This is a genomic window from Bradyrhizobium sp. CCBAU 51627 (assembly GCF_028128765.1).
Classification (GTDB): Bacteria; Pseudomonadota; Alphaproteobacteria; order Rhizobiales; family Xanthobacteraceae; genus Bradyrhizobium.
The window spans coordinates 223,957-280,333 of the sequence record NZ_LBJG01000093.1 but is presented as its reverse complement, the minus strand read 5'-3'; the positions used below and the strand labels follow the sequence as shown (position 1 = coordinate 280,333).

Sequence of the window (56,377 nt, the reverse complement as noted above, 5' to 3'; positions counted from 1 at the left end):
GAACGAACGCGCCTCCGCTGCGTTGGGGTGAATCCCCAACAAGGATAACCATCCATGCAGAAAATCGCAGAGCATATGGACGTCATCGGCGCCGACGGCGTTCATGTCGGCACCGTCGATCGCGTCGAGGGCAACCGCATCAAGCTGACCAGGAAGGACAGCGGCGAGGGCAGTCACAGGGGGCACCACCATTTCATCGACAAGGGCCTGGTCGCCGCTGTCGAGGGGAACAAGGTCCGGCTGTCGGCCAAGGCGGATGTGGCCGTGACGATGGAAGAGGAAAAGTAGGGCAGAGGTCCGTCGTTCCCGATCTGTACCGCTATTCGACCGCCTGCACGTTCCGGTAGTCTCTGCGCCCGTCGCGTATCGCAGGGTTGCTAGGAAATGGCGGAGCCGGGCCGGCCAATGCGCTCCCAGGGTCTAGCTGGGACTTGGCCGACGGGCCGGACGACATCGGCCGGCGGGTTCGTGCCTGCAGGCTTAGGCGTCTGGCCCGCGATCGTCGGGACGCTGCAGGAATGGGCCAAGGCTGAAGCAGGCGCCGGGCGGCTGTTCCCGTGGGTTCCTATCGCTTTCGGCTGCGGCATCGCGCTCTACTTTGCCGCCGATCAGGAGCCGGTGCTGTGGGTCGCCGCCACAACGGCAATGGCGCTGACGCTTGGTGCAATCCTGTTGCGGCGAAGCCGGCTGTTTGCACCCGCCATCATGATCGCAGCAGTCGCAGCCGGCTTTGCCATGGCGACCTGGAAGACGGCGCGCATCGGGCACACGGTCCTCGCAAAGCCGCTCTATTCGGTGTCGCTGTCGGGCTTCGTCGAGACCCGCGACATCCGCGAACGCACTGACCGTTTCGTGCTGCGCGTCACCACGATGGAGGCGCAGCGCAGCGACGTGAAGCTCGATCGCGTCCGCCTCTCCGTGCGCAAGGGGACGGCGCCCGATGTCGGCAGCTTCGTGCGGTTGAAGGCGCGGCTGATGCCGCCGCTCGCGCCGCTGCGGCCCGGCAGCTATGATTTCTCGCGCGACATGTTCTTCCAGGGCATCGGCGCGTCCGGTTTTGCGATGGGCGCGATCACCGTGTCCTCGCCTCCCGATGCCGGCGGCTGGCAGCTGCGTTATTCCGCTTTCATGCAGGGCCTGCGCGATGCGATCGACGCGCGTATCCGCGCCACGCTCGATGGTGACAATCGGGCGATCGCGACTGCGCTCTTGACCGGTCGCCGCGATGCGATCACCACGCCCGTCAACGATGCGATGTTCATCTCCGGGCTGGGCCACGTCCTCTCGATCTCCGGTTACCATATGGCCGTGGTCGCCGGCGTCGTCTTCTTCGCGGTTCGCGCGCTGCTTGCGCTGATCCCGGGCCTGGCGGTCAGCTTTCCGATCAAGAAATGGTCCGCCGCTGCGGCGCTTGTCGCGTCCGCATTCTATTTGCTGCTGTCTGGCGCGGAGGTGGCAACCCAGAGGTCGTTCTTCATGACCGCGGTGGTCTTGCTCGCGGTGATGGTCGATCGGCGTGCCATCACCTTCCGGACATTGGCGGTAGCGGCGCTGATCGTGCTCGCGATCGCGCCCGAAGCGCTGGTGCATCCGAGTTTTCAAATGTCGTTCGCGGCGACGCTCGGGCTGGTCGCGCTGGTGCAGATCGGCATGCCGAACCTGCTTGCCTCGCCCGATCATTCGACGACTGCACGGATCGCATTGTGGGGTGGCCGCGAGATCGCGATGCTGTTCATGGCCTCGATGATCGCGGGGCTCGCGACGACGCCTTATGCCGCCTTCCACTTCCACCGCGTCACGCCCTACGGCGTGCTCGCGAATCTCGGCGCGATGCCGGTGGTCTCGGCGTTGGTGATGCCGGCCGGGCTACTGGGATTGCTCGCCGCGCCGTTCGGGCTCGACGGTGTGTTCTGGTGGTTGATGGGCATTGGCATCGACTGGATGATTGTGGTCACGCGCTGGGTGGCGGCATTGCCAGGGGCGATCGGTCACGTCGGCGCCTTCGGCACCGCGCCGCTTGTCGCGGCGAGCATGGGGCTCGTCCTGATGGGCCTGCTACGCACGCCGCTGCGCTGGTCGGGCGCGATCGTGCTTGCGGCGGCAACGATCTGGGGTTTGTCGGTCCGCCAACCCGATATTCTCATTGCCGGTGACGGCAAGAACGTCGCGGTGCGGGGCAGGGGCGGCCAGCTGCATGTGATCAGGACGAACAAGGACGCTTTCCTGCTCAGGGAGTGGCTCGCCGCGGATGCCGACCCTCGCGATCCCGGCAGTGCCGCCCTCAGTGAGGGGGTGTCGTGCGACGAATCCGGTTGCGTGGCGCCGCTCGCCGATGGCCGCATGATTGCGCTGGCGCTGCACGTCGAGGCGCTGGCCGACGATTGCAATCGGGCCGTGCTGGTGGTGACATCAAGGCCTGCGCCGCCGGATTGCGCCGCGATGGTGGTCGATCGACCGCGTCTCGCACGTCAGGGCGCGCTGGCGCTGACGCGGCGTGGTGACGGTTTTGCGATTCAGTCGGTGAAGGCGAGGGGCGCAAGCCGCCCCTGGTCGCCGGCGGCAGCCGGCGAAGGAGATTTCGAACTGACCCTCATGCCACGGTCGGTGGTCCCACGCTCGCGGGATGCAACCCCGTCGGAGGCCGACCTTCAGGCCGAGGACTAAGGCATGATCCGTAAAGGTCTGTCGCGGTTTTCCGGCGCGACAAACGCGAAACGGGTTCGCCCTGAGATCACGCCAAATACAACGATCAGCCGATCGGCAGGCGCGGGGCCGTCGGACGACTGTCAGCGATGATCTGCGGCTTCTGCTCGCGCTCGCCGAGAGGCTGGGTCACGGGCAGTTGCAGCACGGTTGCGCGCTGGCCTTCGACGAGCTGGGTCACCAAGACATATTTGCCATCGGGAAATTCGATCGCGTCGTGATGACGATCGGGAACGTGCGGATCGATCTTGCCGAACTTGCCGACGCGAGAGTTGACGGTGCGCGTCCAGATCCACCTGTTGTCGTAGCGGACGTTATCGGCGAAGGCGAGCTCCGTTCCCGGCAGCAGGCAGACCGCAACGGACATGTCGGCTTCGGAGGCGAAGCCGCGCGTCGAGGTGCCGCGGAACGTTGTCGTGACGATCGTCTCGCCAACTTCTGCGGGACGCGTCGCGACGGCATGCAGGCTATAGTCACACATCGGGTGCTCCTCTATCAGGATAGCAACCCGCGCCTCTGTCCTGGAGGCACGGGCCTCTATCAGAGTGAAGCCTTCGAGCGTCTGCTTGGTTGTAGGCAAATCTGCGGCTTGGGTCCGCAGGCCAAAATCACAATATCTTTCCCGGATTCACTAGGAACAAAGCCTGCTCCGGCGCATTTGGTAGACCTTCTGCGTCAGCGTCCGGCCGGCGCCGACCAGCCTGAATATTGCCAGACCGGCTGCTGGACGGCGTTAAGGGCGTTGCGGGATCGATCGCTCGTCGCCTGCTGCGCCGTGCGGGCATGGTGATGCGGCCGGGCAGCAAGAACCTGCGACGTTGACGCGGCGATCAGCGTGATCGTGACGGCGCTCAAGATGATCTTGCGCATGGTTCTCTCCTCGGTCTCTCAAGGGCCTTTGAAGCGACGCGTGCTTCGTTGTAGCCCGCCGGTGATCTAGCGTCGGAGAGGTGGCCGGATAATCCATGCAAAACCAGAAAGACTATCCAGCCGAAGCGGACAATCGTCCGCTCCATCAGTTGATCGTGCGTGAACGTCTGGAGCGCTTCGCGCTCTGGTCTTCTATTGAAGCATGATCTCCCCGCAAACGCGTTCCGCGTTTATCACGAGGGAAAACCGCTGTGCGCTCTTCCGGGATGCTCAGTACTTCCGGTACAGCCCGATCAGCTTGCCCTGGATCTTCACCCGGTTGGGCGGGAGGATGCGAACCTCATAGGCGGCATTCGCCGGCTCCAGGGCGATCGAGGCGCCGCGGCGGCGGAAGCGCTTCAAGGTGGCTTCCTCGTCGTCGATCAGGGCGACCACGATATCGCCGGTGTCGCAGCTCTCGTTGCGTTGGATCAGCGCCATGTCGCCGTCGAGAATGCCGGCGTCGACCATCGAGTCGCCGCGTACTTCCAGCGCGTAGTGCTCGCCAGCGCCGAGCATGTCCGGCGGCACGCTGATGGTGTGGCTGCGGGTCTGCAACGCCTCGATCGGCGTACCAGCCGCGATTCGGCCCATCACCGGCACCGCGACGGGGCGCTCGCCCTCGTCGGCGGGCGAGCTCAAGCTCGTGCGCACCTTGCCGAGATTGCCCTCGATCACGCTCGGGGTGAAGCCGCGGCGGTTGCCGGCGGCGGCCTGGAGCTCGGGCAGCTTGATCACTTCGATCGCGCGGGCGCGATTGGGCAGGCGGCGAATGAAGCCGCGCTCCTCGAGCGCAGTGATTAGGCGATGGATGCCCGACTTCGAGCGCAGATCGAGCGCGTCCTTCATCTCGTCGAAGGAGGGCGGCACGCCGCTTTCCTTCAGCCGTTCGCTGATGAACCGCAGGAGCTCGTATTGTTTGCGCGTTAACATCTCGACCAAAATCCCCCTGACGATGCCGTTCGATTCCGAGACGCTGAACTCAGCGATAAGCCGCTACATGCTCGAAACAAATCATGAACGGACACTATATGTTCGATACATGTTCCGCAACTGCTTAATTTACCGTGAACGTGACAAAGTTCGCGGAACGCATGCGAACGAAGCGATCAGACGGGCAGCCGCAGCACCTCGCAAGGCGCCCCCGCTTCGGCCTTCGGCGCGAACGGTGGGCGCACGAGAAGTGCCTGTGCCGCAGCGAGATTCGCAAGCAGCGAGGAGTCCTGATGATTGACGGGCAGGGCGATGAGCGTGCCATCCTCACGCATATCGAGGCGCGCGCGGAGGTAATCCTCGCGCTGGTCGTTGGCGCCGACAGCGCGCCCGAGCACCGCGCGTTCGCGACGGTGATGAACCGCCGAACGGCCCGAGAGCGCGCGAATCAGCGGCACCATGAACAGGAAGCCGCACACGTAGGATGACACGGGATTGCCAGGCAGGCCGATCACGCGCATGGGCCCGAGCTGACCGTTCATCATCGGCTTGCCCGGCCGCATCGCGATCTTCCAGAACGCCATCGAGGTGCCTTCCTCCCGGAGCGCCTGCTGCACCAGATCGTGGTCGCCGACCGAGGCGCCTCCGGTCGTGATCAGGATGTCGGCGCCGGATTCGCGCGCCCGGCGGATGCCTGCGGTGGTGGCATCGAGCGTGTCGGCGGCGACGCCGAGATCGACGGTGTCGGCCCCCTCGCTGCGGGCGAGCGCGTGCAGGGCATAGCCGTTGGAGTAGACGATCTGGCCATGTCCGGGCGTGGAGCCCGGCATCACCAGTTCGTCGCCGGTTGCGAGAATCGCGACCTTCGGACGGCGGCGAACCGGTAGACGCGGGTGGTTCATGCCGGCTGCGAGCGCGAGGCCCCGATCGGTCAGTCTGGTCCCTTGAGGGAGCAGCACGTCGCCTTCGCGAAAATCGATGCCTGCGGGACGGATGTGCCGGCCGCGAATCGCAGCCTCTTTGATCCTGACGCACTTGCCGTCTGTGACCGTGTCTTCCTGGATCACCACGGCGTCCGCGCCATCGGGAACGACGCCACCGGTGAAGATTCGTACCGTTTCGCCCGCGCCGACGGTACCTGCAAAGGGCCGGCCGGCCGCGACCTCTCCGATGACCGTGAGCTGCGCGTCGACCCTTGCTGCGTCTGCCGCGCGGACGGCATAGCCATCCATTGCCGACATGGCCTGCGGCGGTTGCGTCCGCCGCGCCGCGACATCGCGCGCAAGCACGCGATGGAAGGCCTCATCAAGGGCGATCATCTCCTCCGGCAGAGGCTCCGCACCGGCAAGCACCGCGGCAAGCGCATCGGAAACCGGCATGAGGGCCACGGGTGAAAACTCCTGCTACGCCCGCTTGGGCAAATCGGCGGCGAGAGTTCTAGCCGAGTGCAAGAGCAGAGGCAAAACGGGGGCGCTCAGTATGATTTATCCTGCGTCATCCGTGCGGCGACGAAGGCGATCCATCACGTCCGCCGCGGCATGATCCGGAAGGCCACACAGACCGGCGCGAGAATGGTCATCGCAGGCACGAGAAGGATGAGCGCCCTGGCCAGCATCTGTCAGGTTCCAGGCAGCCCGTCCGGACTGACGTCGGGCGGTTGAGGGCCCTGATCCTTGTCGGGCATCGGATCGGCCTGCGCCTTCAAATCGGCAGCCTTGCTGATCAGCTTTGCGGAAAGCTCAGAATCCGAGGTGGTTCTGGCGAATTTCATCAGCAGGGAGGCCTGCTTGGTGAGGTAGGTTTTGCCCAACACGTCCATAAGTCCGATGTAGAATGCCCAACCGAGTGATGAGTCCGGACGCGGGCGTTCGTTCCCCGGAACTCTGTACAAAAATGCACAAAGTGAGTTGGTTCCATATCTTCAGCCAAATAGCTCGCCGAAGGCTGCCGGCTGGAGGAGCAATCGTGGGATCAAATCCCCAGCGCGATGAACGCGTTGGCGACATCCTGCGACGAGGTCACGTGGACCACGGTCAGGCCGCGGGAGCGGGCGCCTTCGATGTTCTCGGCGAGGTCATCGAAGAACACGATCCGCTTTGCCGGCACGCCGATTGCGGCGACGACATGGTCGAAGGCCTCTGCATCGGGCTTTCGCAGGCCGATGCTGGAGGACAGATACAGCTCGCGGAAATGGCCGAGCAGATCGGCATATTCCTTCGAGAAATAGTCCACATGCGGGCGGTTGGTGTTGGAGAACGCATAGAGCGGCATCCGTTTCGCGGCGCGCGGCAGCAGCTCCGCGATGTCGGGCATCTCGCCGGCGAAGATCGCATTCCACCCCTCGAGGAATTGCGCATCCGAAATGCTGATGCCGAGGGATGCGCGCAGCGAGGCGAAATAGTCCTCGTCGCTGAGCTTGCCGACCTCATGCAGCCGGTAGGCCTCGCTGTCGCGTGCATAACGCGCGACAATGGCTTCGGGCTCGCACCCGGCATGTCCCGCCCAGCAGGCGATTGCCTTGGAAAAATCGATGTCGAGCACCACGCGCCCGAGATCGAACAGAAGCGCATCCGCGCTACCGGGAGAAAGCGAGGTCATTGCGTCCTTCTCTCGTCAGTACCGATAGGGTTCGTGGTCGAACAGCGGGAACGCGCTGAACACGCTCGGTGCGTTGGTTGCAGCGGCCGGGTGCAGGCAGGATTTGTTGACCTCGGCGAAGGTGGTGGCGCCCAACAGGCCGAGGCAGCGCAGCACCTCGTCCTCCAGCAGTTCCAGCATCCGCGTTACGCCGGTTTCGCCGGCGGCGGCCAGCGCCCAGCACTGCAGCCGGCCAATGCCGACAAGGTCGGCGCCCGCCGCAATCGCCTTGACGATGTCGGTGCCGCGGCAGATGCCGCCATCGACCATGATCTTGGCGCGGCCCTTCACGGCGTCCACGATCTCGGGCAGCACATGCATGGCGCCGCGGCCGTGATCAAGCTGGCGTCCGCCGTGGTTGGAAACATAGATCCACTCGACGCCGTGGTCGATCGCGAGCTGCGCGTCCTCGGCAGTGGCGATCCCCTTGAGGATCAGCGGGATCTTGAACCTGTCCTTGATCATCTTCACGGTCCGCCATTCCAGACCTTTCTGATAATCGCCACCGGTAGCGCGCAGGCGACTCTCGCGAACGTAGCGCTTGGCAATGTCGCGCTCACGACGGCTGTAATGGGCGGTGTCGACGGTCAGGCAGAAGGCAGCATAGTTGGCCTTCTCGGCGCGGCTGACGACGTCGGCAACGAATGCATCATCGCCGCGGACATAGAGCTGATACATGCGCAGCGCATCGGGGGCGGCTTCGGCGGTCTTTTCCAGGCCGGGCTCGGAGACCGAGCTTAGCATGTGCGACGCCCCGAAAGCGCCGGCGGCGCGTGCGACGCTCGCCGCACCATGCGGGTCGAAGATTTCCAGTGCGCCGACGGGCGCCAGCACCACGGGCAGGCGCATCTTGCGGCCGAACTCCTCGACCGAGCCGTCGACCCTGCGCACGTCACGCAGCACACGCGGGCGGAAAGCGATCTCGTCCAGCGCCATGCGGTTGCGGCGCATCGTGGTCTCGGTCTCGGCCGCGCCGACGATGTAGTCCCAGGCATTCTGGTTGAGGTTGGAACGCGCCTTCCGGAGGAATTCGTGCAAGTTCTGGAACGGCTCGTTGCTGGCGCCGAGCTCGATGTTCCGTTCCGGCCGGAGTGCTTCGTTCATGTTGTCCTCCCGAGAATTTGAAGCCTTATTCCATCGCCTATCCGGTTCGGCCCTCCAAAACCATCCTAAAATCGCATAGCTGCGAGACGTGGCTCGGCGGACCGATCCTGCTCCCCGGGGCCGGTGTTCCGGACGTTGTCAAATGTTCAGGTTCAGGGCGAAGGGATTTCGACCGGACACGCGCCCGCGTGGCGGCCGGCCTTGAAGAAACCAGAATGATATTGTGAGAACCGGGCTGGATCGCCATTTGCATGGCGGCTGCCAAGCCTCAAAAGAACCCGCTAAGCGAAAAGGCCACCCATTCCATGCGGAAAACCCTGCTGTTCCCCCTAGGCGCGCTCGCCGGAGCATGCCTGACCCTTCTCGTATCCGGTCCGCAGGGCGGACTATGGGCGGCACGGGCGGCGGCCGGTACGGACGGTGCCTATTCCCAGCTCAACCTGTTCGGCGAGGTTTTCGAGCGGGTGAAGGCGAGCTATGTCGAGAAGCCCGATAATTCCAAGCTGATCGAAGGCGCGATCACGGGCATGGTGACCTCGCTCGACCCGCATTCGCGCTACATGAACGCCAAGGCCTGGACCGAGATGCAGGAGACCACCTCCGGTGAGTTCGGCGGTCTTGGCATTGAGGTCACGATGGAAGACGGCCTCGTCAAGGTCGTCTCGCCGATCGACGACACTCCGGCGTCGAAGGCCGGCATCATGTCCGGCGACCTCATCAGCAAGATCGACGGCGATGCGGTGCAGGGCATGACCCTCGAGCAAGCCGTCAACAAGATGAAGGGGCCGGTCGATACCCAGACCAAGCTCACCATCGTGCGCAAGGGCGCCGACGCCCCGCTCGATGTCGCGATCAAGCGCGAGATCATCCATGTCCGCCCGGTGCGTTTCCACGTCGAGAACGGCGACATCGGCTACATCCGCATCACCTCCTTCAACGAGCAGACCACCGACGGCCTGAAGAAGGCGATTGCCTCGATCTCCAAGGACGTCCCGCAGGAGAAGCTCGTCGGCTACGTGGTGGACCTTCGCAACAATCCGGGCGGCCTGCTCGACCAGGCCGTGTCGGTGTCGAGCGCGTTCCTGCAGCGCGGCGAGGTCGTCTCGACCCGCGGCCGCAATCCGGAAGAGACTCAGCGCTTTACCGCGCATGGCGGCGATCTCATCAAGGGCAAGCCGCTGGTTGTCCTGATCAATGGCGGCTCGGCCTCGGCCTCGGAAATCGTGTCCGGCGCCCTGCATGACCACAAGCGCGCGACCCTGATCGGCACGCGCACCTTCGGCAAGGGCTCGGTGCAGACCATCATTCCGCTCGGCGCCGGCAACGGCGCGCTGGCACTGACCACCGCGCGCTACTACACGCCGTCGGGCCGTTCGATCCAGGCCCAGGGCATCGCGCCCGATATCGAGATCCTCCAGGACGTCCCGGCCGAGCTGAAGGGCCGCGTCGACACCATGGCGGAGTCGCAGATGCGCGGTCATCTGCAGGCCGCCGACGGCAAGGAGCAAACCGGATCGCAATCTTACGTTCCGCCGGAAGAGAAGGACGACAAGGCCCTGCACGCGGCCTACGACTTCCTGCACGGCGTCACCGTCAATGCGGCGGCCGTGAAGCCGGCGCCGAAGACGACGGTGCCGAACTAGAGATTGCCGCCTCGCTGCATCGATCGCCCGGGAGTGGATGACCACTCCCGGGCGAATTCGTTTCAGGAGAGCAGCACCAAAGGTGCCATCTCCTGCGACATCCTAACCCGCCTCGCGGCGCCGGCCTTCGCTGCCACCACGCTGGGCGAGGCGGCTGCGATGCAGCGCGAACAGCTCCAGCACCTTGTCGGCCGGCTTTGCGGCGCTGAACAGATAGCCCTGCATTTCGGTGCAGCCGAGCGTGCGCAACAGTCGCTGCTGCTCCTCGGTCTCGACCCCTTCGGCCGTGGTCGCCATGCGGCGGGCGCTGGCGAGACTCACCACGGCCTGCACGATGCTGGCGGAGCCGTCGGGGCCGGCGATGTCGCCGACGAAGCAGCGGTCGATCTTGATCTTGTCGAACGGGAAGCGGTGCAGGTAGCTCAGCGAGGAGTAGCCGGTGCCGAAATCGTCGAGTGCGATGCGGACGCCGATGGCGCGGAGCTGGTGCAGGATCGCAAGGGCGGCGTCGTCGTCGCGGATCAGCACGGCCTCGGTGATCTCGAGCTCAAGCCGGCTCGCCGGCAGGTTGGACGCGGCCAGCGCCGCCATGATCTTCAGCGCCAGCGTGCCGCTCTTGAACTGCACCGGCGAGACGTTGACGGCGAGGCGGATGTCGTCGGGCCAGCCGGCCGCGTCGCGGCAGGCGGTCGTCAGCACCCATTCGCCGATCTCGTTGATCAGCCCGGTATCCTCCGCGATCGGGATGAACTCGGCGGGCGAAACCATGCCGCGCTCGGGATGGCGCCAGCGCACCAGCGCCTCGCAACCGGTGATGCGGTCGTCCTTGAGGCTCAAGCAAGGCTGGTAAAAGACTTCGAGCCCGCCAGAAGCGATGGCGTGGCGAAGATCGATTTCCAGCTGGCGCCGCTCGCGCACCTTGGCGTCCATCTCCGGTTCGAAGAAGCGATAGGTGCGACGGCCGGCGGATTTGGCCGCGTACATCGCCATGTCCGCATTCTTCAGGATTTGGTCCAGCGCGGTGCCGTGTCCCGGCGCCAGCGCGATGCCGATGCTGGCATCGGTGGTGAGGTGATGGCCCATGCAGTCGAACGGTGCGCGGATCGCCGCGAAGACGCGTGCGACGAGCTCGCTGACCTGGTCCTGTGAGGGCACGGCGCTCTGCACGATCGCGAATTCGTCGCCACCGAGCCGCGCCACGAAGTCGGTAGGGCCTGCGCACTTGCGAAGGCTCTCCGCCACGGATTTCAACAGCTCGTCGCCGACGAGATGGCCCAGCGCGTCGTTGACGCCCTTGAATTCATCGATGTCGATGTAGTGCACCGCGAGCTCTTCGCCGTCGGCGATGGCTGCGAGCTCCCCGCGCAGATGTTCGTGGAACATGGTGCGATTCGGCAGGTCCGTCAGGGAGTCGAAATGGGCGAGGTGGGTGATACGCTCCTCGATGCGGCGGCGCTCGGTGATATCCTCATGGGTCGCCACCCAGCCACCATCGGCGAGCGGCTCGTTGACGATTTGGATCGAGCGGCCGTCGGCGGTGTCGATGACCATCGAGTTGCGGACGTGAATGTCACGCAGCACGAGGGTGACATACTTGTCGACCTCGCCCGTGAACGAGCCGGTTTCCTTTCGGTGCGCGATGATGTCGCGGAAGCTGCAGCCCGGCTTCACGACCTCGGGCGACAGCCCGTACATCTCGATATAGCGCTGGTTGCACACCACGAGCCGCTGCGAGGCGTCGAACAGCAGCAGGCCCTGGGTCATGTTGTTGACGGCGCGGTCGAGGCGCTGCTTCTCCAGCGTCAGCCGCTCCCGTGACATGCGGTGCTGCTCGAGGAGCTTGCGCACGATCGCAATCAGAACGCCGGCGATGGCGAGTGCGGAGGCGCCGGCGACAGAGATCAGGATGCCGATCTGCTCGCGCCAGTCCGCCAGGGCCGCCGCGCGCGTGGTCGTGGCCATCATCAGGATCGGGAAGTGGGGCAGGGCACGCGCTGAGATCAGCCGGTCTTCGCCGTCGACGGGACTGACAAAGCGGCCGGCAAAGTGGTCGAGGCCGAAAACCTTCTGTTGGTCGAACGAGCCGGTCTTGAAGTTCCGTCCCATCAATTCACTGGAATGGGGATAACGGGCGAGCAGCGTGCCGTCCCGGTGCAGCATCGAGATCGTCCCGCCTTCGCCGAGCACCACCGAGGCGAAGAATTTCTCGAACCCGGCGGGCTCGATGCCACGTCCGACGACGCCGATGAATTCGCCGTTCGGACCGACGATCTTGCGCACGATCAGGATCGTCCATTGGCCGGAGATCCGGCTATGAAGCGGCTCAATCAGGACCTCGGGCGCGTGAGGGTCGTATTTGAACGTACGAAAATAGGCGCGATCGGCAACGTTCACTTTCGGAGACGGCCATGCCGTCGACGAATTGATCACGTTGCCTTCGTCGTCGATGACGTTGACGCCGCCGATATAGGGCAGCGCCTCGATCTTCGAGCGCAGCATCCGGTGAGTGTCTTCGCCGGAGAGGCGTTTGCGATAATCCTTGGCATCGGTGACGCCGATTGTCTGCACGTGATCGACGAAATCCCTCTGGATAACGGCGAAATCCTGCAATTGCTGATCGAAATGATGGGCGAGCAGCAGAACGGTGTTTTCCAACTCGCGGGCGGAGTTGCGCAGCGCGCGCTCACGAAAATTCTGCGCCATCAGCACCGCGCCGACGGCGATGGCCGCGATCAGGAGTGTGCCGCCCACCACGAGCCAGCGGATCGGTCCGCTGCGCACGAAGGCGTGGTCAAGCAGGCGACTGCCGTATCTCGTCATCATCTCGATGGTTGCCGTGCACACGCCAGGGTCAATTCGCGATCTCCGTCACATCCGTCGGTTTACGGGATCGATATGGAGGCGGCGTTAGGAAGCACGGTTAATGCGACATGAACCGCAACGCGCAAATGCAATCGACGTGCATGGCAATAGGCGGGCGACGTCAATCATCGCCGTCGTGAACGGCCCGGGCGGCAGACCCAACACCAAGTTCGAATCGATCAGCGCGGCGCTGACGTCACGGCGAGATCATGCCCGGTAGTGGCCAGACTTGCCGCCCAGCTTTTCGATGAGGTGGATGCCCTCGATGCGCACGCCGCGCTCCACCGCCTTGATCATGTCGTAAATGGTGAGGCAGGCGACCGAGACCGCCGTCAGCGCCTCCATCTCGACGCCGGTGGGTCCGGTCACCTTGACGCTGGCGCGGACGATGCAACCCGGCAGCTTCGTATCGGGCTCGATGTCGACCGTGACTTTCGAGAGTGCCAGCGGATGACAGAGCGGGATCAGCTCCGAGGTGCGTTTGGCTGCCATGATTCCGGCGATGCGCGCGGTGCCAAGCACGTCGCCCTTCTTGGCGTTGCCCGACACGATCAGGTCGAGCGTCGCCTTCTCCATGATGACGCGGCCTTCGGCGACGGCGAGCCGCTCGGTTGCGGCCTTGTCCGAGACGTCGACCATTCGCGCCTCGCCGGAGGCGCCGATATGGGTGAGGGCAGGGCTGGCCTTGCTCGAAGGCTGGGCCTTTGCGGGCTTGCGCGCCATATCAGCGCGTGCCCGTGGCGCGGACCTTGCCCTCCCGCGCGAGCAGCGTGCGTGTCGCGGCGGTCACGTCGGCCTGCCGCATCAGGCTTTCGCCGACCAGAAAGGTCGACATGCCGACGCGCTCGAGCCTTGCGAGGTCGCTGGGCGTGAAGATTCCGCTCTCGCCGACCATCAGCCGCTCCTGCGGAATCAACGGGGCCAGCACCTCGCTGGTCGCCAGCGCGGTCTCGAAGGTGCGCAGGTTGCGGTTGTTGACCCCGATCATCGGCGAGCGCAGCTTCAGCGCGCGATCAAGCTCGGCGCGATCGTGGATCTCGATCAGCACGTCCATGCCATAGGCAAGTGCCGCGTCCTCGAGGTCCTTGGCCGTGGCGTCATCGAGCGCGGCCATGATGATGAGAATGCAATCGGCGCCATGGGCGCGCGCTTCGACGACCTGATAGGTATCGAACAGAAAATCCTTGCGCAGCACAGGCAGCGAGGCTGCCGCGCGCGCCGCCACCATGAAGTCGAGATGGCCCTGGAAGGAGGGCGCATCAGTCAGCACAGACAGGCAGGCCGCTCCGCCAGCCTCATAGGCCTTGGCGAGCAGCGGCGGATCGAAATCGGCGCGGATCAGTCCCTTGGAGGGAGAGGCTTTCTTCACCTCGGCAATCAGGGCGTAGTCGCCGTTGGCATGCTTGGCCCTGATCGCGCGCACGAAGCCGCGCGGCACGCCTTGCGCCTTTGCCTTCGCCTCGACGGCCGAGAGCGGCTGTGCGCGCTTGGCGGCTGCGATCTCCTCGCGCTTGTAGGCTTCGATCTTGGTCAGGATGTCCGACATGACAGGCTCAGCTGTTCGAGACCGCGATCAGATGCTTCAGCCGTGCGTTCGCCGCGCCGCTGTCGAGCGATTTCGCGCCGATTGCGACGCCCTCTTTGAGGTCTTTGGCGCGGCCGGCGACGATGAACGCGGCAGCGGCGTTAAGCAGCGCGACGTCGCGATAGGGGCCTGGCTTGCCGTCGAGCACGCTTTGCAGCGCGATCGCATTGGCATCGGCGTCGCCGCCCTTGAGGGCGCCGGGCTCGCAGCGCGACAGGCCGGCATCCTCGGGCGTCACCTCGAAATTCCTGATCTCGCCATTGTGGAGTGCGGAGACGAAGGTCGGGCCGGTGAGGGTGATCTCGTCGAGGCCGTCGGACCCGTGCACCACCCAGGCGGATTCGGAGCCCAGATTCTTCAGCACCTGCGCCAGCGGCTGCACCCATTGCCGTGAGAACACGCCGACCATCTGCCGCTTGACGCCGGCCGGGTTGGACAGGGGGCCGAGCAGATTGAAGATCGTGCGGGTGGCGAGCTCGACGCGGGTCGGGCCGACGTTCTTCATCGCGGGGTGATGGGCTGGCGCGAACATGAAGCCGATGCCGCATTCGCGGACGCAGCGCCCGACCTGGTCAGGCCTGAGGTCGATCTTCACGCCGAGCGAGGCCAGCACGTCGGCGGCGCCCGAGCGCGATGACAGCGCGCGGTTGCCGTGCTTGGCGACCGGCAGGCCGGCGCCCGAGACGATGAAGGAGGCGCAGGTCGAGACGTTGACCGAGCCGGAGCCGTCGCCGCCAGTGCCGACGATGTCGACGGCATCGGCGGGTGCGTCGACGGTGAGCATCTTCGAGCGCATCGCCGTCACCGCGCCGGTGATTTCTTCCACCGTTTCGCCGCGTACGCGGAGCGCCATCAGGAGGCCGCCCATCTGCGAGGGCGTGGCCTCGCCGGACATCACAGCGTCGAAGGCGGAGGCGGCTTCCTCACGCGACAGGCTGGCGCCGGTCGCGACTTTTCCAATGATCGATTTCAGGTCGTCCATCGCGTGCTTTCAACTCACTGGTTCGCGCCGGTCACTTGCGCGAAGGCGGCCTGATTAATGGTGGTCCCGATCTCGGTTTCAAGCTTGTTGACGTAGGAGGCGACCTGCTCGTCCGTCAACGACCGGTCGATGCTCTCCTTCAGCTTCTTGACGGCGTCGGAAGCGGTATCGACGGCGGGATCGACGATGTCGGTGACGCGGTAGACGATCACTTCAGTGCCACCGGTCACGGGCGCCTGTCCGACACCGTCCTTGGCGCTGCGGAAGGCAGCCGCCACGATGTTCGCGGGCACGCCGGCGGGCGTGTCGTCGCGCTTGAAGCCGCTGGCGGTCTCGACCTTGGCGTTGATCGCAGCGGCTTCGTCGGCGAGCTTGCCGCCCGCTTCGAGCTTCTGCATCATCTCGGTCGCCTTGGTTTTGAGCTTGGCGGCAATCTGGTCCTGACGCCAGCGCGCCTCGACCTGGTCGCGGACCTCGTCGAGATTGCGGTCGCGCGACGGCGTGATGGCGAGCACGTCGTACCAGACATAGCCGCCCTTGTAAGAGATCGGGTCGTTGTCGACGCCGACGTCGCTGTTGAAGGCCTGCGAGACCACGTCGAGGCCCTGCGGAATGTTATCGACGGGCTGCCCATTCGGCGCCCGCCCGGAGCGGTCGACGGCATCGATCGTCACGGCAGTGATCCCGAGTTTCTGTGCGGCATCGGCGACGCTGGTGCCGGCACCGCGTTCGTCCTCCATCTTGTCGCGGAGCTCGCCGACCTTGGTGCGCGCGCGGGCGGCGGCGATCTCGCGCTTGATGGCTGGGGCCAAGGTTGTGTAGTTCGCCTCGACCCCCGGCTCGATCTTGTCGACCTTGATGATCGAAACTCCAATCGTGCCCTGGATCGGCTGACTGATCTCGCCAGCCTGTAGCGTGAAGGCGGCATTGCCGACCGCGGGTTCGAGCGAGGATTTCGTCACGAGGCCAAGATTGACGTCCGAGGGGCCCAGTCCCCGTTCCTTGCCGAGATCCTCGAAGGAGAGCCCACCGACCAGGCGCTCGCGCGCGGCCTGCGCCTCGGCGACGTTAGGGAACACGATCTGCTGGATCTGGCGCTTCTCCGGCGTGCCGAGTTGGTCCTTGCGCTGGTCGAACAGCTTTTTCGCCTCCTCGTCGGAAACGTCAGTCCACTTGGCGATGTCCTCCGGCGAGATCACGGCGAACACGATCTTGCGGTATTCGGGGGCCCGGAACTGGACCTTGTGGTCCTCGAAATAGGCGGCAAGCGCCTCAGGCGAGGGCGCATCGATCTGACCCGCCTGCGCGGCATCGAGCCTGACGAACTCGATCGAGCGCTGCTCGTTCTGGAAACGTGTGGCCACGTCGAGCATGGTTTTCGGCGGCTCGAGCCCCGCACCGATCGTGCCGGTGATCTGTCGGCGCAGCGAGACCTTGCGCTGCTCGGCGACGTAACGCTGCTCGGTATAGCCGAAATTACGGATCACGGCCTGGAAGCGGTTCGCATCGAATTTGCCGTCGACGCCCCTAAAGTTCGGATCGTTCATGATGAGCTGGCGGATCTGGTCGTCGGACTGACCGAGCCCAAGCTGGCGCGCGTTTTCGTCCAAGGCGGCTTCCGCAAGGGTCTGCTGCAGCACCTGGCGGTCAAGCCCGAAGGCGCGCGCCTGATCGGGCGTGAGCGGGCGGCCGAACTGACGGCCGATTTGTTGGAGCCGATCGGTATAGATCTGGCGGAACTCGTTCAGCGAGATCTCGATGTGGCCGACCTTGGCCAGCGTGGATTGCCCGAAGCCCCGGAAAATGTCGGCGATGCCCCAAATGCCGAAGCTGATGATCAGCACGCCCATCACGACGGCCATGATGGTCTTGCCGACCCAGTTTGATGAGGCCTTGCGCATTCCTCGAAGCATTTGGTCCAACTTGTTTGGCAGGAGGGGACGGGAGCGCGTCTTAATGCAGATTCCGCAAAAGCGCGTCACCAAATTGATATGCCATCATAAAGTGGCGGCTTTCCCCCCGCAACCTCGCCTCAGACCGCTCCTCGAAGCTGCGGTTAAAGGGCTTCGGGTCTCTGGAACTGCCGCGACAGCTCTGCTAGCGCATGAACAAACCTCAATTTGCTGGACCTTGACATGACCGATGCCATCCGCCCCTTGATCGCCGGCAACTGGAAAATGAACGGCCTGAAGGCCGCCGCCGCCGAATTCGACGCCATGCTCAACGGCGCGTCAGAGGTATCAGGCAAGGCCGATCTGCTGGTCTGCCCGCCGGCGACCCTGATCGCGGCTTTTGCCGAGAAGGCGCGCGGCAAGAAGGTCGCCGTCGGGGCCCAGGATTGCCATCCCAAGGCCTCCGGCGCCCATACCGGCGATATCGCGGCCGAAATGGTGGTGGACGCGGGTGCGACCGCCATCATCGTCGGTCATTCCGAGCGCCGGGCCGACCACGGCGAGGGCGATGCCTTGGTCCGGCAGAAGGCGGAGGCGGCCTGGCGGGCGGGGGCGGTCGCGATCGTCTGCATCGGCGAGACCCAGGCCCAGCGCGATGCCGGCCGGACCCTGGACATTGTCCGCGGCCAGCTCGACGGCTCGCTTCCGGACAGCTCGACGGCCGCCAATCTGGTCGTGGCCTATGAGCCGGTCTGGGCGATCGGCACCGGGCTCACGCCCACGGCCAAGGATGTCGAACAGATTCATGGCTTTATCCGGGAACTTCTGACCACCAGGTTCAAGGCGGAGGGGGGGCGGATGCGGATCCTTTACGGTGGCTCGGTCAAGCCGTCGAATGCCGCCGAGCTGATGGCGGTGAAGAACGTCAACGGCGCGCTGGTCGGCGGCGCTAGCCTGAAGGCGGCCGATTTCCTTGCCATTGCCAAAGGCTGCCCCTAGCTAAGGCTAAAGCGCGGACCGTGGCCGATCGGGGGTGGCAATGCCCCTTCCGATCGTGTAACACCGCGCAACTTCAGGAAAACCCGCGAAGCGCGATCGGCCGCCGTCAGGCGCCGCCCGCTTGTGACGGAAGGATACCATGCAGACCGTTGTGATCGTCATCCACCTCATGATCGTTGCTGTCATGATCGGTGCCGTCCTGCTCCAGAAGTCGGAAGGCGGCGGCCTCGGCATGGGCGGAGGCGCCGGCTTCATGTCGAGCCGTGGCACTGCGAATCTTCTGTCGCGGACCACCGCAGTCCTCGCAGCAGGCTTCTTCCTGACCAGCCTGTTCCTGTCCTGGTACGCCGGTTACAACCGCGCGCCGTCCTCGATCATCCAGCCGGCGTCGCAGACCCAGCCGGCCGGCGGCGGCCCGATTGCGCCGCCGACTTCAGGCGGTATCCTGGACACGCTGAAGAAGGCGGACGAACAGCAGCAGCAGGCTCCGGCAGCGCCGAGCGGCCCGCAGGTGCCTCGCTCGCAATAAAGCAGGGGGGCCATGCAGGGCGGTGGCTACCGTCTTGCATCAACAATCCCCATCAAGGCACTGTCACCACTCTTTGTTTTGGCTCACCCACAGGCCCGCAGATTCTTTGGGGCGGAACACGAATCGCTTTGGCGAATCGGGTTCGAGGGATTAGAGGTTAAGTCCCATGGCGCGGTACATATTCATCACCGGCGGCGTGGTTTCTTCGCTCGGCAAGGGTCTGGCTTCAGCGGCACTCGGTGCCCTGCTGCAGGCCCGGGGCTACAAGGTCCGCCTCCGCAAGCTCGATCCCTATCTCAACCTCGATCCCGGAACGATGTCGCCGTATCAGCACGGCGAGGTTTTCGTGACCGATGACGGCGCGGAGACTGATCTCGATCTCGGCCACTATGAGCGCTTCACCGGGCGCCCTGCGACGAAGCAGGACAACATCACGACCGGGCGCATCTACCAGGACATCATCTCGAAGGAGCGCCGCGGCGATTACCTCGGCGCGACCATCCAGGTGGTGCCGCACGTCACCAACGCGATCAAGGAATTCGTTCTTTCCGGCAACGACGATTTCGACTTCGTGCTGGTCGAGATCGGCGGCACCGTCGGTGACATCGAAGGCCTGCCGTTCTTCGAGGCGATCCGCCAGCTCAAGAACGAGCTGCCGCGCGATCACGCGGTCTACATCCATCTCACGCTGCTGCCCTACATTCCGAGCGCCGGCGAGCTCAAGACCAAGCCGACGCAGCATTCGGTGAAGGAGCTGCGCTCGATCGGCATTCAGCCCGACATCCTGCTCTGTCGTACCGATCGCGAGATCCCGAAGGAGGAGCGGCGCAAGCTGGGGCTGTTCTGCAACGTGCGCGAAAGCGCCGTGATCGAGGCGCGCGACGTCGACAACATCTACGCGGTGCCCGAAGCCTATCACAATGCCGGGCTCGACGATGAAGTGCTTGCCGCCTTCGGCATCGGCTCTCGGATTCCGCCGGCGCTGCAGAGCTGGCAGCAGATCAACGAGCGCGTCCGCAACCCCGAAGGCAACGTCACCATCGCCATCGTCGGCAAGTACACCGGCATGAAGGATGCGTACAAGTCGCTGATCGAGGCGCTCTCACATGGCGGCATCGCCAACAAGGTGAAGGTCAATCTCGACTGGATCGAGAGCGAGATCTTCGAGAAAGAAGATCCGGCGCCATTCCTCGAGCACGTCAACGGCATCCTCGTGCCTGGTGGTTTCGGCCAGCGCGGTGCGGAAGGCAAGATCAAGGCCGCGCAATTCGCGCGCGAGCGCGACGTGCCGTATTTCGGCATCTGCTTCGGCATGCAGATGGCGGTGATCGAGGCCGCCCGAAACCTCGTCGGCATCGAGGAGGCCAACTCCACCGAGTTCGGCCCGACCAAGGAGCCTCTCGTCGGCCTGATGACGGAATGGCTGCGTGGCAATGAGCTCGAGAAGCGCTCGCAGGCCGGCGACCTCGGCGGCACGATGCGCCTTGGCGCCTATCCAGCCACGCTGAACCGCGGCAGCCGCGTCTCGCAAGTCTATGGCGGCGCGACCGAGATTTCCGAGCGCCACCGCCATCGCTACGAGGTCAACACCGCCTACAAGGATCGGCTCGAGCAGCACGGCCTGAAATTCTCAGGCCTCTCGCCCGACGGGGTGCTGCCTGAAATCGTCGAGTACGAGGATCACCCCTGGTTCATCGGCGTCCAGTTCCACCCCGAGCTGAAGTCGCGGCCGTTCGAGCCGCACCCGCTGTTCGCCTCGTTCATCCAGGCGGCGATGGTGCAGAGCCGGCTGGTTTAATTGATCAGCCGCCTTTGACGCGGGCGTGATTTGTTGCGGCAACCCCCCGCCGCAAGAACAATAATGCAGGGAGTGAGCTCAGATGATCTACGAAATGCGCCAGTACCGCTGCGTGCCGGGCCGCCTGCCGGCGCTGCTGAAGAGGTTCGAGACCATCACGCTCAAGATCTGGGAGAAGCACGGCATCAAGCAGGCCGGGTTCTTCACCACGCTGATCGGCGAGTCCCACCAGGAGCTGACCTATTTCCTGGCATGGGAGTCGCTTGCCGAGCGCGAGAAGAAATGGGGTGCGTTCGTGGCCGATCCGGAATGGCTCGAGGGGAGCGCCAAATCGGTGGCCGATGGCGAGATCGTGGCCAACATCGTCAGCCAGATTCTGAAGCCGACGGCTTTCTCTTCGGTCAAATAGCGATCCTTCCGGACAGGGCTGTAGGGCAACCCTGATATTCGAAGGTCAGCTATTCGAACGCTAGGGCCGAATGGGGTTGATCCCACCCATTCGGCCGCTATGGTCGCGCCGAAACACGGATTTTGTGTCTTGAGCACCAGTCAATCTGCAGCGCCGGTCGTCACCGTCGGTTCGGTCAAATTCGGCAATGATCTGCCGATCTCGATCATTGCCGGGCCGTGCCAGCTCGAGAGCCGTCAGCACGCGCTGGAGGTGGCCTCCGCGCTGAAGGAGATCGCCGCGCGGCTGAAGATCGGCCTCGTCTACAAGACCTCGTTCGATAAGGCGAACCGCACCAGCGCGTCGGCTGCGCGTGGTCTCGGGCTCGCGCAGTCGCTGCCGATCTTTGCCGAGATCCGGTCCTCGCTGGGCCTGCCGGTGCTGACCGACGTGCACGATGCCGCGCAATGCGCCGAGGTGGCGCAGGCCGTCGATGTCCTGCAGATTCCGGCCTTCCTGTGCCGGCAAACTGATCTGCTGCTGGCCGCGGCCGCAACCGGCAAGGTCGTCAACGTCAAGAAGGGGCAATTCCTCGCGCCCTGGGACATGGCGAATGTCGTTGCCAAGATCACCAGCGCGGGCAATCCCAACGTGCTCGTCACCGAGCGCGGCGTCTCGTTCGGCTACAACACGCTGGTCTCCGACATGCGCGCGCTGCCGATCATGGCGCGTACGACGGGCGCGCCTGTGATCTTCGATGCCACCCATTCGGTGCAGCAGCCGGGCGGGAAGGGGGCTTCCTCCGGCGGCGAGCGCGAATTCGTTCCGGTGCTCGCGCGCGCTGCCGTGGCCGTCGGTGTCGCCGGGCTCTTCATCGAGACCCATCCTGATCCGGATCGTGCGCCGTCCGACGGGCCGAACATGGTGCCGTTGCATCAATTCGAAGAGCTGATCCGCACGCTGATGGCGTTCGATGCAGTGACCAAAAGCTTCACGCGCTGATGCACCAGCCTGTGACCAGGCCGCCCCAAGAGCAGAAGTTTCCGCCCGCGATCAACATCATCGCGCTCGCCGGATTCTCGGCGGCCTTGTCGACGCGGGCGCTCGACCCCGTGCTGCCGCACGTTGCTGAGGATTTTGCGATCAGCATCACCACGGCTGCGAGCATCGCGGCCGGCTTTGCCCTGATCTATGCGCTGGTGCAGCCGGCGATCGGCGCGGCCGCCGATCTGTTCGGCAAGGCGCGCTTGATGACGCTGTGCCTGGCGCTGCTCGGCGTCGCCTGCATTCTCGGCGCGCTTGCGAGCACGTTCTCTGAGCTGTTTGCGACCCGCATCCTGGCCGGCATCGCCTCCGGCGGCGTATTTCCCGTCGCGCTCGGCCTGACTGCCGACCTCGTTGCACCGGCCAAGCGACAGGTCGCGATCGGGCGCACGATGGCGGGCTCGATGACCGGCAATCTGCTCGGCGCGTCCGCGTCAGGCATCATCGGCGATTTCATCGGCTGGCGCGGCGTACTCGTGATTCTGGGCGCGCTCGGCCTGATTGCGGCCATCGCCGTCGCCGCGGGGTTTCGTGGCGCCGCGCTGACGCCGCCGCCGAAGACCGACCTGAAAACGCTGCGGCAGGGCTACCGCACCATCTTCGCCAATCCCAACACGCGCTACTGCTACTCGGCCGTGTTCGTCGAGGGGTGCTGCGTGTTCGGCCTGTTTCCCTTCATCGCCGCGTTCCTGTTCGATCTCGGCGAGAAATCATTGTCGATCGCAGGCATCGTGATCGCGGGTTTTGCGGTCGGCGGCTTGCTCTACACCTTCACCGTGTCGCGCATGCTGCCGCGACTCGGCGTCAAGGGCATGATGATCGCCGGCGGCGGCATCGTGGCGCTGCAGCTCGCGCTGCTGGCTTTTGGCCCAGGCTGGAAGCTGCAATTCCTCAGCCTGCTGGCGATGGGCTGGGGCTTCTACATGATCCATGGCTGCTTGCAGGTGTTCGCCAGCGAGCTGTCGATCGGAGCGCGGGCGACGGCGATGTCGTTGCATTCGTTCTTCTTCTTCATGGGGCAAACCGTCGGACCACTGGCCTATGGCCTTAGCCTCCAGCATGGCGGCAAAGTGCCGACGCTGCTTGTGAGCGCCGCGATCATGGTGGTGCTGGGCCTCGTTTGCGCCTGGTCGCTCATGCCGCGTGCACCGTCCGACGCGCGCGCCTAGCGGAAGGGCCGTATTTTTCCACCTTGCGGCTGCGCGGTTGCGCTTCTGCCCGGGTCAGTTATCTCGCAGAAACAATCCAAAATTGTTGATCCCGGTGCATTGCCACCACTACGCTGTGCGGGCGTTGCGATCGCCTGCTGATGAGAGGTGCACCGTGAGCTCACAATTCGCCGGCCTCGACCGGTTCGTCGAGGATGTGCGCCGGCATTATCAGGTGCCAGGTGTCGCCGTCGCAGCTGTCCGCGGCGGGCACGTCGTTCACGTCGGTGCGTACGGTGTACGCTGTCTCGGGAGCGGCGCGATCGTCGATATCGATACTGCGTTCGCGATCGGCTCCTGCACTAAGGCCTTCACATCAGCAGTTGCGGCCGCGTTGGTCGACAAAGGCGAGCTCTGTTGGGATGATCGCGTTCGCAGCTATTTGCCGGACGTTGGGCTTTACGATCACTGGATCAGCGATCACGTCACGATCCGCGATCTCCTGGCGAACCGCACCGGGCTTTCGCGCGCCAGTGTCGGCGAATACGGCTCCGACCTGAGCCGGTCCGATCTCCTGCAGCGGGCGCACAGCACATCCTGCGTCCCCTGGGCATGATCGCTAGTGGGATCGGTGGCTCAGATGTTGCCGCTGGCAACGTTGCGGCACCGCATTCCGATCGACGGTGAGGTGCGGCCCGTTCCAGCAATGGCTACCGACAATCTCCTTGGCGCGCTCGGCATAATGATGAGCGCCCGGGATGCGGCGCGCTGGCTCGCTTACCATCTCGGCGGACAAGCACACGGGTCGGCGATCGCGGAGACGCATCTGCTGCAGATCGCCAAGCGCGACCGCCGCCTCGACGACGGTTATGGTCTTGGCTGGGTACGTCCGCAACCGGCGCGTCCAGCATGAGGGGGCCCAGCGCGGGTTTCGCGCCAACATCTGGTGCGATCTTGAGGCCGGGACCGGAGTTTTCGTGGTCACGAATTTGGGCATCGGGAGGGCCCATTTCGCCATCACCAACCACATCATCCAGCGCTGTCGCGGCGAAACTCCGCTCGACTGGATTGCCGAGATCGATCGGCTCGATCAGTGCGAGCTGAACGATCGCATCGCCAGCTTTGTGCAGGAGCGGGAGGATCGACCAATATCGTCATCAGGCCTGCGGTTGGACGACTTCAGCGGCACGTTTCGGCATCCCGGATTCGGCGTGTTGCGCATCGACTCCCGCGGCGACCATCTGTGGTTTCAGATCGAGCATCTCTCCGGTTTTGATGGGCCGCTCATGCGTTATTCGGCGATCGGCTTCGAATATCAAGGCGAGCGCGACTCGATGGCGTGGGTACGCCTCGCGATTCCGCGGGAGCCGCGTGGCGATCGTGCCCGGGTGCGGTTCACAGCCGAGAATGGCATCGTCAACGGGCTGGTATGGTCGGATTGGTTCGGTACAGCGCAGTTCGTTCGGGACAGAACGGGCTGAAGCCTGTCGTCCGGCCTTTACCCCCGGCCGCGATACGGCGCGACGCCTTGCTCGGGCACCCACAGGCCTTTCGGCACGCGACCGGTCTGCCAGAACACGTCGATCGGGATGCCGCCGCGTGGATACCAGTAGCCGCCGATACGCAGCCATTTCGGTTTGATCTCGGCGGCGATGCGCTTGCCGATCATGACGGTGCAATCCTCGTGGAAGGCACCGTGATTGCGGAAGCTCGCGATGTAGAGTTTGAGCGATTTCGACTCCAGCAGCCACGGGCCGGGCGCATAGTCGATCACCAGATGGGCGAAATCGGGTTGTCCCGTCACCGGACAGAGCGAGGTGAATTCCGGCACGGTGAAACGGACCAGATAATCGGTTCCGGCTTGGGGATTCGGCACGCGGTCGAGCTTTGCCTTCTCGGGCGCATCAGGCCATTCCACGGCACGGCCGAGCTGCAATGCAGGTGAGTTGTTCGATTTGCTGGGTTTTTTCGACATGAGGTCCTCATAGCCAATGATTCAGCGGCCGTCACCCGGCCTTTTCCGCTTCGATGCATTGCGGTAGAAGCACCCGCGAACTGCCCCCTTTGTTTCCCGAAAAGAGGCCCCCATGACCGCCATCATCGACATCATCGGACGCGAAATTCTCGATAGCCGCGGCAACCCCACCGTCGAGGTCGATGTCGTGCTGGAAGATGGCGCGCTCGGCCGCGCCGCGGTGCCGTCTGGCGCCTCCACCGGTGCCCATGAGGCCGTCGAGCTGCGCGACGGCGACAAGGCGCGCTATCTCGGCAAAGGCGTGACCAAGGCGGTCGGCGCCGTCAACGGCGAAATCTTCGAGGCGCTGAGCGGCCTCGATGTCGAGCAGCAGGCTCAGATCGACCAGATCATGATCGAGCTCGACGGCACGCCGAACAAGAGCCGTCTCGGCGCCAACGCCATCCTCGGCGTGTCGCTGGCCTGCGCCAAGGCGGCCGCGAACTCGCTCGACATGCCGCTCTATCGTTACGTCGGCGGCACTTCGGCGCGGCTGTTGCCGGTGCCGATGATGAACATCATCAATGGCGGCGTGCACGCCGACAACCCGATCGACTTCCAGGAGTTCATGATCCTTCCGGTCGGCGCGTCCTCCTTCGCTGAAGGCCTGCGCTACGGTGCGGAAGTGTTCCACACGCTGAAGTCGGAATTGAAGAAGGCCGGCCACAACACCAATGTCGGCGACGAGGGCGGTTTCGCACCGAACCTGCCGTCGGCGGATGCCGCGCTCGAGTTCGTCATGAATGCGATCGGCAAGGCCGGCTTCAAGGCAGGGTCCGACATCGTGCTCGGCCTCGACTGCGCCTCGACCGAGTTCTTCAAGGATGGCAAGTACGTCTATGAGGGTGAGGGCAAGACCCGCTCGATCTCCGAGCAGGCCAAGTACCTTGCCGACCTCGTCTCGCGCTATCCGATCGTCACCATCGAGGACGGCATGTCGGAGGACGACATGGACGGCTGGAAGGAGCTCACCGATCTCATCGGCAAGAAGTGCCAGCTGGTCGGCGACGATCTCTTCGTTACCAACGTCAAGCGCCTGGGCGAAGGCATCAAGGCGGGCCGAGCCAACTCGATCCTGATCAAGGTCAACCAGATCGGCACGCTGACCGAGACCCTCGCCGCCGTCGAGATGGCGCACAAGGCCGGCTACACCTCCGTGATGTCGCACCGCTCCGGCGAGACCGAGGATTCCACCATCGCCGATCTCGCGGTCGCCACCAATTGCGGTCAGATCAAGACCGGCTCCCTTGCGCGTTCCGATCGCACCGCCAAATACAACCAGCTCCTGCGTATCGAGCAGCAGCTCGGCAAGCAGGCGCTCTACGGCGGCAAGGCGGCACTGAAGGCGCTGGCATAAGCCGGCGCCTCGCGAACACAGGGAGGATCGACATGAGCGACGGCAAGACCGGACTGCAACTGCGTTCGCTGATCAAGACGAGCGGAGAGCTCGAGATCTCGCTTGTCGACGTGCCGACCCCCGAGCCGGCGGACGATGAGGTCGTCGTCCGCATCGAGGCGGCGCCGATCAACCCGTCCGACCTTGGCCTGCTGGTTGGCGCTGCCGACATGAGCACCGCCAAAGCGTTCGGGACGAAGGATGCACCGGTCATCACCGCAAAGGTGCCTGACAGTGCAATGCGCGCCATGGGCGCGCGGATCGACCAGTCCTTGCCTGTTGGCAATGAGGGCGCCGGCGTCGTCATCAAGACCGGTTCGTCAGATGCTGCGCAGGCGCTGATGGGCAAGACGGTCGCGATGATCGGCGGCGCCATGTACGCGCAGTACCGCACCTTGAAGGCGCGGGACTGCCAGCCGCTGCCCGAGGGCATCACGGCTGCGGAAGGCGCGTCGTGGTTCGTCAATCCGCTGACAGCGCTTGGCATGACCGAGACGATGCGGCGCGAAGGCCACAAGGCGCTGGTGCACACCGCGGCCGCCTCCAATCTCGGCCAGATGCTGAACAAGATCTGCATCAAGGACGGCATCCCTCTGGTCAACATCGTGCGCAGCAAGGAGCAGGCGGAGATCCTGAAGAAGATCGGCGCCAAGTATGTCGTCGATTCCAGCGTGCCAAGCTTTCTCGACGATCTCACCAATGCGCTGATCGAGACCGGCGCTACGATCGCCTTCGACGCCATCGGGGGCGGCAAGCTTGCCGGCGACATCCTCAACTGCATGGAAATCGCGATCAACAAGACCGCGAAGGAATATAGCCGCTATGGCTCCAGCGTGCACAAGCAGGTCTATGTCTATGGCGCGCTCGATATCCGGCCCATCGAACTGCCGCGCGGCTTCGGCATGGCCTGGGGCGTCGGCGGCTGGCTGCTCACTCCGTTCCTGCAGAAGATCGGGCCTGCTGACATCGGACGGCTGCGTCAGCGTGTCGTGAGTGAATTGAAGACCACCTTTGCCAGCCACTACACCAAGGTGGTGTCGCTCCAGGAGGCGCTCGATCCCGCCAACATTGCGGTGTACGCCAAACGTGCCACCGGCGAAAAATTCCTCATCAACCCAAATAAATTGTCGTGATCAGCGGCGGCTAGTCACCCAAAACAGGTCTTGCCTTCTGAGCGAAGCGGCAGATTATTCCGCCGCCGTTGAACGCGGAAAAACCGCAACGCGCTCAGAAGGGGATATCTCCATGACCGATCTTAATCGCCGTCATCTGCTTGCAGGTGCGGCCGCCGTCGGCGCGGCCGCCGCCACGGGATTGCGACCAACCGTAAGCAATGCCGCGGTGCTGCAAGCCGGCGCGCAGGCGCCGGGCTTCTATCGCTACAAGGTCGGCAGCTTCGAGTGCACCTCGATCAATGACGGTGCGCGCAGCTTCCCGATGCCGGACAAGTTCGTCGTCAACATTCCGAAAGAGGAGGCGCTCGCCGCTGCTGACGCCGCCTACATGCCCAAGGGCATGGTCACGGTGCCGTTCAATCCGCAGCTGATCAACACCGGCTCCAAGCTCGTGCTGATCGACACTGGCAACGGCGTGGCCAATCTGGAGCCGAGCAAGGGCGCGGTCGGCCGCACCCTGCAAAACCTCCAGGCCGCCGGCGTCGACCCGAAGAGCATCGACGTCGTGCTGCTATCGCATCTGCATCCGGACCACACCAACGGCATCCGTTTGGCGGACGGCTCGATGGCCTTCCCGAATGCCGAAATCATGGTGCCGATCAAGGATTGGGAGTTCTGGGCCAGCGAGGACAACGCGGGCAAGGCCTCCAGCGACATGATGAAGAACTACTTCGCCAACGTGAAGAAGACCTTCGCGGGCATCGAGTCCAAGGTGACGAAGTACGAATGGGGCAAGGAGGTCGTATCAGGCATCACCTCGATCGCGACACCAGGCCACACGCCCGGTCACACCTCATTTGCGGTTGCCTCGGGCGACAAGAAGGTCCTGATTCAATCCGATGTCACCAACATTCCGGAGCTGTTCCTGCGCAACCCGGACTGGCATGTTGTCTTCGACACCGATGGCGCGCTTGCGCAGCAGACCCGCCATAAGTTCTACGACATGGCGGCGGCCGAGAAGGCGACCGTGGTGGGCTTCCACTTCACCTTCCCCTCGGTCGGCCATGTCGAGAAGGATGGCGCAAAATATCGCCTGATCCCGTCGGCCTGGAATCCGAGGATCTGATCCGAATTGCGGATTTGCCTGAAGATCGGGCCGCCACTTGGCGGTCCGATTGTTTTTGGGCAACGATCTGCTTTCGGGAAACGCAGCGTTTCCAAATCGGGCCAATTCATGCACTTGCATCCATCGGCCCGGATGGCTTAAGTGCCCTCGGCACTACCCCCCTCAAGGTTTCAAGGACAAACCATGGCCTACAACATCGTCGTGATCGCCGGCAGCCTGCGCAAGGACAGCTTCTCGCTGAAGATCGCCAACGCGCTCGCCAAGCTGGCGCCGACATCGCTCAAGTTCGAAGTCGTCACGCCGGCGGGCATCTCCTTCTTCAACCAGGACCTCGAGGGCGCGCCGCCTGCCGACTGGCTGGCATTCCGCGAGAAGCTGCAGAAATCCGACGGCGTTATCTTCGTCACGCCCGAGTACAATCGCGCCATCCCGGGCGTGCTGAAGAACGCCATCGACGTCGCCTCGCGGCCCTATGGCAAGAGCTCGTTCAACGGCAAGCCGGTCGGCATCATCTCCAACTCGCCGGGGCCGCTCGGTGGCGTCAGCGCCGCCAAGACGCTGCAGAATATCCTGCCGGGCATTTCAGGCCCGATCATGCAGCAGCCCGAAACCTATCTGAACGCGGTCGGCGATGCCTTCGATGCCGAGGGCAACCTGAGCAAGGACTCGCTGAAGACCGTGCTCCAGGCCTACCTCGACGCTTTCGCCGCGCACGTTGCCAAGCACCACGGCTGAGGCTTTCCGCCTAAGTTTGCCCATCTCTGCGTCATGCCCGGCCTTGTGCCGGGCATCCACGTTCTTCGTGGCCCTGGACGTCGATGGCCGGGACAAGTCCGGCCATGACGATGGGATCGGCAGAACCACGAACGGGCAGGTGCCTTAGCACTCCCTTAACCAAGCTGGCCCATCTTGCCATGATGGTCTCGCGCGCCCGCCTCAAATCGATCCTGACCGGCCTTGCCCTCTATGCGATGGCGGCCGCCATCGTCGGCTATTTCGGCGTCAACGCTTATACCGGCAAATATGGCCTCAACGCCCGCCAGGAGCTCGACCAGGAGATCATCGCGCTGACCAGCGAGCTCGCCCAGCTCAAGCGCGAGCGCGCCCGCAGCGAGCAGCGCGTCTCACTGCTGCGGACCGAGAAGATCGACCCCGACATGCTGGACGAGCGGGCCCGGTTCCAGCTCGACTACGTCAATCCGCACGATCTCGTTCGGATGATCCCGCAGAATTAGCCCAGTCCGCGCGATCCGAAACGGGCGGCGAAAGGCGCCTGCCGGATTCCCGATGCGGCTGCCAGCTATTCCGAAGGTCGTAGAGCCACGGCCGAACGCCGCCTTGACGCCGATGTGGCAAGGGAGGCAATGCTTGTTGGCGCCGCGATGCCGCCAAAGGTTGACGGAGATCAATCTGGTTGTGCCAGGCGCCACCTAGACTGCTTTCCGGAGGAAACAGTGATGGATGGGTCAATGCCCCGGCATCACGCGGCTCGTGTCGAAGCCGCTATTGCATCAGGCCAGGCGGCTCGGTCCGCGCTCGTGGCCTCGTGGCGCCGGTCCTCCCGACTGCATCATCTCGATCCCGCCGGCCGCAGCGAGCCGCTGCGGCTGAGCGACGCCGAGCTGCGACAGGCGCGCGAGCGCATCGCGCCGCTGCTGGCCGCCGCGCAAGGCGCCATGGACCGGCTCTATCAGGCGGTCGGCGCGAGCGGCTGTTGCGTGTTGCTTGCCGACGGCGAGGGGGTTCCGGTGGACCGCCGCGGTACACCGGCCGACGATTCGACATTTCAGTCCTGGGGCCTGTGGACCGGTGCGCTCTGGAGCGAGGAGCATGAGGGCACCAACGGCATTGGCACGTGCGTCGTCGAGCAGCGCCCGTTGACGATCGATCGCGACCAGCATTTCTTCACCCGCAATACCCTGCTGAGCTGCACGGCCGTTCCGATCTACGATCATGAGGCGGCCTTTGCCGGCGTGCTCGACGTCTCCTCCTGCCGCGCCGACCGCACCGACGCCTTCTCCAGCCTGATCGCGCTGGCGGCCGGTGAAGCCGCCAGGCGTATCGAGGCTGACCTGTTTCGCCGTGCCTTTGCCCATGCCCGCATCGTACTGACGCAAGCTGCGGATGGCAGTTGCAGCGGCCTCGTTGCGGTCGATGCGGACGATCTCGTGATCGGCGCCACGCGGACCGCGCGCGCGGCCCTCGGGATTGCACCGGGCCGCCCGATGCAGCCGGTGCCCGCAGCCGACCTGCTTGGCGGCGAACCCGGGCATGATCATCTCGACGGCAGTCAGCGCGCGGTGTTGCAGCGTGCGCTGTTGCGCGCCGGCGGCAATGTGTCGGCGGCCGCCAGGGCCCTCGGCGTCAGCCGTGCCACGCTGCACCGGAAGCTGAAGCGGTTCGAGCTGAAGCACTAGGCGCTGCTGCTTCCTCGGCCTCCATCGCGCTGTCGGTACAAAGTCAGGCCCCGTGCCCCGGACGCAGCGCAGCGCGTCGCTGCGCGTCCGGGGCACGAGAAGGACTCCGCCCACGACTGTCGCAGAACTGCGACAGGTCCGCTCCACCATCGCGTCCGCCCGGGCTGACAGAAATCGCCTCCCGCGAGATCGTCGGCGCAAGTCGCGAGCACGCGACGAATTTGCGCAAACAGCAACAACGGGAGTGAACATGAACAAGGTGGAATTCCTCAATCTCACGAAGAATCCGTTCGCCGCAAGCTATGACAATTTCATCGGCGGCAAATGGGTGGCACCGCGCGCGGGCAAGTACTTCGACAACGCCTCGCCCGTGACCGGGCAGGTCGTCTGCAAGATCGCCCGCTCCGACGCGCAGGACGTTGAAGCTGCGCTCGACGCTGCGCATGCGGCCAAGGACGCCTGGGGACGCACCAGCGTCGTCGAACGCGCGATCATCCTCAACAGGATCGCCGATCGCATGGAAGAGAATCTCGAGCGGCTCGCGATCGCAGAAACCTGGGACAACGGCAAGCCGATCCGCGAAACCCGCGCCGTCGACCTGCCGCTGGCGATCGACCACTTCCGCTACTTCGCCGGTGCCATTCGCGGGCAGGAAGGCAATCTCTCCGAGATTGATCAGGACACCGTCGCCTATCATTTCCACGAGCCGCTCGGCGTCGTCGGCCAGATCATCCCCTGGAACTTCCCGCTGCTGATGGCCTGCTGGAAGCTCGCGCCTGCGATCGCCGCCGGCAATTGCGTGGTGCTCAAGCCCGCCGAGCAGACGCCGGCTTCGATCCTGGTCTGGGCCGAGCTCGTCGGCGACCTCTTGCCGCCCGGCGTGATCAACATCGTCAACGGCTTTGGCCTCGAGGCCGGCAAGCCGCTCGCCTCCAGTCCCCGCATCTCCAAGATCGCCTTCACCGGCGAGACCACGACGGGCCGGCTGATCATGCAATATGCCAGCCAGAACCTGATCCCGGTCACGCTCGAACTCGGCGGCAAGTCGCCGAACATCTTCTTCAAGGACGTGTTGGCCGAGGACGACGATTTCCTGGACAAGGCTGTCGAGGGCTTCGTCATGTTCGCGCTCAACCAGGGCGAGGTCTGCACCTGTCCGAGCCGGGCACTGGTGCACGAGTCCATCTACGACCGCTTCATGGAGCGCGCTCTCAAGCGCGTGGCTGCCATCGTTCAGGGTGATCCGCGCGATGCCGCGACGATGATCGGCGCACAGGCCTCCAGCGAGCAATTGGAGAAAATTCTTTCCTATATCGACATCGGCAAGCAAGAAGGTGCCAAGGTTCTGGCAGGCGGTGCGCGCGCGAACCTCTCCGGCGATCTCGCCGGCGGCTTCTACATCCAGCCGACGGTGTTCCACGGCAACAACAAGATGAGGATCTTCCAGGAGGAGATCTTCGGGCCCGTCGTGTCGGTCACGACCTTCAAGACCGACGAGGAGGCGCTGTCGATCGCCAATGACACGCTCTACGGTCTCGGTGCCGGCATCTGGAGCCGTGACGCCAACCGCTGCTACCGCTTCGGCCGGGCCATCCAGGCGGGCCGCGTGTGGACCAACTGCTACCACGCCTATCCCGCGCACGCGGCGTTCGGCGGCTACAAGCAGTCGGGCATCGGTCGCGAGACCCACAAGATGATGCTCGATCACTATCAGCAGACCAAGAACCTCCTGGTCAGCTATAGCCCGAAGAAGCTCGGCTTTTTCTGATCGGGCAGTCCGGGCAGGGCAGCGCAATCCTCCCGTTGCGCTTGCCCTGTGCCGGTGAGATGGCAGCCATGAATGACAAGGTCAGCGCCACGGAGGCAGCACTCGAGCTCCGGGCCGAGATCTGCAGGGATCACGGCCCGGTGCTGTTTCATCAGTCAGGAGGCTGTTGCGATGGCTCATCGCCCATGTGCTACCCGGCCGGCGAGTTCGTCGTCGGCGACACCGATGTGCTGCTCGGCCATGTCGGCGGCATGCCGGTCTATATCGGCAGAGCGCAATACGAGGTCTGGAAGCACACCGACCTCATTATCGACGCCATTTCCGGGCGTGGCGGGATGTTCTCATTGGACAACGGGACCGAGAGGAGGTTCTTGACCAGGTCACGAATCTGTTCGCGCGATGGCTGCAGTTAGGTTTGTTGCCCGATCGGCGCCAAAGATTTTGCAATATTTCGACCACGCTGCAGTGCGGCATAATGAATGTCGTACCATGTCGCTGCAGTGCTTTCGCACGCGATTGAGTTGGGTTAGAGAGGGCTTAGTTTTCTCTGACCCGGAATTCTCATGGCCGCCCCCAAGAAAGCCGCCGCAAGCAGCCCCCACGACAAAACCGACGGCGGTTCGCCCCCGGAATTCACGAAAGAGCAGGAGCTGAAGGCGCTCCGCGACATGCTCCTCATCCGGCGATTCGAGGAAAAAGCCGGCCAGCTGTACGGCATGGGCGCGATCGGCGGCTTCTGCCATCTCTATATCGGCCAGGAGGCCGTGGTGGTCGGGATGCAGATGGCCCTGAAAGAGGGCGATCAGGTCATCACCGGCTATCGCGATCACGGCCATATGCTTGCCACCGGCATGGACGCCAATGGGGTCATGGCCGAGCTCACGGGCCGCCGCGGCGGTTATTCCAAGGGCAAGGGCGGCTCCATGCATATGTTCAGCAAGGAGAAGCACTTCTACGGCGGCCACGGCATCGTCGGCGCGCAGGTCTCGCTCGGTACTGGTCTTGCCTTCGCCAACAATTATCGCAGCAACGGCAATGTCAGCGTCACCTATTTCGGCGACGGCGCGGCCAACCAGGGCCAGGTCTATGAGAGCTTCAACATGGCCGAGCTCTGGAAGCTGCCCGTGATCTACGTCATCGAGAACAACCGCTACGCGATGGGTACGGCAGTGTCGCGCGCTTCTGCGCAGCAGGATTTTTCCAAGCGCGGCGTGTCCTTCAACATCCCCGGCAAGCAGGTGGATGGCATGGACGTCCGCGCCGTCAAGGCTGCGGGCGAGGAGGCGGCGGCCTGGTGCCGCGCCGGCAAGGGCCCCTACATCCTTGAAATGCAGACCTATCGCTACCGCGGCCACTCGATGTCCGACCCGGCAAAATATCGCACGCGCGAGGAGGTCGAGAAGGTCCGCCACGATCAGGATCCGATCGAGCAGGTGCGCAATCGCCTGCTCGCTGCCAAGGTTAGCGAGGCCGACCTCAAGGCGATCGATGCCGCAGTGCGTGACATCGTCAACGCCTCCGCCGATTTTGCCCAGCACGATCCCGAGCCGGATGCGTCCGAGCTCTGGACCGACGTTTACCGCTAAAACGCGCGCAAGCTTTCTTTTGGAGTCGATATGCCAATTCAAGTGCTGATGCCCGCGTTGTCGCCCACGATGGAAAAGGGCAACCTCGCCAAATGGCTTAAAAAAGAGGGCGAGGCGATCAAATCCGGCGACGTGATCGCCGAGATCGAGACCGACAAGGCCACCATGGAGGTCGAGGCGACCGATGAGGGCACGCTCGGCAAGATCCTGATCCCCGAAGGTACTGCCGACGTTGCGGTGAACACGCCGATCGCGACCATCCTCGCCGATGGCGAGAGCGCGGCCGATCTTGCCAAGGCGCCTGCACCGGCCGCCAAGGCTGCGGAGTCCGCGCCGCCCGCCGCGGCCAAGGCCGAAGCGCCCGCGCCCAAAGCTGCACCGGCACCGCAGGCTGTCGCCGAACCCGATCCGGAAGTGCCTGAAGGCACCGAGATGATCACCCAGACCATCCGCGAGGCGCTGCGCGACGCCATGGCCGAGGAGATGCGCCGCGATCCCGACGTGTTCGTGATGGGCGAAGAGGTCGCCGAATATCAGGGCGCCTACAAGGTGACGCAAGGGTTGCTCCAGGAGTTCGGCGCGAGGCGCGTGATCGACACCCCGATCACCGAGCACGGCTTCGCCGGTGTCGGCGTCGGCGCTGCCATGACCGGGCTCAAGCCCGTGGTCGAGTTCATGACCTTCAACTTCGCCATGCAGGCGATCGACCAGATCATCAACTCCGCAGCCAAGACGCTCTACATGTCCGGTGGCCAGATGGGTTGCTCGATCGTGTTCCGCGGGCCGAACGGCGCGGCGGCGCGCGTCGCCGCCCAGCACAGCCAGGATTACTCGGCCTGGTACTCGAACGTCCCGGGCCTCAAGGTCGTCGCGCCGTTCTCGGCCGCCGATTACAAGGGCCTGCTGAAGGCTGCGATCCGCGATCCCAATCCGGTGATCTTCCTCGAGAACGAGGTGCTCTACGGCCACACCGGCGAGGTGCCGAAGCTCGACGATTTTGTCATTCCGATCGGTAAGGCGCGCATCGTGCGGGCAGGGAGCCATGTCACCATCATCTCCTGGTCGAACGGCATGACGTATGCGCTGAAGGCAGCCGACGAGCTCGCCAAGGACGGCATCGAGGCCGAGGTGATCGACCTGCGCACGCTCCGTCCGATGGATACCGAGACTATCGTCAACTCGGTCAAGAAGACCGGCCGCGCCGTCACGGTGGAAGAGGGCTGGGCCCAGAGCGGCGTCGGCGCCGAGATCGCCGCGCGCATCATGGAGAATGCCTTCGACTATCTCGATGCACCGGTTGCGCGCGTCGCCGGCAAGGACGTGCCGATGCCTTATGCCGCGAACCTGGAGAAGCTCGCGCTGCCGTCGGCGGCCGAAGTGGTCGAGGCCGCTAAAGCCGTTTGTTACAGGTAGGCCATGGCGGGCCCGAAGGAGCAGCCATTACCGCCCGACGTCATGACCCGCGACGATGCGGTCGAGATCCTGCGCGTGTTCGTGCTGGATGGCGGGCTGTCGATGGCGTTCCAGCGCGCCTTCGAGGAGCCCGACATGTGGGGCCTCCTGCTCGTCGATCTCGCCCGCCACGCCGCGCGCGCCTATGCGCGCGAGAGCGAATATAGCGAGGAGGACGCACTGAACCGGATCCTCGACATGTTCCAGGCCGAGATCGAGCGTCCGACCGACACCGGCACCACGACACCGCGCGGGAAGGGGCACTAACTGTGGCGATCGAAGCTCATCACTACGATCTGATGCTCGAGGCGATCCGCGAGGCCGAGGCTTCGATCGCGCAAGGCGGCCTGCCGATCGGTGCCGTGCTGACGCGCGATAACAAGATCATCGCCCGCGGCCACAACAACCGCGTGCAGGAGAACAATCCGATCCTGCACGGAGAGATGAGTTGCCTGCGCGAGGCCGGCGCGATCTCGTTCCATGACACCGTCATGTACACCACGCTGTCGCCATGCTCGATGTGTGCCGGCGCGCTCGCGCTGTTCAAGGTCAAGCTCGTGGTGATCGGAGAATCCGTCACCTTCGAGGGCTCCAAGGATATTCTCGACAAGTTCGGAATTCCCTGGCTCGACCTTGCCGACGACCGCTCCATCACCATGATGAAGAACTGGCGTTCCATCCCCGCCAATGAGCGCCTGTGGCAGGGCGACATCGGCAACTAAAACCTGGTCTGTTCGTCTTCACTTTCGAAGACGACGTTTTGAGAAGTTTCTTCGTGAGGTCAGCATGCCAATCAACATCCTGATGCCCGCTCTTTCGCCGACGATGGAGAAGGGCAACCTCGCCAAGTGGCTGAAAAAGGAAGGCGACAAGGTCAAGTCAGGCGACGTCATCGCCGAGATCGAGACCGACAAGGCCACCATGGAGGTCGAGGCGATCGACGAGGGCACGATCGCCAAGATCCTGGTGCCCGAGGGTACGCAGGATGTGCCGGTCAACGATGTGATTGCGGTGCTTGCTGGCGAAGGCGAGGACGTCAAGGCCGCAGGGAGCGCCAAGCCAAGCGCTTCGGCCGCGCCGCCAAAAGCAGCTGAGGCGCCCGCCGCTGCGCCGGCTGCCGCACCTGCGCCTGTCGCGCCCAAGGCGGCGCCGGCACCCGCACCCGCCGCTGCACCTGCGCCGCAACCGGCTGCTCCTGCCGCGCAAAGCAATGGTCATGCTGGCCGCGTGTTCTCCTCGCCGCTGGCGCGGCGTCTTGCCAAGGAATCCGGCATCGATGTCTCGATGGTGACAGGCACCGGCCCGCATGGTCGCGTGGTTGCGCGCGACGTCGAGCAGGCCAAATCAGGCAAGGGCCTCAAGGCGCCCGCCGCAGCCCCGTCTGGTGGTGCGCCGTCGATCGCGCCGACCATGTCGGACAAGCAGATCCTGTCCCTGTTCGAGCCCGGCTCCTACGACATCGTTCCGCATGACGGCATGCGCCGTACCATCGCGCAGCGCCTGACCGCGTCGATCCAGAACGTTCCGCACTTCTATCTCACCATTGACTGCGATATCGGCAAGCTGCTCGCCGCGCGCGAGGAGATCAATGCCGCCGCGCCGAAGGACAAGGAGAAGAAGCCGCTCTACAAGATCTCGGTCAACGACTTCGTCATCAAGGCGATGGCGGTGGCGCTGCAGAAGATCCCGAACTGCAATGTCAGCTGGACCGAAAGCGGCATGGTCAAGCACCGCCACTCCGACGTCGGCGTTGCCGTGGCGATGCCGGGCGGCCTGATCACGCCGATCATCCGCAAGGCAGAGACCAAGACGCTCTCGACCATCTCCAACGAGATGAAGGATTTTGCCGCGCGTGCCCGCTCGCGCAAGCTGAAGCCGGAAGAGTATCAGGGCGGCACCACGGCCGTCTCCAACCTCGGCATGTACGGCATCAGCCACTTCACCGCGGTGATCAATCCGCCGCACGCGACCATCCTCGCGGTCGGCACCAGCGAGGAACGGCCCGTCGTGCGCGGTGGTAAGATCGAGATCGCGAACATGATGAGCGTGACGCTGTCGTGCGATCACCGCGCCATCGACGGCGCGCTCGGCGCCGAGCTGATCGGCGCGTTCAAGCAGCTGATCGAAAACCCCGTCATGATGATGGTCTGAAGCCGTCGCTGATAGGACCACGTCGAATGCGAACGCGCTGGCCCTGGATCTCGATGTTGCTGTCGATCATCATTCTCGTCAGCCCGATCGGCACCGAAATCCTGCACGACGCGTTCTTCAGCGGCGAGCAGCTCTCGCGCAGCATTGCGCAGCCGATCGCCCTCATCGGATTTGCTGGTCTGATCTCGATCTGCATCGTCGAGTGGCTGGTCAGGTCGATCATTTCAAAACGCCGCGCTCGCGGTGCAACGGTTTGAGTTGAATGGGAGCCGCCATGGCCGATACATCCTTCGACGTCATCATCATCGGTTCCGGTCCGGGCGGCTACGTCACGGCGATCCGCGCTGCCCAGCTCGGCTTCAAGACGGCGATCGTGGAGAAATCCTATCTCGGCGGCATCTGCCTGAACTGGGGCTGTATCCCGACCAAGGCGCTGTTACGCTCTGCCGAGATCTACCATTACATGCAGCACGCCAAGGATTACGGGCTGTCGGCGGAAAAGGTCTCGTTCGATCCGAAGGCAGTGGTGCAGCGTTCGCGCGGCGTCTCCAAACGGCTGAACGACGGCGTTGGCTTCCTGATGAAAAAGAACAAGGTGAGCGTGATCTGGGGCGCGGCCTCGATCGACGCGCCCGGCAAGGTCAGCGTGAAGAAGTCCGACGTCGAGGCGCCGAAGGGATCGCTCGGTGAGGGGACCTATCAGGCCAAGCACGTCATCGTCGCCACTGGCGCGCGGCCCCGCGTCCTGCCCGGCCTCGAGCCCGACAAGAAGCTGATCTGGACCTATTTCGAAGCGATGGTGCCTGAGCGGATGCCGAAGTCGCTGCTGGTGATGGGCTCGGGGGCGATCGGCATCGAGTTCGCGTCATTCTTCAAGACCATGGGCTCTGATGTCACCGTGGTCGAGGTGTTGCCGCAGATCCTGCCGGTCGAAGACGCGGAGATCGCCGGTCTTGCGCGCAAGCGGCTCGAGAAGCAGGGCATCAAGATCCTCACCAATACCGGTGTGACCAAGCTGGAGAAGAAGAGCGACAGCGTGGTCGCAACCCTCGACGACGGTAAGACAAAGCAGACGGCCGAGTTCGAGCGCGTGATCTCGGCGGTCGGCGTGGTCGGCAACATCGAGAATCTCGGCCTCGAAAAGCTCGGCGTGAAAACCGAGCGCGCCTGCATCGTGATCGACGGCTACGGCAAGACCAACATCCCCGGCATTTACGCCATCGGCGACGTCGCCGGTCCTCCCATGCTGGCGCACAAGGCCGAGCATGAGGGCGTGATCTGCATCGAGGCGATCAAGGGGCTGCACCCGCATCCGATGGACAAGCTGATGATCCCGGGCTGCACCTATTGTCACCCGCAGGTCGCCTCGGTCGGCCTGACCGAAGCCAAGGCCAAGGAGAGCGGCCGCGAGATCCGCGTCGGGCGCTTCCCCTTCGTCGGCAACGGCAAGGCGATCGCGCTGGGCGAGGACCAAGGCCTGGTCAAGGTCATCTTCGACAAGAAGACCGGCCAGCTGCTCGGCGCCCACATGGTCGGCGCCGAGGTCACCGAGCTGATCCAGGGCTACGTCGTCGCGATGAATCTGGAGACCACGGAAGAAGAGCTGATGCACACGGTGTTCCCGCATCCGACCCTGTCGGAGATGATGAAGGAAGCCGTGCTGGATGCGTATGGAAGGGTGTTGAACATCTGACCGGCACCGTCATTGCGAGTGCAGCGAAGCAATCCAGACTGCCGCCGCGGAAAGACTCTGGATTGCTTCGCTGCGCTGGCAATGACGAGCAGAACGACCTGATTGCAGAATGAGAAGGAAATCACCCCATGCACGACAACGACAACCTCACAATCGAACGCCCGACCTTCGTCACGCATCTCGAATGCGCCATGGAGGGCGACCATTACGCGGCCGACCAGGTCCATAACCTCTCCAAGGCCGGCAAGCCGCTGCTCGTGCGCTACGACCTCGCCGGCGTGAAGAAGGCGCTGACCAAGGACGCGCTGGCGCAGCGGCCCGGCGACATGTGGCGCTATCGCGAGCTGCTTCCGGTGCGCAAATGCAAGGACATCGTTTCGCTCGGCGAAGTCACGACGCCGCTGATCCGGCTGCCCAAGCTCGGCAGGAAGCTCGGCGGCGGCGAGATCATCGTCAAGGACGAGGGGCGCCTGCCGACCGGCTCGTTCAAGGCGCGCGGCCTCGTGATGGCGGTATCGATGGGCAAGGCGCTCGGCATCAAGCACATGGCGATGCCGACCAACGGCAATGCCGGCGCGGCGCTCGCGGCCTACGCCACGTCCTGTGGCATCAAGACCACGATCTTCTGCCCAGCCGACACGCCGGAGGTGAATGTCAGCGAGATCGAGCTGCAAGGCGCGACCGTCTACCGCGTCAACGGCTATATCGACGATTGCGGCAAGATCGTCGGCGAGGGCAAGGCGAAAGTCGGCTGGTTCGACACTTCGACGCTGAAGGAGCCGTACCGCATCGAAGGCAAGAAGACGATGGGCCTGGAGCTTGCCGAGCAGCTCGGCTGGGACGTGCCCGACGTGATCTTCTATCCGACCGGCGGCGGCACCGGCCTGATCGGCATGTGGAAGGCATTCGACGAGCTCGAGAGGATCGGCTTCATCGGTTCGAAGCGCCCGCGCATGGTCGCGGTGCAGGCCTCGGGCTGCGCGCCGATGGTGCGCGCCTATGAGGCCGGCACCGAGCACGCCACGCGCTGGGAGGACGCCCACACCATCGCCTCTGGCATTCGCGTGCCGCAGGCGATCGGCGACTTCCTGATCCTGCGCGCCGTGCGCGAGAGCAAGGGCTTTGCCATCGCGGTCGACGACGACAAGATCTCGTCGGCGCTCAGCGAGGTCGCGCGGGAGGAGGGGCTGCTGTTGTGCCCCGAGGGGGCCGCAACCTATGCCGCCTATAAGGAAAGCCTCGCGGATGGCCGCGTCAGCAAGACCGATCGCGTGATGCTGTTCAATTGCGCAACCGGGCTGAAGTACCCGCTGCCGCCGGTCACCCGCACGCTCGATCGCCACAAGCCGATTGATTACGCGCAGTTCTAGCGCGTCATTTTGCCTCTTCACGAACGATCCCTCTTCCCGTACGCGGGAAGAGACAAGAACAAGAACGTCGTCGCTGGGGAGACCACCATGGAGAAGGCCGTCTGGGCCGGACTGATCGGATTTCTCGCTCTTGCCGGCGTCGCGCGCGCCGACGATTATCCCTCTCATCCCATCACCATCATCGTGCCCTTTGCGGCCGGCGGTCCGTCCGATGCGATGGCGCGCGTGCTTGCCGAACGGATGCGGGTCTCGCTCGGCCAGCCCCTGGTGATCGAGAATGTCACCGGCGCCGGCGGCTCCATCGGGGTGGGACGCGCCGTGCATTCGCCGCCCGACGGCTACACCATTTCCTTCGGCCATCTTGGCACGCATGTCGCCAACGGCGCCGTCTACAAGCTGAATTACGATCTCGTCGCCGATCTCGAGCCGGTAGTGCTGCTACCGAGCAACCCGATGATCGTGGTCAGCAAGAACGCGGTGCCGGCGACATCGCTGAAGGAGCTGCTGGAATGGCTGAAGTCGCGACCGTCGCCGCCGACGGCGGGCACGGCCGGGGCGGGCTCCGGCAGCCACATCGCCGGCGTCTATTTCGAGAGCGTCTCCGGCATCAAGCTGCAATACGTGCCGTATCGTGGTACCGCGCCCGCGCTGAACGATCTGATCGCCGGCCAGATCGACATCATCGTCGACCAGACCTCCAACTCCATCAACCAGGTCCGCGCCGGCACCATCCGCGCCTACGCAGTCACCGACGACAAGCGTCTGGCCTCGGCGCCCGACATCCCCACCGCCGATGAAGCCGGGCTGAAGGGCTTCAACATGACGCTGTGGTCCGGCATGTGGGTGCCGAAGGGCACTCCGAAGGAGATCGTGACGAAGCTCAATGCGGCCGCCGTGGAAGCACTGAACGATCCCAGGGTGAAGAAGCAGCTCGAAAGCCAGGGCCTGGAGATGACGCCCAAGGATCAGCTCACGCCGGAGGCGCTCGGCATCAGGCAGAAGGCGGAGATCGCCAAATGGTGGCCGATCATCAAGGCGGCGAAGATCTCAGTGGATTGAGGCCGGACGTCACTCCGTGACGTCGTCACCCGCTGCCAGCGCCCTCTGCAGGCATTGCATCAGATCCGCGGGGCGGAACGGCTTCCCGAGACAGCAGACTGCCCCGGCTTCGAGCGCCCGGATGCGAAGGCCCTCATCCGGGAAACCCGTGATCAAGATGAACGGCGTAGCCGAACCCTGCGCGCGCATCTCCGTCAGCAAATCGATTCCGGTCTTGGACGGCATGTGCACGTCGGCGACGATGCAGGAGGTACTGTTGGAATCGCTGGAGCTCAAAAAATCTTCGGCCGAGGCAAATGTGTGGACGATATACCCGCGCGACCGCAAGAGGTTGTTGATCGCCGCCCGCACGTAGGGGTCGTCATCGAGCACCGAAATGACCGAAGCCGCTGACAAGGCGTCCGCTCCTCGCCCGGGATTGCGCTTGCCGTCGCGACGGCCCAACCTGAACATGCAGGGTGGACCTGCCACTCACCGTTGCATACTCATACTTAGGTTTGTACGTCGGACCGGCCGGGCCGAATGCCGAGCGCCTCACTCATTCTCACGAGGTCGGCCAGCGACTTCGCGCCCATTTTGCGCATGATCTGGCCGCGATAAATCTTGACGGTGATTTCCGCCAACCCGAGTTGGGCAGCCACTTGCTTGTTCATCAGGCCGGACGTCACCAGAGCCAATACGTCCCGCTCGCGCGAGCTGAGTGACTCGAAGCGCGATCTGACGTTCGAGACCGTCTTGTTGAGATCGCGGCGCTTGCGGTCTCGCTCGATCGCAGCCTGCACTGCGTCCAGGATGTCCTGGTCGCGGACCGGCTTGGTCAGGAAGTCGATCGCGCCGCCTTTCATGGCTCGAACGGTCATGGGAATGTCAGCGTGGCCGGTAATGAAGATGATCGGCGTGTGGATGTTGGCCTTGGCCAGATCGGACTGCAGCTCAAGGCCGCTGACTCCGGGCAGGCGGATGTCGAGCACCAGGCAGCTGGGGCCTTCCGGCGGCTTGGCCTGGAGCAGTTGAGAGGCCGAGCCGAATGCTTCGACGTTGAGGCCGACCGATTCGAATAGATTGGTGAGCGCACGGCGCATCGACACGTCGTCGTCGACGATGAGGACGATTGGCCTGTTGCCGTTGTCCTGCAGCGGCGAAGGCTCCGCGCGCTCGGTCACGATGTTTCCTCTACGTGGCGGGGCAGAGTAATCTGAAAAGTCGCGCCGCGCTCCTGGTTCGGTGCTGCGGAAAGACGTCCGCCATGCGCCTCGATGATGGAGCGACAGATCGACAGACCCATGCCCATGCCGGATGACTTCGTTGTAAAGAACGGCGCGAACATGCGTTCGATCACCTGTTCACTGATTCCGACGCCGCAGTCGGCGATGCTCAACACCACCGCCTCGTCGTCATCCGCCGCTGAGCGGATGGCCAACTCGCGCGGGCGATCAACGACGCCTTCCATGGCCTCAATGCCATTCATGATCAGGTTGATCAGGACCTGTTGCAACTGGATTCGATCGCCAAAAATCTTGGGTACCGCGGACGACAGCTCCATTCGCACCGAGACGGCATGGCTGGCCATCTCGCGCCGAACGAGTGCAACGGCCTCACGCACGACGACGTTGGCATCGAGGGGAACCATCTCGACGTCCGACCGCTTGGCAAGCGCCCGAACGTGACGGATGACGTCGCTGGCGCGCGTGCCGTCCTCGATGATCCACTCCACGGAGCGGCGGGCTGCTTTGACATCTGGCGGACTGCGTTGCAGCCAGGTGAGGCAAGCGTCGGCATTGGCGATCACTGCGGCGAGCGGCTGATTGATTTCGTGGGCAATGGAAGCCGTCAGTTCCCCTAGCGTCGTCACGCGTGTCACATGGGCCAACTCGGCTTGAGCCTTGCGCAGCGCGTCTTCGGCCTGATCGGCTCTGATCGCCGCAGTTATGTCGGTGCAGACGCCGCGGTAACCCAGAAAAGTACCCTCGGCATCAAAGAACGGCTTACCGCTGGTCCGGACGTAGATCGTCTGTCCGTTGCGGTCTCTGCTGCGATACACCAGGTCGCGGAATGGAACATGGGCGTCGAGCGCCGCTCGGTGTTGTCGCCATTTTTCGGGTTCGAGATCCGAGTCCGGAGCGATGTCCCAGCGCGTGAGTCCGATCAGGCCCGTCGGGGCGGTGGGAGTATCCGAATGTTCCGATATCAGGGTCACGCGGTGGTCCGGCCCCGTCTCCCAGAACCAGTCAGATGCAGTCTCGGCGTAGTCGCGAAAGCGCTGCTCGCTCTCGCGAAGCCTGCGCTCTGCCTCCTTGGTCGCCGTGATGTCGCTCACCGATCCCACGAACTCCACGTGACCGGCGGCATCCCGCGTGGCCCGGGCCACCGCACGGACATACTTGATGGAGCCGTCGGCCATCAGGAGCCGATACTCGTGATCGTAATCTGTTCCCTCGCGCGCAGCCCGCCCCGTGGTCCGTTGCACCGCAAGCCGGTCCTCCGGATGGATCCGCTGGAGCATGACCGCGATCTGTGGCTTGCTCCTCTCGTCGCATTCGAAGATGCGATAGGTCTCCTTCGACCAGGTGATCTCGCCAGTTGCGGCCCGCCAGCCGAAACTGCCGGTGTGGCTCAATTCCTGCGCCTGGGTGAGATAAGCCTCGCTCTGGCGCAGCGCATTTTCCGCTTCCTTACGCTCGGTGATGTTCTCGCAGGCCACGAGTACGATTGGCCCGCCATCGGCCCGCAGCATGGTCTTTGCGTTCTCGCGCACCCACAGCACCGAGCCATCCTTACGCACCTTCCGGATTTCCCAGGTGTGGGACTGATCGACGGTATCGAGGCACAGCGCAACGCACTCGCGGACGAAGTTGCGATCCTCCTCGAAGAAGACATCCAGCACCGATCGGCCGATCAGCTCTGCGGCCGTATAGCCCAGCTGCGCAGCGCCGAACGTGTTCACGTTGATCACGGTTCCGGCCGGATCGACCATGAAATACATGACCGGATTGTGCTCGAAGGCTTGCTGCCATTGCTTGACCGCTTCGAGCAGGCGGCCATCAGGCTCGGTATGCGACTTGAGGGCGACAGTCTGCCTGACGCAGCCGACGAGGAATTGCGCGGCTGACTTCCCGAACGTGACTGCCAGGCCAGGTTTCATCGCAGACGCTCCCGGCACTCTCTGCGCGAGCACAAGTAGAGCACGTTGCCGCAAGAGGGGCAATTCCGGACAAAGTCGGATGAAGGGGGTACGAGCTTCGCCTTCGAATTGACCCCGACCGCCCTGGCTATCGCGGCACGTCAAATACGCCAAAGTGTCTCACGTTGCCCGTGTATCCGGAGCATCGTGCGCCGTCTCGTTGAACGTGAACGAACGCGGCCGCCCCGGGCGAATACGGACAAACCTACGTATAGCTCCTCCAATCCTAATCATGTCGGTCATTTACCTCCGTACAATTGAGCGCTTCCTCCCCGGCGGACTACGCTCGGGATCAATCGGGAGTGTCGATCCGCCAATCGCGGCGAGCATACGAGAACCGGTCTGAAGGCATTGGGCGAGGCTGCTGCACTTCCCGACACGCAAGCGCGTCGCCGCAATTTACGACCCGCGAGAGGTCGAAGGGAACGAGCCGGCAAAAACGCGAGCAACAGAGGGAGACACCAATGTGTGATGCATCCGTACGTCCCAAGCATGGCCCATCCCAGTCCGAGCGTTGCTCTTCTGCGAAAGGGTGTGCGGTGTGTGGCGGAAAGTTTGGTCTGATCCGCTACTACTCGTGGCGCACCGCGCTCTGCTCCAAGAGGTGCGTCGATCGCTTCCGCACTCGCCGCGAGCGCGACCGTCGGTGGTTGTTTCGGGCTCAGTTCGCGTGAGGCTGAATTAGAGAGCTGAGACCGTTCTGCAGGTCCGATCCGGGAGTCCCTGTCTTGAATCGCCCATGCAGGTTCTTGTGCCCGATCATTCTGTTCTGCTTCCCCTTGGGAGGTGCCACATGAGATTCGCGTTCGTGCTGGTGAACGACCGGACCCCGTTCCGGCAGACCTGGTGCATGCAGTGCTGCGAGACGATTTGCGGCGGCTATCTCCGCGAGATCGCGACCCGTCTGACTTACTGCGACCACCGGTGCTACGCGTTGTTCTGCGAGGCCCTCGCACAAGATCGCATGAGGGCGGCTTCATGAACTTTGTGTTGGTCAATGACGAGCCTCCGCAAAGCGCGGCGACGTGCAGCACATGCTCGCGGTCGATCCTTTCAGGCTATGTCCGGCAGGTGCGGACACAGCGCCATTATTGTGACTATGACTGCTACCGCCGAGGCGAACTCATGACGCTGCTGATGCCCTGGTCGATGCCTGCTGGCAGAAAGTCGGCCGCCGACAACATGATCGAGATGTTGGCGGTGCTGAGTGCGGTCTCGTGCTGGAGCTCTACGATACAGATCTGGACCTTCGCGAGAGCCTTGACCAGCGTATTTCTGGACGGCCGCGATCCGATCACGACGGAAGGAGGTGACACCTAGCTGCGCGCTGCAGGCGCGTGGAAGCCGCAGCAACGTGACCTCGCAGGCGCCCGGTCCAGCCCCGGCGGCGTCGACTAGGGAGCGGGTGCTGCGGCCGCCACCGGTGCGACTGGGCCGGTCTGGTCCGTCACCACGCGCTGGTCGGCCTTGCTGGCGACCGTGCCGCTGCCCTCGAACCTCGCGCGGTAGACCTGCACGTTCTCCATCACGCGCTGGACGTAATTGCGCGTCTCCGACAGCGGGATGCGCTCGACCCAGTCGACTGGATCGACCTTGGGATCGCGAGGGTCGCCATGCGCCTGTACCCAGTCGCGGACCCGGCCGCGGCCGGCATTGTAACCGGCGAAGGTCATGATCTGGTTGCCGCGATATTCCGACATCAGCGCGCTGAGCTCGGCCGCGCCCATCTGCGTGTTGTAGACGGGGTCGGACACCATCCTGTCCCAGTCGTAGGTCACACCGAAGCGCTTTGCGGTGTCGCGGCCGGCTTCCGGCGTCACCTGCATCAGGCCGACGGCGTTGGCAGACGACTTGTCGCGCTGGTCGAATGCGCTTTCGGTCCGCGCCACCGAATAGATCACGCTGGCGTCGATCGCGGGCGCCACCTGCTTGTGTTCGGGAATGCCGATGGTCGGGAACGCATAATGATCAAGCGCCATCCCGCGGGCTAGCGCCGACTTGCCGACCTCGAGCATGACGCGCGCATCGTTGCGCTGGCTGGCAAGCTCGCCGAGGGCCGCGAGTGCCGCGATGTCGGAGCTCTCCTTGGCGAAATCTTCGGCGAAGTAGAGCACCACATCGCGCTCGCCGATGCCGTACAGCATGTCGGCGGCGTGCACGCGTTCGTCTGCGGCCGGCGCATCGGCTGCCGCCAGCACGGGCGAGGGCGTGCGCAGCTCGATTCCCTCGAGGCCAAGCCTGGCGCGGGCGAGCTGGCCATAATAGGCGGTCGGATAGCGTGCGGCCGCCTTGTAGCTCAAGCGCGCATCGGCCGTGGCTCCCATCGCCTCGGCCGCGCGGCCGCGCCAGTAATGAGCACGCGACAGCGCGATCGGGTTGCTCGAGCCTTCGTCGATCGCGGCGAAGTGTGCCATCGCCGCCTTGGGATCGTCGAGATAGCGCAGCGCGATCCAGCCGCACATGAAGTGATAGTCGACGCGATAGACCTCCATCGCCGGCACCGCGGCGGCGCGCACCACGTCGTACGCGGTCCTGAACTTGCCCTGGTCGAGCAGTTTTCGCGCGAGCAGGCGGCGCTCGCGCCACCAGGCATCGGTGTCCTGGGCCGCCATCGTGTCGGGCGCAGCGGCCAGGATCACTTCGGCTGCATCGTCGATGTGGTCCTTCTGGAGATGCCATTGCGCGCGGCACAGGACATATCCGAGGTCGCGGCGGCCGTCTGCCGACACGTCGTCGAGATAATCCTTTGCCTTGTCGGACTTGGCGTTGACCGCGGCGCAAGCCTTGACGATGGCGAGCGCATCCTCGCCCAGCCGTTTTGCGGCGCGCCTTGCGCCGGCATAGTCCTTGGCGCCAAGACGCTTGTCCATGCGGGCGCGATGATCCTCAACCCGTAACAGGTCGTGAAACGCTTCGTAGGAATCCTCCTCGCTGCGCTCGGACAATTCCTCCGAGCGCCAGGCGTCGCGGACGAGACGCGCGGCCCGGTCGTTGTCTCCTTCGGACAGCAGCACGCGGGCGAGGGCGAACTTGCCTTTGGCGCTGGTCGGCCGATCCATCGTGAAGGCGTGCACGGTGGCCGCGTCGCTCTTCTCCTGCCACAGCCGGGCCTCGGCGCGGCGGCGCAGCAGCGCGGCGCTCGGCCAGTCTGGATTGGCGGCGAGGAAGGCGGCATAGCGCTTGAAATTCGCGGTGCTCTCGGAATGGCGCAGCATGAACCAGTCGGCGAGCTTCTGTCCGGCGGGATCGGCAATGCGATCGCGCGCCGCAGTTGCGTCGTCGGCCTTGCCCTTGCGCGCGAGGTCGATCGCGTCCTTCAGCGCGGCGAGGTCGCCGGTCAGCGGCGGCGGCGCCGGTTTGTCCGCGGGCTCGTCGTTCCGCTGCTTGGACTTATGCTTGGCCTCGGCATGTTTGCCATGACGCGATCTCGCTGCGGCATGGCGGTGCTTGCCGGCTTTCACCTCATGCGCCTTCTTGGAACCAGACGATTTGTGACTGCTCTTCGCCACCAGCTCGGTAGGCACGAAGGCCAAAGCGGCCACGGCAACGACACACGCGAGCGAGCGTAGGCACTGGTTCATTCCATGGTCCCCCTGCGAAACCACTACAAACCAAGGTCCGCGACGACATGCGGCTTGAGAATCAACGACACCGGCAGCGATGCCGCGGTATCGTCTCGCATTCCTCACGCTCCCGCAACAATGCGGCAAAATACGGATGCCACGGAACTTCCGCAAAGGAGAAAAGGACAGGGTTCTTAACCTTTGTTAACGATCGGGGCTCGAGCGACGGTTGCGTTCGGTTCAGAGCGTCATGGCGGCTGAATCGCGCGTGTTCCCATCGCCAAATCCGGTGTATGGGTTCCCCGAGCCCGTTCTTTCAGCCTTTGCCCCGCACCTATGCCGCTTTTCAACCAGTCGATCCGGCGCAAGATCGTCGGCATCGCCCTCGGACTGATCGTCCTGATGCTGATCACCTCGATCCTGTCGATGGTGATGTCGAGTAAGGTCGGCATTCTCCTGGACGAGCTGACGAACCGCTATATCCCGGCCTACGGCCATCTGGCCCGCGCCAATGTCCGCTCGCTGGAGCGGTCGCTGGCGCTGCGGCGCATGGTCATGACCAGGATGCAATCGCCGTCGGACGATGAGGCCTATACGGCACGCCTTCACGAGTTCGAGGCGACAGACCGGAAGATCGAGGAGGAAGCCGAGGCCGCGCGCAAGCTCGTCAACGCAATCATCGACGATCCGAGGACGCCTTCGGACAATGCCGCGCTGGCTCGGATCGAGATCCGCATCGAAACCGCCGTCACCGACCTGCGGCGCGACCTGGATCAGGATCGCACAACGCTCCTCAAGCAGGTCGACGCCAAGCAGATGGCGGAGGCCCGCGCTACGCTGGAACACATTGACGGCCTGCGCGACCAGTTCAACCAGAAGATCGATGCGATCCGCACCGACATGCTGACGCAGGTGTTTTTCAGCACATCGCAAGTGATCGGCCATCAGCGCCGTGCTATCATCGTGTCGGGCATCGTGACCTTGCTCGCAGCAATCGTCGGATTTGTCTTTGCACTGCTGGTCTCCAGCGGCATCACCCGCCCGGTGCGGCTGTTGCTCGCCGGCACCCGGGAAGTGGAGGCGGGTCGCTTCGACAAGACCATTGCCGTCTCGACCCAGGACGAGATCGGCGAGCTAGCGGCCGCCTTCAACCGCATGATCGAGCAGCTGCGCCACAACGAGCGCATCCGCGAGACCTTCGGCCGCTACATCGACCCCAAGGTGGTGCAGGGCCTGATCGACCGGCCGGAGATCGCGATCGACGGCGAGCGCCGGGTGATGACCATCATGTTCTGCGACATGAGCGGCTTCACCTCGATGAGCGAGGGCATGACTCCGCGAGGCCTCGTCAAGGTGATGAATCACTATTTCACTGTCATGTCCGGCCCAATCCGCAGCAATCGCGGCGTGATCGACAAATATATCGGCGACGCCATCATGGCCTATTGGGGTCCGCCCTTCATCGAGGAGGATGAGCAGGCGCTGCTCGCGGGGCTGTCCGCCATCGACATGGTCGAGCAGGTGCCCGCGCTGCAGAAGCAGTTGCCGGATCTGCTCGGCATCCGCGCCATGCCGGCGCCGTGCGACCTGCGCATCGGCATCGCCACCGGCGAGGTCCTGACCGGCAGCATCGGCTCCGAGCTGATGATGAGCTTTACGGTGATGGGCGATGCCGTGAACCTCGCCTCGCGTCTCGAGGCCGCCAACAAGGTCTATGGCACCCGCATCCTGATCGCGCAGGCGACGGCGGAGGCGATCGGCGCGAAGCTCGAGCTGCGCGAGATCGATCGTCTGGCAGTCGCCGGCCAGAGCGCCCGGCAAGCGATCTTCGAGGTGATGGGCAGGGCCGGCGCGCTGACCGCGGCGCAAGTGGGTCTTCGCAAGCACTATGCCGAGGGCCTTGCCGCCTATCGCGCGTGTCGTTTCGATGACGCACGCGTGGCGTTCAACCTCGCGCTGGAGAGCAGCCCCGGCGACGGTCCTGCGCGCGCGCTGCTTGCCCGCATCGCAGAGCTCGAGGCCAGGCCACCGGCGTCCGATTGGGACGGCGCCTGGCGGATGGACAGCAAATAGCTGTCCGCCGGCGAATAATTGATGCTACTCCATAACGATGTTCGCCGTGACCTAATTTACGGGCCTACGTTTGCTGTCCTTGAGGCGTTTGACGGGGATACGCCGATGACAGAACTTGAGAACAGGCTTGAGCGGTTCGAGACACTCACCGCCGAATGCGAGCTGATTGCCAAGCTCGCCACCGACAGCACCAAGCGCGAATTCTACCTGAAGCTCGGCGATCAGTATCGCCAGCTCGCGGTGGACATGCGCCAGGTGATCGCGACCAAGGCTGCCGCCTGACGTAGCCTGAAGGTCTTCCGTTGGATCGAGGCACGATGGCGGGCACCCGTCTCACGGCGGGGCGTCGACCGGTCGCAATCGGTTCTTAACAATTGAGCTGCATTCTCGATGGGAAGCGGGGAGTCGCGCAATGCGATCCCCTGCGATGGGAATGCCTGGGGCAAGGTTGCGATGCAACGTTGCCCGCGAACCCCGTTCGTCCGACGGTCGATATCCCATGCGTCAACTCGCGGTCATCTTGTTTGCGCTTCTGACGGCAGCCTGCAATCAGGAGCAGGACGTCACCGGCTCGACTCCGCTCTGCCCGATGCGCAGCTACGGCTCCTACAATCCCCGCGACATGAACCAATGCGTTGCCGCCTGCAAGTCGTGCGACCATGGCAACACGGTCACCTGCACGACAGCCTGCACGCTCCACGGCGCGCGGTGAGGAGCGCGAGGCGCGGGTCAGCCGCGCGCCGCCACGCGTCGCAATTCCGGGAAAATGGCCTCGTCCTGGAGGATGACGTCGGCCGTTTGCTGATAGTGGGCCGTGAGCAGATTCACCGCCAGATCGGCATCGCCGCTCAGCACCGCCTCCATGATCGCTGCGTGCTCGTCACCGACGTGACGCGAAGGAAAGGCCTTGCTGATCGACAGCCGCCGGTAGCGATAGAGCTGGTCGGCCAGCTGGCCGCAGAATGCGAGCAGGGATTGCGAGCCACATTGGCCGATCAGGGTGCGATGGTAGATGCGGTGCAGCTTTTCCCATTCGGGATTGTCGGCGAATTCCGTGGCACTCAATGACCGCGGCACGCGGCTCAGCCGATGTTGGGCCAGGACGAGCTGCTCCTCCCATTCAGGCGTGGACGCCGCCATGGACTCGCGTAGCGCCAGCGCCTCGACCCAGCAGCGTGTTTTGGTCAGCTCGGCAAGCTCCGCACGGCTGACGTCCTTGACGTAGAAGCCGCGCTGCTCGCGGACCTCGACCAGTCCGTCGGCGGTCAGCCGGTTGAGCGCTTCGCGCAGCGGCGTTTGGCCGGTCTGGTAGGTCTCCATCAGGAACCGCATCTGCAGCTTGCGTGACGGGGCGAGGCGTCCGGACAGCAGGTCTTCGCGCAGCCGGTCATAGACATGGCTCGCCTGTGTCGATGGCGCCGGCAGGGGGGACGCCGCAGTCAATTCCACCGCTTCAGCCTCCGTTGTTCGCTCAGCTTACGGGTCGTCATCATATACATCCGATGATGATTACAAAAAATATATAAATTTTTCTTGCGGTATCGATTTTGTGTAATAAAAGGGCGTGCCGGTTGGGAAGGTGCGACCGGGATCGAGAAAGCCACGCGGTCTGTCCGGACAGTGGCCCGACGGAGGAGTGCGTTCATGGTCCGGTTTCCGGTGACTGCGCTGCGCAGCGTCGATCTCGGCACGCCGGATCTGGATCGGTCCGTGGCGTTCTATCGCGACGTCTGGGGCCTTTCGCTCGTCACGCGGGCGGCCGGCGTTGTTTACCTGCGCGCGACCGGCAGCGACCACCACGTCGTCGCGCTCTACCAAAGTGAGCAGCCGGAGCTTGGTGCGGTGACGTTTCGCGCAGCGCGCGCGGACGATCTCGATTCCATTGCCGCCAACGCGGTTGCCGAAGGCGCCCGGCTGATCCGCAGTCAAGCTCCGAACGATGCGCCCGATGGCGGCGTGATGCTGGCCATTGGTATACCGGATGGCGGCGTCCTACGCTTCGTTCACGACGATGTCAGTCACGCGCCGGAGCCTTCGCGAGGCGATCGGCCCGAACGGCTTGCCCACGTCAATCTCAACAGCACGGATGTCGATCGCTCCGCCGCCTTCTACGAGAGGGCGCTTGGCTTTCGGCTGACGGACCGCTCAAAGGCGATGGCGTTCGTTCGCTGCAACAGCGATCACCATGCGGTCGTGATCGCCGACGCCAAGGTCAACGGACTCAATCACGTGGCCTTCCTGATGCCGAGCCTGGAGGCGGTGATGCGAGGTTCGGGCCGCATGATTGATGCCGGTTATCCGATTGCCTGGGGCGTCGGCCGCCATGGTCCCGGCGACAACGTGTTCTCATACTTCATCGACCCCGTCGGGACCGTGATCGAATACACCGCCGAGGTGCTTCAGGTCGACGACAGCTACGTCGTGCGGGGCCCGGATCATTGGGTTTGGCCGCCCGGTCGCACCGATCAATGGGGCATCGCGCCGCCCAAGGCCGACCACGTCAAGGCAGCGCAACTGTCCGTCCGCTACGCCGCGCGGTGAGCGCGACGATATATCAACACACAAACGAGGTCTTGAAGTCAGTGTCCGGTTCGAACCCCGCGAACGATGTTCAGGTCGCCATCGTCGGCTTCGGCCCGTCCGGTGCCGTCGCCGCCAGCCTGCTCGGCGCAGAGGGTATTCGGACGCTGGCCGTCGACCGCGACCGCGCGGTCTACGACAAGCCACGCGCGATCGCGCTCGATCACGAGATCCTGCGGCTGTTCGACAATCTCGGCATTGCCGGGCAGCTCGGTCCGCATATTGCCCCGTTTCCGGCGTCGGAACATTTCGGCGCGCGCGGCCAATTGATCCGCCGCATCGACATGGTGAGCGAGCCTTATCCGCTCGGCTACACCCCGACGATGGTGTTCACCCAGCCGCCGGTCGAGGAGATCCTGCGCGCCCATGCGCGGTCCTATCCGTCGGTGGTCGTGGAGCTCGGCACCGAGCTCCGCAAGTTCGAGCAGACGCCGGATGGCGTGACGCTCGAGCTGCGCGGCGACCGGGGCGCGCGCAACGTTACGGCAGACTATGGCATCGCCTGCGATGGCGCATCGAGCGCCGTTCGCCGTCAGCTCGGGATCGGCTTTGATGATCTGGTCTTCGACGAACCCTGGCTCGTGGTCGACCTCAGGGTCAACGCATCAGGGCTTGCCAAGCTGCCGCGCACAGCGGCGCAGTTCTGCGATCCGTCACGGCCGACCACCTATATCGTCGGGCCGGGCTCGCATCGGCGCTTCGAGATCATGCTGCTGCCCGGCGAGGATCCGCGCGCGATGGAGCAGCCCGAGCAGGTCTGGCGGCTGCTGGCGCGTTGGCTCACGCCCGACGATGGGACGCTGTGGCGTGCCGCGAGCTATCGCTTTCATGCCCTTGTCGCCAGCCAATGGCGCGAGGGGCGTGTCTTCCTCGCTGGAGATGCCGCCCATCAGCAGCCGCCGTTCATCGGTCAGGGAATGTGTCAGGGCGTTCGCGACGTCGCCAATCTGGTCTGGAAGCTCGCGCGCGTCCTGCGCGGAGACTCCGGCGAGACGCTGCTCGACACCTATCAGGACGAACGCAGTGCACATGTCCGCGAGCTGACGAGCCGCATCAAGGCGATCGGCCATGTCATCTGCGAGCGCGATCCGGAAGCCGCTGCCGCCCGCGATGATCGCATCCTCGCCGAAGGCGGCGGCGTCCCGCGTACCATCACCCGCCAGGAGATCGTGCCGCCACTCAGTTGCGGGCTCCGCGCCGACGTGCCGCATGCCGCCAATGGCTCGCTGTTTCCCCAGCCATGGCTGTTGACATCAGGCGGCCGGCAATTGCTCGACGCGGCGTGTGGTGCCGGTTGGCGACTGGTACTGAAGGGCGACAGCGCGTTGGTACGCTCGCGCGCGATCGCGGGACGCGCGGCGGGAATGGGGTTGCGCCTCGTCGCGATCGCGAAGGCCGATCACGATCAGGGGCCGGACGTTCTGCGGGAAGAAAGCGGCGTGGTGACGGATTGGTTCACGCGGCACGCCTGCGCCGCCGCGATCGTGCGCCCCGATCATTACGTCTACGGCGTTGCAGCGGGCGAAGCGGGACTAGCGGCGATGCTGTCCGGTCTCGAGGCGAAGCTGCGATGAACAAAACTACCATAAGACTCAACAGGGGGAAGCGATGCCATCATCGGCGAACTTGACGAGGGGACCCGCGGTGCCTGCGCGCGCCTACGCGGTTCTCATCATGTTGTTTCTGTTCCAGACCATCAACTTCTTCGACAAGCTGGTCTTCGGCCTGTCGGCGGTGCCGATGATGAAGGAGCTGTCGCTCAGCCCGAAGGAGTTCGGCCTGATCGGCAGCAGTTTCTTCCTGCTGTTCTCGCTCTCGGGCATGGTGGTCGGACTGTTCGTCGTCGGCCGCTTCCCGGTGAAGTGGATCTTGCTGCTGCTCGCCGCGATCTGGTCGGCGACGCAGCTCCCGGTGTTCTTCTCGAGCTCCGTCGTGGTGCTGGTCGTGTGCCGCATTCTGCTCGGCGCGGGTGAGGGGCCGGGCCTGCCGACGGCTTTGCACGCCTGCTACAATTGGTTTCCCGCCGACAAGCGCAGCGTCCCGAGTGCGGTGGTGCTGCAGGGGATCAGCGTCGGGCTCCTGGCCGGCGGCCCGCTGCTGACCTACGTGATCATCAATCACGGCTGGCGTACCGGCTTTCTGGCCTGCGGCCTGCTTGGCATCGCCTGGATGATCGCCTGGAGCGTCATCGGCGGGGAGGGACCCTATGCCGCGGCGAGTATCGGAAACGATGCGCCGGCGACATCGCCGAACATCCCGGCGCGACGGCTCTGGTGCGATCCGACGGTGATCGGCGTCATCATCATGTCGACCATGTCGTACTGGATCGTCGGCATCTCCGCGACATGGCTGCCGCCGTTCCTCCAGCTCGGGCTCGGCTACAAGCCGACCGACGTCGGCTGGATCATTTCCGCGATCTACATGTTTCAGTCGCCGTTGCTGCTCAGCGGCTCCTGGATCACGCAGGTGCTTCAGCGTCGGGGCTGGAGCCTGCGCGCCTGCCTCGGCAATGCCTCCGGATTGGCGCTGCTGACCGCGGGTTGCGCACTGCTGCTCAGCATCGTGACCTCGGGCGCGCTCCAACTCGCCTGCGTGGCGATCGCCTTCGCAGCACCAAGCCTGACCACGATCTTCGGACCGGTCGCGCTTGGCGCCGTGGCGCCGGCGGCCCAGCGCG

At 64.3% G+C, this 56,377-nt stretch carries 55 protein-coding genes (1 of these 55 cut by a window edge); 37 read left to right on the top strand and 18 right to left on the bottom strand.

Features of this window, described 5'->3' with window-relative positions:
• Positions 1-54 precede the first annotated feature (54 nt).
• Both XH88_RS38870 and XH88_RS38865 read left to right on the top strand, forming a co-directional pair.
• Entirely contained in the window at positions 55-288 is a 234-nt protein-coding gene (locus tag XH88_RS38870; protein WP_271673432.1) for a DUF2171 domain-containing protein, read from the top strand.
• Positions 289-384: 96 nt separating this feature from the next.
• Entirely contained in the window at positions 385-2,664 is a 2,280-nt protein-coding gene (locus tag XH88_RS38865; protein ID WP_271673431.1) for a ComEC/Rec2 family competence protein, read from the top strand.
• Positions 2,665-2,749: 85 nt separating this feature from the next.
• On the opposite strand, the gene XH88_RS38860 is transcribed toward XH88_RS38865, so the two are convergent.
• From XH88_RS38860 to XH88_RS38830, 7 genes are all read right to left on the bottom strand, one after another.
• Positions 2,750-3,184: a hypothetical protein gene (locus XH88_RS38860; RefSeq protein ID WP_271673430.1), complete on the bottom strand. Its 435-nt coding sequence runs from the start codon at positions 3,182-3,184 to the stop codon at positions 2,750-2,752.
• A 194-nt stretch (positions 3,185-3,378) separates the two neighbouring features.
• Positions 3,379-3,573: a hypothetical protein gene (locus tag XH88_RS38855; RefSeq protein ID WP_271673429.1), complete on the bottom strand. Its 195-nt coding sequence runs from the start codon at positions 3,571-3,573 to the stop codon at positions 3,379-3,381.
• A 270-nt stretch (positions 3,574-3,843) separates the two neighbouring features.
• A complete protein-coding gene (gene lexA / locus XH88_RS38850) occupies positions 3,844-4,545 on the bottom strand; it encodes a transcriptional repressor LexA (RefSeq protein WP_271673428.1) in 702 nt (233 codons plus the stop codon).
• 176 nt (positions 4,546-4,721) lie between these two features.
• Positions 4,722-5,933, bottom strand: coding sequence for a molybdopterin molybdotransferase MoeA (locus tag XH88_RS38845; protein ID WP_271673427.1), 1,212 nt, complete (start codon positions 5,931-5,933; stop codon positions 4,722-4,724).
• Positions 5,934-6,163: 230 nt separating this feature from the next.
• Positions 6,164-6,358 (bottom strand): hypothetical protein, encoded by a 195-nt coding sequence (locus XH88_RS38840; RefSeq protein ID WP_271673426.1) that lies wholly within the window; start codon positions 6,356-6,358, stop codon positions 6,164-6,166.
• 158 nt (positions 6,359-6,516) lie between these two features.
• Positions 6,517-7,143 (bottom strand): HAD family hydrolase, encoded by a 627-nt coding sequence (locus XH88_RS38835; protein ID WP_271673425.1) that lies wholly within the window; start codon positions 7,141-7,143, stop codon positions 6,517-6,519.
• Between the two features lie 15 nt (positions 7,144-7,158).
• Positions 7,159-8,286 (bottom strand): alpha-hydroxy acid oxidase, encoded by a 1,128-nt coding sequence (locus XH88_RS38830; protein WP_271673424.1) that lies wholly within the window; start codon positions 8,284-8,286, stop codon positions 7,159-7,161.
• Positions 8,287-8,591: 305 nt separating this feature from the next.
• Between XH88_RS38830 and XH88_RS38825 the strand changes: the two genes are divergently transcribed.
• Positions 8,592-9,929 carry a S41 family peptidase gene (locus tag XH88_RS38825; RefSeq protein ID WP_271673423.1) on the top strand — a complete coding sequence of 446 codons (1,338 nt, stop codon included), beginning with the start codon at positions 8,592-8,594 and terminating at the stop codon, positions 9,927-9,929.
• Between the two features lie 102 nt (positions 9,930-10,031).
• Here XH88_RS38825 and XH88_RS38820 read toward each other — a convergent pair whose 3' ends face one another.
• From XH88_RS38820 to XH88_RS38800, 5 genes are all read right to left on the bottom strand, one after another.
• Positions 10,032-12,752, bottom strand: a complete 2,721-nt coding sequence (locus XH88_RS38820; RefSeq protein WP_271673469.1) for a bifunctional diguanylate cyclase/phosphodiesterase — start codon at positions 12,750-12,752, stop codon at positions 10,032-10,034.
• 246 nt (positions 12,753-12,998) lie between these two features.
• Entirely contained in the window at positions 12,999-13,514 is a 516-nt protein-coding gene (gene moaC / locus XH88_RS38815; protein WP_271673422.1) for a cyclic pyranopterin monophosphate synthase MoaC, read from the bottom strand.
• Between the two features lies 1 nt (position 13,515).
• Positions 13,516-14,337, bottom strand: coding sequence for an indole-3-glycerol phosphate synthase TrpC (gene trpC, locus XH88_RS38810; RefSeq protein WP_271673421.1), 822 nt, complete (start codon positions 14,335-14,337; stop codon positions 13,516-13,518).
• A gap of 7 nt (positions 14,338-14,344) precedes the next feature.
• Entirely contained in the window at positions 14,345-15,358 is a 1,014-nt protein-coding gene (trpD, locus tag XH88_RS38805) for an anthranilate phosphoribosyltransferase (RefSeq protein WP_271673420.1), read from the bottom strand.
• A 14-nt stretch (positions 15,359-15,372) separates the two neighbouring features.
• Positions 15,373-17,271, bottom strand: a complete 1,899-nt coding sequence (locus XH88_RS38800) for a SurA N-terminal domain-containing protein (protein ID WP_271673419.1) — start codon at positions 17,269-17,271, stop codon at positions 15,373-15,375.
• Positions 17,272-17,493: 222 nt separating this feature from the next.
• Between XH88_RS38800 and tpiA the strand changes: the two genes are divergently transcribed.
• The 9 genes from tpiA (at position 17,494) to XH88_RS38755 (ending at position 24,637) form a co-directional block, all read left to right on the top strand.
• On the top strand, positions 17,494-18,249 hold the full coding sequence (gene tpiA / locus XH88_RS38795; RefSeq protein ID WP_271673418.1) for a triose-phosphate isomerase: 756 nt from the start codon (positions 17,494-17,496) through the stop codon (positions 18,247-18,249).
• Positions 18,250-18,388: 139 nt separating this feature from the next.
• Positions 18,389-18,778: a preprotein translocase subunit SecG gene (gene secG / locus XH88_RS38790; RefSeq protein WP_271673417.1), complete on the top strand. Its 390-nt coding sequence runs from the start codon at positions 18,389-18,391 to the stop codon at positions 18,776-18,778.
• A 166-nt stretch (positions 18,779-18,944) separates the two neighbouring features.
• The gene (locus tag XH88_RS38785; protein WP_271673416.1) at positions 18,945-20,576 is read left to right on the top strand and encodes a CTP synthase; all 1,632 of its coding nucleotides are present in this window, start codon (positions 18,945-18,947) and stop codon (positions 20,574-20,576) included.
• Positions 20,577-20,658: 82 nt separating this feature from the next.
• Positions 20,659-20,985 carry an NIPSNAP family protein gene (locus XH88_RS38780; RefSeq protein WP_271673415.1) on the top strand — a complete coding sequence of 109 codons (327 nt, stop codon included), beginning with the start codon at positions 20,659-20,661 and terminating at the stop codon, positions 20,983-20,985.
• Positions 20,986-21,114: 129 nt separating this feature from the next.
• The gene (gene kdsA / locus XH88_RS38775; protein ID WP_271673414.1) at positions 21,115-21,966 is read left to right on the top strand and encodes a 3-deoxy-8-phosphooctulonate synthase; all 852 of its coding nucleotides are present in this window, start codon (positions 21,115-21,117) and stop codon (positions 21,964-21,966) included.
• On the top strand, positions 21,966-23,177 hold the full coding sequence (locus XH88_RS38770; RefSeq protein WP_271673413.1) for an MFS transporter: 1,212 nt from the start codon (positions 21,966-21,968) through the stop codon (positions 23,175-23,177). The genes kdsA and XH88_RS38770 overlap by 1 nt, the downstream gene beginning before the upstream one ends.
• A 154-nt stretch (positions 23,178-23,331) precedes the next feature.
• The gene (locus XH88_RS38765) at positions 23,332-23,772 is read left to right on the top strand and encodes a serine hydrolase domain-containing protein (RefSeq protein ID WP_271673412.1); all 441 of its coding nucleotides are present in this window, start codon (positions 23,332-23,334) and stop codon (positions 23,770-23,772) included.
• A 24-nt stretch (positions 23,773-23,796) separates the two neighbouring features.
• Positions 23,797-24,069, top strand: a complete 273-nt coding sequence (locus tag XH88_RS38760) for a hypothetical protein (protein WP_271673411.1) — start codon at positions 23,797-23,799, stop codon at positions 24,067-24,069.
• A gap of 64 nt (positions 24,070-24,133) precedes the next feature.
• On the top strand, positions 24,134-24,637 hold the full coding sequence (locus XH88_RS38755) for a DUF3471 domain-containing protein (RefSeq protein ID WP_271673410.1): 504 nt from the start codon (positions 24,134-24,136) through the stop codon (positions 24,635-24,637).
• A gap of 17 nt (positions 24,638-24,654) precedes the next feature.
• Here XH88_RS38755 and queF read toward each other — a convergent pair whose 3' ends face one another.
• On the bottom strand, positions 24,655-25,131 hold the full coding sequence (gene queF / locus XH88_RS38750) for a preQ(1) synthase (protein WP_271673409.1): 477 nt from the start codon (positions 25,129-25,131) through the stop codon (positions 24,655-24,657).
• Positions 25,132-25,243: 112 nt separating this feature from the next.
• Here queF and eno point away from each other — a divergent pair, with 112 nt between their 5' ends.
• The 17 genes from eno to XH88_RS38665 all read left to right on the top strand — a co-directional run bounded on the left by eno (position 25,244) and on the right by XH88_RS38665 (position 42,303).
• On the top strand, positions 25,244-26,527 hold the full coding sequence (eno, locus tag XH88_RS38745) for a phosphopyruvate hydratase (RefSeq protein ID WP_271673408.1): 1,284 nt from the start codon (positions 25,244-25,246) through the stop codon (positions 26,525-26,527).
• 32 nt (positions 26,528-26,559) lie between these two features.
• Entirely contained in the window at positions 26,560-27,699 is a 1,140-nt protein-coding gene (locus tag XH88_RS38740; RefSeq protein WP_271673407.1) for a zinc-binding dehydrogenase, read from the top strand.
• 112 nt (positions 27,700-27,811) lie between these two features.
• Positions 27,812-28,807, top strand: a complete 996-nt coding sequence (locus XH88_RS38735) for an MBL fold metallo-hydrolase (protein ID WP_271673406.1) — start codon at positions 27,812-27,814, stop codon at positions 28,805-28,807.
• Positions 28,808-28,990: 183 nt separating this feature from the next.
• A complete protein-coding gene (locus tag XH88_RS38730; protein ID WP_271673405.1) occupies positions 28,991-29,542 on the top strand; it encodes an NADPH-dependent FMN reductase in 552 nt (183 codons plus the stop codon).
• 182 nt (positions 29,543-29,724) lie between these two features.
• Positions 29,725-30,042, top strand: coding sequence for an FtsB family cell division protein (locus XH88_RS38725; protein ID WP_027529774.1), 318 nt, complete (start codon positions 29,725-29,727; stop codon positions 30,040-30,042).
• Positions 30,043-30,264: 222 nt separating this feature from the next.
• Positions 30,265-31,224, top strand: coding sequence for a GAF domain-containing protein (locus XH88_RS38720; protein WP_271673404.1), 960 nt, complete (start codon positions 30,265-30,267; stop codon positions 31,222-31,224).
• 250 nt (positions 31,225-31,474) lie between these two features.
• Complete coding sequence (adh, locus tag XH88_RS38715; RefSeq protein ID WP_271673403.1) at positions 31,475-32,992, top strand: aldehyde dehydrogenase; 1,518 nt, start codon at positions 31,475-31,477, stop codon at positions 32,990-32,992.
• Between the two features lie 68 nt (positions 32,993-33,060).
• Positions 33,061-33,405, top strand: a complete 345-nt coding sequence (locus XH88_RS38710) for a DUF779 domain-containing protein (protein WP_271673402.1) — start codon at positions 33,061-33,063, stop codon at positions 33,403-33,405.
• A gap of 150 nt (positions 33,406-33,555) precedes the next feature.
• Positions 33,556-34,578 (top strand): pyruvate dehydrogenase (acetyl-transferring) E1 component subunit alpha, encoded by a 1,023-nt coding sequence (gene pdhA, locus XH88_RS38705; RefSeq protein WP_271673401.1) that lies wholly within the window; start codon positions 33,556-33,558, stop codon positions 34,576-34,578.
• A 30-nt stretch (positions 34,579-34,608) separates the two neighbouring features.
• Positions 34,609-35,991 (top strand): pyruvate dehydrogenase complex E1 component subunit beta, encoded by a 1,383-nt coding sequence (locus tag XH88_RS38700; protein WP_271673400.1) that lies wholly within the window; start codon positions 34,609-34,611, stop codon positions 35,989-35,991.
• Positions 35,992-35,994: 3 nt separating this feature from the next.
• Positions 35,995-36,297 (top strand): DUF5076 domain-containing protein, encoded by a 303-nt coding sequence (locus XH88_RS38695; protein ID WP_271673399.1) that lies wholly within the window; start codon positions 35,995-35,997, stop codon positions 36,295-36,297.
• Between the two features lie 2 nt (positions 36,298-36,299).
• Positions 36,300-36,752 (top strand): nucleoside deaminase, encoded by a 453-nt coding sequence (locus tag XH88_RS38690; protein ID WP_271673398.1) that lies wholly within the window; start codon positions 36,300-36,302, stop codon positions 36,750-36,752.
• Positions 36,753-36,816: 64 nt separating this feature from the next.
• The gene (locus XH88_RS38685) at positions 36,817-38,181 is read left to right on the top strand and encodes a pyruvate dehydrogenase complex dihydrolipoamide acetyltransferase (protein ID WP_271673397.1); all 1,365 of its coding nucleotides are present in this window, start codon (positions 36,817-36,819) and stop codon (positions 38,179-38,181) included.
• Between the two features lie 26 nt (positions 38,182-38,207).
• Positions 38,208-38,438 carry a hypothetical protein gene (locus XH88_RS38680; RefSeq protein ID WP_271673396.1) on the top strand — a complete coding sequence of 77 codons (231 nt, stop codon included), beginning with the start codon at positions 38,208-38,210 and terminating at the stop codon, positions 38,436-38,438.
• A gap of 17 nt (positions 38,439-38,455) precedes the next feature.
• Complete coding sequence (gene lpdA, locus XH88_RS38675; RefSeq protein WP_271673395.1) at positions 38,456-39,874, top strand: dihydrolipoyl dehydrogenase; 1,419 nt, start codon at positions 38,456-38,458, stop codon at positions 39,872-39,874.
• A gap of 128 nt (positions 39,875-40,002) precedes the next feature.
• Complete coding sequence (locus XH88_RS38670) at positions 40,003-41,244, top strand: threonine synthase (RefSeq protein WP_271673394.1); 1,242 nt, start codon at positions 40,003-40,005, stop codon at positions 41,242-41,244.
• An 87-nt stretch (positions 41,245-41,331) separates the two neighbouring features.
• Entirely contained in the window at positions 41,332-42,303 is a 972-nt protein-coding gene (locus XH88_RS38665) for a tripartite tricarboxylate transporter substrate binding protein BugD (RefSeq protein ID WP_271673393.1), read from the top strand.
• Positions 42,304-42,312: 9 nt separating this feature from the next.
• Here the strand turns inward: XH88_RS38665 and XH88_RS38660 are convergent, their stop codons facing one another.
• From XH88_RS38660 to XH88_RS38650, 3 genes are all read right to left on the bottom strand, one after another.
• On the bottom strand, positions 42,313-42,699 hold the full coding sequence (locus XH88_RS38660; RefSeq protein ID WP_271673392.1) for a response regulator transcription factor: 387 nt from the start codon (positions 42,697-42,699) through the stop codon (positions 42,313-42,315).
• Positions 42,700-42,794: 95 nt separating this feature from the next.
• Positions 42,795-43,466 carry a response regulator transcription factor gene (locus tag XH88_RS38655; RefSeq protein ID WP_271673391.1) on the bottom strand — a complete coding sequence of 224 codons (672 nt, stop codon included), beginning with the start codon at positions 43,464-43,466 and terminating at the stop codon, positions 42,795-42,797.
• Positions 43,463-45,445 (bottom strand): PAS domain S-box protein, encoded by a 1,983-nt coding sequence (locus XH88_RS38650; RefSeq protein WP_271673468.1) that lies wholly within the window; start codon positions 45,443-45,445, stop codon positions 43,463-43,465. The genes XH88_RS38655 and XH88_RS38650 overlap by 4 nt, the downstream gene beginning before the upstream one ends.
• 832 nt (positions 45,446-46,277) lie before the next feature.
• On the opposite strand from XH88_RS38650, the gene XH88_RS38645 reads away from it, so the two are divergent.
• Positions 46,278-46,466, top strand: a complete 189-nt coding sequence (locus XH88_RS38645; protein WP_271673390.1) for a hypothetical protein — start codon at positions 46,278-46,280, stop codon at positions 46,464-46,466.
• Between the two features lie 143 nt (positions 46,467-46,609).
• Positions 46,610-46,804 (top strand): hypothetical protein, encoded by a 195-nt coding sequence (locus XH88_RS38640; RefSeq protein WP_271673389.1) that lies wholly within the window; start codon positions 46,610-46,612, stop codon positions 46,802-46,804.
• A gap of 74 nt (positions 46,805-46,878) precedes the next feature.
• Here the strand turns inward: XH88_RS38640 and XH88_RS38635 are convergent, their stop codons facing one another.
• The gene (locus XH88_RS38635; RefSeq protein ID WP_271673388.1) at positions 46,879-49,065 is read right to left on the bottom strand and encodes a lytic transglycosylase domain-containing protein; all 2,187 of its coding nucleotides are present in this window, start codon (positions 49,063-49,065) and stop codon (positions 46,879-46,881) included.
• A gap of 318 nt (positions 49,066-49,383) precedes the next feature.
• On the opposite strand from XH88_RS38635, the gene XH88_RS38630 reads away from it, so the two are divergent.
• From XH88_RS38630 to XH88_RS38620, 3 genes are all read left to right on the top strand, one after another.
• Positions 49,384-51,120 (top strand): adenylate/guanylate cyclase domain-containing protein, encoded by a 1,737-nt coding sequence (locus XH88_RS38630; RefSeq protein ID WP_271673387.1) that lies wholly within the window; start codon positions 49,384-49,386, stop codon positions 51,118-51,120.
• Positions 51,121-51,225: 105 nt separating this feature from the next.
• Positions 51,226-51,402 carry a hypothetical protein gene (locus XH88_RS38625; RefSeq protein WP_271673386.1) on the top strand — a complete coding sequence of 59 codons (177 nt, stop codon included), beginning with the start codon at positions 51,226-51,228 and terminating at the stop codon, positions 51,400-51,402.
• A 217-nt stretch (positions 51,403-51,619) separates the two neighbouring features.
• Positions 51,620-51,832, top strand: a complete 213-nt coding sequence (locus XH88_RS38620) for a hypothetical protein (RefSeq protein ID WP_271673385.1) — start codon at positions 51,620-51,622, stop codon at positions 51,830-51,832.
• A 17-nt stretch (positions 51,833-51,849) separates the two neighbouring features.
• On the opposite strand, the gene XH88_RS38615 is transcribed toward XH88_RS38620, so the two are convergent.
• The gene (locus XH88_RS38615; RefSeq protein ID WP_271673384.1) at positions 51,850-52,569 is read right to left on the bottom strand and encodes a GntR family transcriptional regulator; all 720 of its coding nucleotides are present in this window, start codon (positions 52,567-52,569) and stop codon (positions 51,850-51,852) included.
• Between the two features lie 195 nt (positions 52,570-52,764).
• Between XH88_RS38615 and XH88_RS38610 the strand changes: the two genes are divergently transcribed.
• From XH88_RS38610 to XH88_RS38600, 3 genes are all read left to right on the top strand, one after another.
• The gene (locus XH88_RS38610; RefSeq protein WP_271673383.1) at positions 52,765-53,661 is read left to right on the top strand and encodes a VOC family protein; all 897 of its coding nucleotides are present in this window, start codon (positions 52,765-52,767) and stop codon (positions 53,659-53,661) included.
• Positions 53,662-53,702: 41 nt separating this feature from the next.
• Positions 53,703-55,274, top strand: a complete 1,572-nt coding sequence (locus tag XH88_RS38605) for a bifunctional 3-(3-hydroxy-phenyl)propionate/3-hydroxycinnamic acid hydroxylase (RefSeq protein WP_271673382.1) — start codon at positions 53,703-53,705, stop codon at positions 55,272-55,274.
• 100 nt (positions 55,275-55,374) lie between these two features.
• On the top strand, positions 55,375-56,377 hold the 5' portion of the coding sequence (locus XH88_RS38600; RefSeq protein ID WP_333909295.1) for an MFS transporter. It continues 260 nt past the right edge of the window; 1,003 of the gene's 1,263 nt are visible here — the first part of the coding sequence; the start codon lies at positions 55,375-55,377; the stop codon falls past the right edge of the window.

What these genes read in the sequence shown, in the direction of transcription:
- XH88_RS38760 (WP_271673411.1), top strand. Translation starts at nt 23,797, where the DNA reads ATGTTGCCGCTGGCAACGTTGCGGCACCGCATTCCGATCGACGGTGAG.
- XH88_RS38610 (WP_271673383.1), top strand. Translation starts at nt 52,765, where the DNA reads ATGGTCCGGTTTCCGGTGACTGCGCTGCGCAGCGTCGATCTCGGCACG.
- pdhA (WP_271673401.1), top strand. Translation starts at nt 33,556, where the DNA reads ATGGCCGCCCCCAAGAAAGCCGCCGCAAGCAGCCCCCACGACAAAACC.
- XH88_RS38835 (WP_271673425.1), bottom strand. Translation starts at nt 7,143, where the DNA reads ATGACCTCGCTTTCTCCCGGTAGCGCGGATGCGCTTCTGTTCGATCTC.
- XH88_RS38685 (WP_271673397.1), top strand. Translation starts at nt 36,817, where the DNA reads ATGCCAATCAACATCCTGATGCCCGCTCTTTCGCCGACGATGGAGAAG.
- XH88_RS38665 (WP_271673393.1), top strand. Translation starts at nt 41,332, where the DNA reads ATGGAGAAGGCCGTCTGGGCCGGACTGATCGGATTTCTCGCTCTTGCC.
- XH88_RS38720 (WP_271673404.1), top strand. Translation starts at nt 30,265, where the DNA reads ATGGATGGGTCAATGCCCCGGCATCACGCGGCTCGTGTCGAAGCCGCT.
- XH88_RS38625 (WP_271673386.1), top strand. Translation starts at nt 51,226, where the DNA reads ATGACAGAACTTGAGAACAGGCTTGAGCGGTTCGAGACACTCACCGCC.
- XH88_RS38740 (WP_271673407.1), top strand. Translation starts at nt 26,560, where the DNA reads ATGAGCGACGGCAAGACCGGACTGCAACTGCGTTCGCTGATCAAGACG.
- XH88_RS38620 (WP_271673385.1), top strand. Translation starts at nt 51,620, where the DNA reads ATGCGTCAACTCGCGGTCATCTTGTTTGCGCTTCTGACGGCAGCCTGC.
- secG (WP_271673417.1), top strand. Translation starts at nt 18,389, where the DNA reads ATGCAGACCGTTGTGATCGTCATCCACCTCATGATCGTTGCTGTCATG.
- XH88_RS38650 (WP_271673468.1), bottom strand. Translation starts at nt 45,445, where the DNA reads ATGAAACCTGGCCTGGCAGTCACGTTCGGGAAGTCAGCCGCGCAATTC.
- XH88_RS38640 (WP_271673389.1), top strand. Translation starts at nt 46,610, where the DNA reads ATGACGCTGCTGATGCCCTGGTCGATGCCTGCTGGCAGAAAGTCGGCC.
- XH88_RS38800 (WP_271673419.1), bottom strand. Translation starts at nt 17,271, where the DNA reads ATGCTTCGAGGAATGCGCAAGGCCTCATCAAACTGGGTCGGCAAGACC.
- trpD (WP_271673420.1), bottom strand. Translation starts at nt 15,358, where the DNA reads ATGGACGACCTGAAATCGATCATTGGAAAAGTCGCGACCGGCGCCAGC.
- XH88_RS38630 (WP_271673387.1), top strand. Translation starts at nt 49,384, where the DNA reads ATGCCGCTTTTCAACCAGTCGATCCGGCGCAAGATCGTCGGCATCGCC.
- XH88_RS38770 (WP_271673413.1), top strand. Translation starts at nt 21,966, where the DNA reads ATGCACCAGCCTGTGACCAGGCCGCCCCAAGAGCAGAAGTTTCCGCCC.
- XH88_RS38825 (WP_271673423.1), top strand. Translation starts at nt 8,592, where the DNA reads ATGCGGAAAACCCTGCTGTTCCCCCTAGGCGCGCTCGCCGGAGCATGC.
- XH88_RS38710 (WP_271673402.1), top strand. Translation starts at nt 33,061, where the DNA reads ATGAATGACAAGGTCAGCGCCACGGAGGCAGCACTCGAGCTCCGGGCC.
- XH88_RS38725 (WP_027529774.1), top strand. Translation starts at nt 29,725, where the DNA reads ATGGTCTCGCGCGCCCGCCTCAAATCGATCCTGACCGGCCTTGCCCTC.
- eno (WP_271673408.1), top strand. Translation starts at nt 25,244, where the DNA reads ATGACCGCCATCATCGACATCATCGGACGCGAAATTCTCGATAGCCGC.
- moaC (WP_271673422.1), bottom strand. Translation starts at nt 13,514, where the DNA reads ATGGCGCGCAAGCCCGCAAAGGCCCAGCCTTCGAGCAAGGCCAGCCCT.
- adh (WP_271673403.1), top strand. Translation starts at nt 31,475, where the DNA reads ATGAACAAGGTGGAATTCCTCAATCTCACGAAGAATCCGTTCGCCGCA.
- XH88_RS38820 (WP_271673469.1), bottom strand. Translation starts at nt 12,752, where the DNA reads ATGATGACGAGATACGGCAGTCGCCTGCTTGACCACGCCTTCGTGCGC.
- queF (WP_271673409.1), bottom strand. Translation starts at nt 25,131, where the DNA reads ATGTCGAAAAAACCCAGCAAATCGAACAACTCACCTGCATTGCAGCTC.
- XH88_RS38680 (WP_271673396.1), top strand. Translation starts at nt 38,208, where the DNA reads ATGCGAACGCGCTGGCCCTGGATCTCGATGTTGCTGTCGATCATCATT.
- XH88_RS38780 (WP_271673415.1), top strand. Translation starts at nt 20,659, where the DNA reads ATGATCTACGAAATGCGCCAGTACCGCTGCGTGCCGGGCCGCCTGCCG.
- XH88_RS38785 (WP_271673416.1), top strand. Translation starts at nt 18,945, where the DNA reads ATGGCGCGGTACATATTCATCACCGGCGGCGTGGTTTCTTCGCTCGGC.
- XH88_RS38830 (WP_271673424.1), bottom strand. Translation starts at nt 8,286, where the DNA reads ATGAACGAAGCACTCCGGCCGGAACGGAACATCGAGCTCGGCGCCAGC.
- XH88_RS38670 (WP_271673394.1), top strand. Translation starts at nt 40,003, where the DNA reads ATGCACGACAACGACAACCTCACAATCGAACGCCCGACCTTCGTCACG.
- XH88_RS38730 (WP_271673405.1), top strand. Translation starts at nt 28,991, where the DNA reads ATGGCCTACAACATCGTCGTGATCGCCGGCAGCCTGCGCAAGGACAGC.
- XH88_RS38700 (WP_271673400.1), top strand. Translation starts at nt 34,609, where the DNA reads ATGCCAATTCAAGTGCTGATGCCCGCGTTGTCGCCCACGATGGAAAAG.
- XH88_RS38695 (WP_271673399.1), top strand. Translation starts at nt 35,995, where the DNA reads ATGGCGGGCCCGAAGGAGCAGCCATTACCGCCCGACGTCATGACCCGC.
- lexA (WP_271673428.1), bottom strand. Translation starts at nt 4,545, where the DNA reads ATGTTAACGCGCAAACAATACGAGCTCCTGCGGTTCATCAGCGAACGG.
- lpdA (WP_271673395.1), top strand. Translation starts at nt 38,456, where the DNA reads ATGGCCGATACATCCTTCGACGTCATCATCATCGGTTCCGGTCCGGGC.
- trpC (WP_271673421.1), bottom strand. Translation starts at nt 14,337, where the DNA reads ATGTCGGACATCCTGACCAAGATCGAAGCCTACAAGCGCGAGGAGATC.
- XH88_RS38855 (WP_271673429.1), bottom strand. Translation starts at nt 3,573, where the DNA reads ATGCGCAAGATCATCTTGAGCGCCGTCACGATCACGCTGATCGCCGCG.
- XH88_RS38870 (WP_271673432.1), top strand. Translation starts at nt 55, where the DNA reads ATGCAGAAAATCGCAGAGCATATGGACGTCATCGGCGCCGACGGCGTT.
- XH88_RS38865 (WP_271673431.1), top strand. Translation starts at nt 385, where the DNA reads ATGGCGGAGCCGGGCCGGCCAATGCGCTCCCAGGGTCTAGCTGGGACT.
- XH88_RS38735 (WP_271673406.1), top strand. Translation starts at nt 27,812, where the DNA reads ATGACCGATCTTAATCGCCGTCATCTGCTTGCAGGTGCGGCCGCCGTC.
- tpiA (WP_271673418.1), top strand. Translation starts at nt 17,494, where the DNA reads ATGACCGATGCCATCCGCCCCTTGATCGCCGGCAACTGGAAAATGAAC.
- XH88_RS38645 (WP_271673390.1), top strand. Translation starts at nt 46,278, where the DNA reads ATGAGATTCGCGTTCGTGCTGGTGAACGACCGGACCCCGTTCCGGCAG.
- XH88_RS38635 (WP_271673388.1), bottom strand. Translation starts at nt 49,065, where the DNA reads ATGAACCAGTGCCTACGCTCGCTCGCGTGTGTCGTTGCCGTGGCCGCT.
- XH88_RS38860 (WP_271673430.1), bottom strand. Translation starts at nt 3,184, where the DNA reads ATGTGTGACTATAGCCTGCATGCCGTCGCGACGCGTCCCGCAGAAGTT.